This window comes from Cutibacterium sp. LaCa_89, assembly GCF_058177555.1.
In genome coordinates, this window is sequence record NZ_CP190889.1 from 2646430 (window position 1) to 2704100 (window position 57671).

The following is a 57671-nucleotide window of genomic DNA, read 5'->3' on the forward strand; positions in this document are numbered from 1 at the left end:
CGAGCTGACACTTTTCGTCGTGCGGTCTGGTCGTTGTTCAGTCCGGTCGTCGTGCGGTCTGACATGAGGGGTCGGTGGAGGAAGGTCCGTGTGGCAGGGGCCCGTCACGAGAATCCCGCAGAGGGCAACTGCAGAGTCACCCGCGAGCGAGTGACCCCAAAAACGCAATGGTGCCCCGTGCTCGAAAGCACGGGGCACCAGGTGTCATCGGTCCATCAGGATCAACTCAGGATCACTCCTTGACGTCGTCGTCCATCCAGTCGAAGGTCTTGGTGACGGCCTTCTTCCAGTTGCGGAACAGACGCTCGCGCTCGTCCTGGTCCATCTTGGGCTCCCAGCGCTTGTCCTCGGCCCAGTTGGCGGTGACGTCCTTCTCACCCTCCCAGAAGCCGACGGCGATACCAGCGGCGTAGGCAGCACCCAGAGCGGTGGTCTCAGCAACTACCGGACGAACCACCGGCACGTTGACCTGGTCGGCCTGGAACTGCATGAGGGTCTCGTTGGCGGTCATGCCACCATCGACGCGCAGCTCGGTGAGCGGCACACCGGAGTCGGCGTTCATGGCCTCGAGGACCTCACGGGTCTGGTAGGCAGTCGACTCGAGCACGGCGCGGGCGATGTGGCCGCGGTTGACGTAACGAGTCAGGCCGACGAGGGCGCCACGGGCGTCCGAACGCCAGTACGGTGCGAACAGGCCGGAGAAGGCTGGCACGAAGTAGGCGCCGCCATTGTCCTCGACGGTGTTGGCGAGAGCCTCGATTTCCGGGGCGGTCTCGAACATCTTGAGGTTGTCACGCAGCCACTGGACCAGAGACCCGGCAACGGCGATCGAGCCCTCGAGGGCGTAAACGGTGGGCTGGTCGCCGATCTTGTAGCAGACGGTGGTCAGCAGACCATTCTCGGAGAAGATGGCCTCCTCGCCGGTGTTCATCAGCATGAAGCAGCCGGTGCCGTAGGTGTTCTTCGCCATGCCCTTCTCGAAGCAGGCCTGGCCGAAGGTGGCAGCCTGCTGGTCACCGAGGATGCCGGAGATCGGGGTGTCGATCAGCAGGCCGTTCTTGCGGCCGTAGCCATAGACCTCGGAGGAGGACTTGATCTCGGGGAGCATCGACTTCGGGATACCCATGACCTCGCACATCGAGTCGTCCCACTCGAGGGTCTTGACATTCATGAGCATGGTGCGGGAAGCGTTGGTCGGATCGGTGACGTGCACGCCGCCGTCGGTGCCTCCGGTCAGGTTCCACAGCACCCAGGTGTCCATGTTGCCGAAGTACAGGTCGCCAGCCTCAGCCTTCTCACGAGCACCCTCGACGTTGTCGAGGATCCACTTGACCTTCGGGCCAGAGAAGTACGAGGCGAGACCCAGGCCACAGATGTGCTTGAAGCGGTCAGCACCCTCGTCGCCAGCCAGTTCGTCACAGATCTTCTGGGTACGGGTGTCCTGCCACACAATGGCGTTATAGATCGGGTCGCCGGTGTTCTTGTCCCACACCACGGCGGTCTCGCGCTGGTTGGTGATTCCAACGGCAGCCAGCTGGTGGCGGTTGATGTTGGCCTTGGTCAGCGCGAGTCCGACGACATCGCGAACAGCTTCCCAGATCTCGATCGGGTCGTGCTCAACCCATCCGGCACGCGGGAAGATCTGCTCGAATTCCTGCTGGCCGACGGCCACGATCTGGCCCGAGTGGTTGAAGACGATGGCCCGGGTCGAGGTGGTGCCCTCGTCGATGGCGAGCACGAACTTCTCGTCGCTCATGATTGTTGCCTTTCTTGTCTACGTTGACTTGTCTGAGAGGTTGCGACTGATACGAAATCAGCTCTGGTGTAACAGTGAGAAATCTACTCAGTGCCAGAAGATGGTGTAGGTGAGGGCGGCGAGAACAGCACCAATGATCGGGCCGACAACCGGAACCCAGGAGTAGCCCCAGTCGCTGCCACCCTTGCCCTTGATCGGCAGGACGGCGTGGGCGATACGAGGGGAAAGGTCACGAGCCGGGTTGATGGCGTATCCGGTGGGGCCGCCGAGAGAGGCGCCGATGGAGACGATGAGCAGGGCGACGGCGAGCGGGCCAATAGTCACACCCTGGGTGAAGCCGGAAATGATGACCCAGAGCACGAGGACCCAGGTGCCGATGGCCTCAGTGATGGTGTTCCACAGCGGGTTGCGGATCTCAGGGCCGGTGGCGAAGGTACCGAGCTTGAGGGCCGGGTCGCAGTCCTCGTCGTAGTGCTGCTTGTAGGCCAGCCAGCAGAGCACGGCGCCGACGAAGGCACCGGCGAACTGGGCGAGGATGTAGATGATGATGTTGCTCGCGGTGGCGGGAATGCCGTTGGCCAGGTCCTTACCAGCAAGTGCGAGGCCGATGGTGACGGCCGGGTTCAGGTGTCCGCCGGTCTTGTAGGCTGCGTAGACACCGAACATCACACCGAAGCCCCATCCCCAGTTGATCTGGAGGGAACCGGGAGCGGGATTGCCCTTACACTTGGGAAGGAGGTTGTTGGCGACGACGCCACAACCCAGCAGAATGAGGATCATGGTGCCCAGGAACTCAGATCCGAAGATCGTCGCGGCGGGCACCGCAGTTTCGAGAAGCATGAGGACTCCTTCGTCGTGGCGTCATCCATTGACACCGATTTACTCGCCGGTGGCGGTCGATCCCGTAGGATTCAGCAAACGGGGACCGTCGTCCCGACCCTGTGGGGGCTGGACGTGGCTCAGTCAAACATCTACGGCGCCGGAGAATCGCAATTCTGCACTTATGTGCATGGCAAGGGGAGGGGCATGAACGAATTGTCCAATGACGTATGGACAGCAGCGTCCATGTATTACATGCAGGGCGAGACGATGGATGCCATCGCCAGCCATCTCGGCACATCCCGCTCAACCGTGTCTCGCCTTCTCAAACAGGCACGTCAATCCGGAGTTGTGCGTATCACCTTGTCAGAGCCGACTGGGTTACGTAACGGCCTGGATTCCACCCTGACGAGGATGTTCGGGGTCAACACCACTGTCGTGCCGGTGAAATCAGGAACGACCGAGATTCACCGCCTGGACCAGGTGGCCAGGATCGCCGGACAGATGGTTACGGACATGGTCGAGGACAATTCCGCGATAGGAGTTGCCTGGGGAACAACCCTGGATGCCGTCACCCATTATGTCGTCCCCAAGGACGTCAAGGGAGTGCGCGTCGTACAGATGAATGGGTCGGCCAACTCCGCTAGTTCAGGGATTCCTTACGTTGGATCAATCCTTTCCAGAATGGCTGCCGCGTTTGGGGGTGAGGTCATTCATTTCCCGGTCCCGACATTCTTCGACAATGCTACGACGAAGGCCGCGATGTGGCAGGAGCGCTCCGTTCAGGCAGTACTCAAGGCACATCGCGAGCTCGACCTCGCCGTGTTCGGCGTGGGGGCCCTCGACAGCCCAGTCCCCTCCCACGTCTATTCCGCCGGTTACATCACCGATGAGGAAAAGGCGAATTTGATGCGGTCCGGAGTTGTTGGTGACGTCAACACCGTCTTTCTCAAGGCTGACGGCGCCTATGACGTCGAGTTCAACAAGAGAGCGACCGGATTGGCCCCATTCCAGTTGCAGCGCATACCGCGTCGGCTCTGTGTCGTCGCTGGCCGCGCCAAGGCTGTCGGACTGTTGGCCGCACTGCGTGCCAGGGTGGCGACGGACCTCGTCGTCGACGATGCAACTGCTCGTGCAGTCCTCGATCTGATGTGACTCGCCAGTCCTGCGCCCGTGGGAAGGGTCCCGAAGCCACAGCAGCTGCGGGGCCCCTTCCCACGTCGCGTAACCCGTATCAGGACTTCGCCGTACCCAAGGTGACGTCGGCGGTGGCCTGCTGCGAACCACGGATGTAGCTGATCTTGACCTTCTGGCCAGGCTTGAACGACCTCACGAGACCGACCAGGGACTCTCCGGACACGATATCGGTGTCGTCGATCTTGGTGATGACGTCGCCACGCTGCAGCCCGCCCTTGTCAGCTGCCGAGTTGGGTGAGACCGTGGCGATCCCGGCTCCGAGGACTTGGACACCATCCTTGCTGCCAGCGACGTCACGCACGGAGATGCCCAGGAAGGCGTGAGTTGCCTTTCCGGTGTCAATGATCTGATCGGCAATCCATTTGGCAAGATTTGACGGGATCGCAAAGCCGATTCCGATATTGCCCGATTGCTCGGAATTACTTGACGAAAGGCTCGCAATGGAGGAATTGATCCCGATGAGCTCACCATTGGCATTGACGAGAGCACCACCTGAGTTGCCCGGATTGATGGCTGCACTGGTCTGGATAGCATTCGTGACGACCACACCCGACGACGAATCTCGAGATCCCAGCAGATCCCGTGAATTACTGCGATTCATGGTGGTGACCGGACGATTGAGAGCACTGATGATTCCGGTCGTCACCGACCCCGACAGGCCGAGCGGATTGCCGACGGCCATCACAGGAGACCCAACGGTCAACTTGCTGGAGTCAGCAACACCGATCGGCTTCATGGACTTCGGCGGGTTCGTCACCCGGATGACGGCAAGGTCCGTCGATGGATCTGTACCAACTACCTTGGCCTCGTAGGTCTTGTTGCCCATGGAAACCGTCAACTGGCCGCCCGAAACCGCGTCGGCAACGACGTGATTGTTGGTGACGATGTTGCCGTTCGTGTCGACGACGACTCCCGACCCCTCGCCTCCGCCATTGCCCGTCCTCACGGTAATGGCGACTACCGAGTTCGACACGGCGGAGGCGGTGGCCGTCCAGTCCGGGGCGGAGGGTGAGCCTTGAACCACCTTGGTGACGCTGTTGGGGGATGCAGGGCTCGACGTCACAGCCGGGGCGTCATTCCTTGTCAGGGAGCGATCGACAAGGCCCCCGGAAACGCCGCCAACAGCCGCCGCCAACACGGCGACGAGAACAACTGTGCCGCCCCGAAAGCCCTTCCGGGCCGATCGCGACGAGCCCTTAGCCGGGTCGGGGTTTTTGTCACCCGCGCTCGGGGCCGGCTGCTCAGAAGCCTCCCACGGAGGAGGCTGGGTGGTTGACGGATTTCCCTGGTTCGTCCAGGAATCGTTACTGCGCGACCAGTAGGCATCCTGCGCCCAGCTCTGGCGATTGTCGTCAGGGCGAGAGGGGTAGCCTCCCTCCTCGCCGTGCTGGGCGGGATTGGGTTCACGCGGCTCATGCGGACCATTCGTCGACTCATTCATGACTCCAAGTGTTCACGACCGCACCAACTGGTCGATGCACTGTCCAGCAACGTGTTCCCGTCAGCGGAGAAGGTTCGAGGCTGCAGTCCCACCCTCCAACGGGGTCGGATCCGACCGTGGTCAGGCGCCACGGGGATCGCGTCAACCCCCAGTCAGGGAACCCGCCGTCCAATCGACCTCGCCACCTCTCATCTCCACAGGAGGTGCTCAGGAAGGCCACGACGCATTCACAAAGATGAGATCGGAGAAGTGGGCCTCCACCGCTGGGTCTTCCCCTCCCCCGGCGTACAGCCCAATTCGTGGACGAGAGGCCACCGACATCGTCGCACCAGCCATGACGACCGGGTAGTCAATTGTGCAACTTCTTTGCAGGCGGGTCAGACCGACTGGGAGCGTGAGACTCGCGTCGCTAAACAACACATAAATCGGCCAGACGAAGTCATTCCAGCTGCCCAGGAAAGACAGCATGAGCAGGGCCGCCAAGACTCCCTTGGCGTTGGGGAGCACGATCTTGAAGACGGTCGTGAATGGTCCAGCTCCGTCAATCCAGCAGTGACACGCACCAACCAGGAACCGACGTCCCCGTACCCTGGCACCTCGTCATTCGTGAGGGCACCGGAGGGCCCGCCGACCGCCCCTAATCCCCACCGGGAATGTCCTGAACCCTTTGTGTGCTGGATAGGTTGATCCCTGAACCAGTCACCGACCAGGAGACGCCATGACAACTCAGCCCCTCGTGCCCAACACCATCCTTGGCAACATCTCGCTGTCCGATTCCTCGGAGACCGACACCGCTCAACCGTCCACCGAGACCATTGACACCGACACCCGAGGCGACGACGAGCCCCGTGACGTCATCATCGTCGGTTCCGGTCCGGCTGGATACACCGCAGCCGTGTACACCGCCCGCGCAGGGCTGAAGCCGCTCGTCTTCGAGGGATCCATGGACGCTGGTGGCGCCCTCATGCAGACCACCGAGGTCGAGAACTACCCCGGCTTCTCCGAGGGCATCATGGGTCCGGATCTCATGGCTCAGATGCGCGCCCAGGCTGTGCGATTCGAGGCCGAGCTCGTCGCTGACGATGTCACCGAGGTTGACCTCACCGGTGAGATCAAGAAGGTCATCGACACCGATGGAAACACTCACCACGCCCGCGCGGTGATCCTCGCCACGGGATCGGCCTACCGCAAGCTCGGTCTCGAGGACGAGGTCCGTCTGTCGGGTCGTGGCGTGTCCTGGTGCGCCACCTGTGACGGGTTCTTCTTCACCGGCAAGGACATCGCTGTCGTCGGCGGCGGCGACTCCGCGGTCGAGGAGGCCACCTTCCTCACCCGGTTCGCCAACTCGGTGACCCTCGTTCACCGTCGTGACAAGCTACGCGCCTCCCAAATCATGGCCGACCGTGCCGAGGCCGACCCCAAGATCACCTTCGCATGGAACAGCGAGATCGTCGCCATGCAGGGCGAGTCCAAACTAGAGTCGGTGACCCTGCGTGACACCAAGACCGGTGAGGAACGTCAACTCGAGGTGTCAGGAGTCTTCGAAGCCATCGGACACGACCCGCGCTCCGAGCTGCTCCGGGGCCAGGTCGACCTGGACGATGCCGGATACGTCGTGTGCGCCGAGCCATCCACCCGCACCAACCTGCCGGGAGTTTTCGCCTGCGGTGACCTGGTCGACTCCCATTACCAGCAGGCCATCACCGCGGCCGGATCCGGATGTCGTGCGGCCCTCGACGCGGAGAGATTCCTCGCCGAGCTGGGACGCTGAGTCTCTCGTCAGTTTTCGCCGTGTCGCTTCGTGAAGGTACGAGGCGATGCGGCGAACCACTGTCTCAGTGGAATAGCAGTGGGTGCTCCACACCGAGAGACACCGCTCTGGCACAGCGGGAAGCGCTCCTACGAATCGTGTTCCGGGGAGGCGGCCATTTTCGTCATCTCATTCTCGGGTGGGCCCATGTCACTTGCTGCCAGACGGACAGACCCAACCTCGACGTGAAGATCTTTGGCTCCTCGGAGACGGGGTCGGTGAATCCCATCTGCCAGGCCTGCAACTGCAGCGGGTGGCTGAAGTCATCCACCGGGGTATCCAGAAGTACCGGGTAAAACGGGTCATTGACTATGGGAGCTCCCAACCGCTGCATGTGGAGACGAATTTGGTGGGTGCGACCCGTCCTCGGTCTAGCCTCGTAGAGGCCCAGCCCCTCATGCTCGGCCAGCAAAGTGATGCCAGTCACGGCATTCGGCTCGCCCGGAATCTCACGAGCCTGGAGGATGCCTCGTTCCTTGATGATTCTCGACCTCACCTGCCAGCCGTCTTTCGCCACCACGACCCCGTCCCCGGCACGGTGTTGCGCCACAGGGGCGACCAACCGGTACTTTTTGAACACCTTCCGGCGTTCGAACATCTCCTGGTAGGGCCGACGCCACTTCCTCTCCCTGGTCAGCAGGAGCACTCCGGCAGTGACCCGGTCGAGACGATGGGCCACGGTCAGTTCTGGCAACCCCAGCTGGGTCCGCAGCCGGACAACCACCGACTCGAGAACGTGCTGGCCTCGCGGAATTGACGACAGGAAGTGCGGTTTGTCGACGACCAGGATCCGATCGTCGGCGTACAAGATCCCGATACCAGCCGGGACAGAAGTCTCCTCAGGAAGATCGCGGTGGAAGAAGACAAATGTCTGCGGAGCGAAGGGGGAGCTCCCCGTGAAGGCATATCCGGCTTCGTCGACGAACCTCCCCTCGTCGAGCATCTCGTCAACTCGTTGCCCACCCACTCTGACGAGCTTTTCGACCAGATAGTCACGCATCGTCGGCCAGGGCCAGCCGTCAATCCCCCGTGCGGTCGCCAACCTGCGGCATTCTCCGTGATCGGGGGTGTGAACCCATGCCGATTCCAGGCCGTGACGTTGTGGAAGAGGCGATCGGGGCACCGTGTCAGCCTACGGGTAAGCCGACACCGACCCCACACTCCCCTCAGCTCCGGTTCACAAGAATCCCGTCTCACGGACTTACAGCTCAAGGCAGTGTTTCAACCGCCCGCGAGGCGGGATTTTGGGTTCTCCGACGTGCCCGAGCCACCCCAGATGTCGACCACGCCGGGAACCATGCCCTACAATACCTAGTACCACTAGGGTTTGTGGAGGTCGGCCCACCCGCACCTCCCCGGCAAAGGAGCAAGCCCAGACGATAACCCCGAGCGAAGCTGCCCAGCCTCAGCAGAAGCAGTACGCGAGTACCGGCCGTCTTGGCACAGCCATGTTCATCGGACAGTTGGGCTGGGCCCCGTCGACGCAGCCTGTGGAACATTGCTCGCGGCACTGGCTGCTGAAGTGAAGCCTGAGGACAAGGTCGACTTCCTTGCCCTGCTCACCACCACGGGAGCCATCGCAGCTGTCATCTGCATGATCACGGCGGGCACCCTGTCAGACCGCACGAGGTCAAGATTCGGCCCGCGCAACCCTTGGATCATCGGCGGCGCAATCGTCGGAACCCTGGCCTTCGCCGCCATCGGCCTGACCAGAAACCCCGCCCTCCTCGTCATCGCGCACATGATCTACCAAAGCGGACTTAACTGCATGCTCGGCGCCTTCAACGCCGTTCCCCCGGACTACGTCCCCGACTCCGTACTCGGCACGGTGTCCGCCTTTGGCGGCGCGGGCTATCTTCTGGCCCAGATCATTGGTGCGGTTATCGCAGGGGCGCTTGTCACCCGACCATCCCAAGGATTCCTCGTCGCAGCCTGGATGATGCTGATCTCGAGCATCATCGTGGTCTTCCTTCTGCCGCCCCACCCGCTGCGCAATCACTCCCCGCGGCCGCCGGTCACCTGGCGTCAGTTCGCATCCCAGATGAAGCCGCCCTCGGACGGACAGTTCTGGTGGATTCTGGTTGGCCGGTTCCTTTTCGTCATCTCCCTGTTCATGGTGATGCAGTTCCAGCTCTACATCGCCACTGACGAGATGGGAATGACACGGGCAGCCGCCGGAAAGCTCATTGCCATGAACTCAGCGGTTCTTGCCGTCACCGCCGTCATCCTCGACGTCATCACCGGGCCATGGTCCGACAAGGTCAAACGTCGCAAACCCTTCACGATGATCGCCCCGCTCATCGCGGGAGCGGGTGTCATCCCTCTCTTCCTGGTCAACGAGCCCTGAACCCTCACCGTCTTCGCAGCCTTGGGCGGCGCCGCTTTCGGTACGTACATGGCCGTCGATGGCGCACTCATGGTCGAGGTCCTGCCCAACCGCGACGATTCGGCTCGTGACCTGGGCTTCCTCAACGCCGCCAACTCCTTGCCGATCGTCTTCGCTCCCGGTATCGGCGCGACGCTGGTGAAGACGACCGGCTATCCCGGACTTTTCATCGCAACGATCGTCCTGGCCGTCCTCGGATCGTTGTGCATCACACGAGTGACAAGGGTGAAGTGAGATGAAACTAGATCCACGACTAGCCGAAATCCTGGAGCGTCAACCCCAGAAGGAACAGACGCTCGCGGAGCAACGGGCGCAGCAAAACGACTTCGCAGCAAGCCTGCGGGGAAAATTGACACCCGAGATTCCCAACTCGCTGGAGCTCGAGGATCGCATGGTGCCAGGCCGCGATCGCCCTATCCCGGTCCTGATCCAGCGTCCGGAGGGCCTCCCTGATCCCACTCCAGTACTGGTGTGGGCCCACGGCGGGGCTTTTGTTCACGGCTCTCCGCGCACCGTGCTCTCCCGCACGGCCAGCATTGCCCAGCGTGCCGGCATGTGCGTCGTCAGCGTCGACTACCGGCTGCTGCCCGAGCACAACTACCCCGAGAACCTGCATGACGTCGTCGATGTCGTGCGATGGGTTGCAGAAAATTCCCAAGCTGAGGGGTTCGACGCATCCAGGGTTATCGTCGGCGGGGACTCAGGCGGTGGAAATCTCGCGGCTGCGACGGCAATCACCTGCCGCGACGAGGGTGGCCCGAAGATTCTCGGTCAGGTCCTCGAGGTGCCGGTTCTCGACCTTTCAGACACTTCCGACGCGATGGCCGAGGCCCAGCGTGACGCCCCCGGTCTCGCGGCCGCGCTGCACCACAGCCATGTTCGTTACTTGTCTCATGGGGCAAGTCTTGACGACCCGTGCAGCAACCCGATCTGTCTGGAGGATGCGACCGGCCTTCCGCCGACGTTTGTGCTCAACTGCGAGGTCGACCCGCTACGCGACGACTCCTTCGCGTGGCAACACAAGCTGGAAGCGGCCGGGGTGCCGGTACAGCTGACGACGATCCCGGGGATGGCCCACGCCACCCAGAGCTTCACCCTCGCCTTCCCCCAAGCGAAGGAGGCTGAGGACAACATGATCGCCTGGTTGCGCGATCTCATCTCCTGCTGACACACGATGGCCGGGCCCGGGGATTTTCGTCGCCGGGCCCGGCCATCGTCACGTCTGTGTGGAGTTCCCAGGACCTCCGCGTGAAGTGCCTCAGTTCAAGGGCTCACCGGCGACGCTGAAGGTCACCGGGGTCTGCGCCTCAACCGTGCGAGAAACGGTGCAGTTCTTGTCTCGCGACATCGCGACGACGCGATTCACCAGTCCCGCCGCCTCATGGCCCTCGTCGGTGTCGGGGAAGCTGAGCTGGAAGTCGACCGAGACGTCCCCCAGGGATGCTCGGCCCTCCTCGTCGCTCACCTTGGTGCCCATGACGGACACAGTGAACTGGGTCGGCCCGCCGCGACGGCTCGTCACGGTGTCGACGTCGATGGACGAGCATCCACCGATGGCTGCCAGCAGCAACTCAACGGGGGTGAACTCGGCATCCTGACCGGAGCCGAAACGGATCTGACCGCCACGCGCGTTGGTGGCGGTGTAGTGGCCCTCGCTACGACGGACCAGGGAAACCTTCTTGGTGGCGGACGGCATGATTCCTCCTCAGCGCACGAACTCTTCGATGACCTTGACGAGCGCCTTCTTCGTCTTACCGCCCTGCAGCGACTTGACGAGCTGGCCGCTCTGCCAGACCTGAATCGTGGGCAGGGACATGATTCCCTGCTCGGCCGCAATCCGGGTATTGGCGTTGGTGTCGACCTTGGCGAAAACCATCCGGTCGCCATAGACCCCAGCCAGCTCCTCGATGATCGGGGAGAGCTGTTTGCAGGGGGCGCACCAGTCAGCCCAGTAGTCGACGAGGACGGGCTTGGCAGCCCCGAGAACCTCGGAGGCGAAGGTCGCGTCGGTGACCTCGATGACGTTGTTCATGACAGCCTTTCTAGTTCGACCAGATGAGTCTAGGTCGTGGTGGCTCGAAGGGCACCTCCGGTTCACAACCACCGAGCGGTTACCCGGCCCATCCAGGCAAAACCACTGGAAGCACCCAGCAATCCAGTCCCGGTGCACAAAAACACCGACCCGCGGGGTCGTGAAACACCAGAGTGCTCAAGACCCTCTCGAGTCGGCAGTTTTTGCACCCGCTGCGGTGGGTGCCGACGGCAGATACCAGTGACGGTGGGTGCTCATGGCCGTGGGAAGGGGTGCAGAGCCTCACGGCTCTCGGGCACCGTCACGCCCGCACTGGGTTCCCACCCCCCTACCGAGGCGGGCCAGTGATCACCTTTCCCCACCGAAGAACTTCTCCCAAGGCAGGTCGAGCGGCGCATCGTGGGCGACGATCTCGTACAGTGCCCGCACCAGCGGGAAGTCGGTCTCGGCAATGACCCCGCGCTCGGTCATCTTTCCGATCGCCTCGCCGACGACGCCGATGGCGGCAACCCCCTCGAGGGTGATGCCCTTCATCTTGACGTTGCGGATCTCCGAGAACGGCACTCCGGCTCCGACATAGGTGCCGGCACGTACATTGCGTCCGCCCATCGTCGTCACGAACATGTCGCCAACACCGCCCAGACCGGTGGCCACCTCGGGATCGCCGCCCATGAAGGAAACCATCTGCTTGAGCTCACGGGCTCCCTCACCGAACAGGGCTGCCGTGTAGTCGTACATGACGTACCTGGCATCAGTCTGGCCAGCCTTCTCGAGCATGCCAGCCGCAAATCCGCCTCCAAAGGCGAAAATGTTCTTCATGCAGGCACCGACCTCGTGTCCGATGAAATCGGTGGACGTCCAGACGTGGTAGTAGTCGGTGCGATACGCCGCAGCGAGCCGGTCCAGGACCTTCTGCTCCTCACCGCAGAACACCACACAGGTGTTGCGGTGCACAGCCAGCTCACCAGCAATCGACGGTCCGACGATCGCTGCCCAGTGAACCTCGTTGGCAAGGTCGCCCATGTGCTTCTTCAACACATCAGGAAGGATGTGAAGGGTACCGTCCTCGTCAGCCTGCATGCCCTTGGTGACGCACAGGATGGTCTGGCCCGGCTTCGCCAGCTTGGCCAGCTGTTCACCGGCCCAGTCCACACCGAAAGAGTTGACGCCGCTCATGATGACGTCGGCCCCCTCGACGGCTTCGGCAGCGTCAGCAAAGTGATAGGCCTTGACGCGTTCGTCGACCTTGAGCTCGAGAACAGGATGCTCCCGGGTGGCCTGGATGGAATCAATGATCTCGTCATCGAGGTGGGTGCCGATGAGACGGACGTCATTGCCGTTCTCGACAGCGGGGAAGGTCAATGCGGTAGCCATGACGCCCGCACCGAGCACTGCAATCTTGAGCATCTTCGTACCTCCGAAGGTGGGTTGTGGCCCGGCAATGGGCCCGACACCATTCACGCTAACCACTAGTCACACGCGAATCCCACATTCGTCAGCAGTCTGCACTTCCGTGCAGAAATGAGGGTCTGGGCCTTCAGACCACACAAAGGATCACTGCAGAGCCTGCTCCGCGGCATGGGCATCGACAACGAGATCCGTGCACAATCCTCCCCGCAACACGGTCCCCACGGCCTCGGCCTTTTCGGCTCCCGAGGCAACAGCCAGGACTCGTCGAGAACGCGAAGGATTGTGGTCGTCGCCTGTCACCCTGACGCAGTCCAAATCCACTGAAATCGTGCGCGAATCCAATTCCTCGTCGACGACCTCGCCGTGGGCATCGACGTAGTGGCTCATGATGTCTGCGCTGGCACCCTTGCGACGCAGCTCCTCGATACCGTCCTTCGTGACGTGGCCCGCCGTCACCAGGATCGAATCAGTACTGACAGCTCCGGGCGAGTAGACGAGGAGATCAGCCTTGTGGGCAGCCTCCAGCGGGCGTGAGACCGACGCGTCCTTGCGGAGCATCTCCCCCAGATCCGCCGATCCGACGATCGTCGGGGCCTGCAGGGTGAGAGATCTGCCCGGGCCGAGTTCGGCCATCCGCACGACGGAGCGTCCCACCAGGTCGTTCCTCGTGACGGCAACACCGCCGTTGGTCTGGGCGACAACGACATCGGGATCCCAACCAGACCCCAGGTGCTGAGCAAGATGAGCCGTCGTCCGTCCCCAACTCACCGCGACCACCTGCGGCTGGGGTCGCCACTCGGACAGCCGCTGAGCTGCCATCCGAGTGACAAGGTCCAGGGTCAGTTCGTCACTGGCCTGGACGGGCACGACGACGGCCGTCTGCAACCCGAAGGTTTCCACCAACTCGGTCTCGAGCCGGTGATGCCGGGCGAGTGGGTGATCAATGGTGATCTTGACCATCCCGGTGCGGCGAGCTTCCTCGAGAATCCTGCCAACCGTCCAACGGCTCATGGAGAGTCGTTGGGCGATCGCGGCATGGGTCATCTGCTCGAAGTAGTACATCTCCGCGACGTGGAGCATCTCCTCGTCTTGGCTCGCCCGGCGTCGGTTCGACATCGTCATGCCTCGGTCCGCGTCACAGAACGGACTTGGCGACCTCTGCGACGTGGTCGGCGGTGAAGCCGAACTTCTCGAACAGCAGGGTTCCGGCAGCAGAGGCACCGAAGTGCTCCAAGGAGACCGAAGCACCCTTGCAGCCGACATACTTCGACCATCCCATGGCGATACCGGCCTCAACGCTGACACGAGCGGTCACCGAGCTGGGCAGAACCGACTCGCGGTACTCCTCATCCTGCTCGTCGAACCACTCCTGACACGGCATAGAGACGACCCGGGTCGGGACCCCGTCAGCCTCCAGCTTCTTCTGCGCCTCGAGGGCCACCGACAGCTCGGATCCGGTGCCGATGAGGATGAGCTTGGGCTCGGCGCCGGCCTCGGACACGACGTAGGCACCCTTGGCAACGCCCTCGGCAGAGGCGTACTCGCTACGGTCGATCGTCGGCAGGTCCTGACGCGACAACACCAGTCCGGCGGGACGGTCGCTGTGCTCCAGGATGGTGCGCCACGCCACCGCAGTCTCGTTGGCATCGGCCGGACGGACGATGTCGAGGCCCGGGATGGCACGGTAGGAAGCCAGGTGCTCGATCGGCTGATGGGTGGGGCCGTCCTCGCCAACGCCGATGGAGTCGTGGGTCCACACGAAGATCGACGGGACCTTCATGAGGGCCGCGAGACGGGCCGAGGGACGCATGTAGTCGGAGAAGACGAAGAAGGTTCCGCCGTAGCAACGGGTCAGGCCCGACAGGGTGATGCCGTTGAGAATGCCACCCATGGCGTGCTCGCGCACACCGAAATGGATGGTGCGACCGTAGGGGCCACCTGGATCCTTCTCGGAGCAGCGATCCTCGGGCAGGAAGGAGTCGGCCCCCTTCATGGTGGTGTTGTTGGAGCCGGCGAGGTCTGCCGATCCGCCCCACAGCTCGGGAAGCTGAGGGCCGAGAGCGCTCAGGACGGCTCCGGAGGCCTTGCGGGTGCTCATCTTGCCGGGCTCGAAGGTCGGGATCTCGAGATCGTCGGGCAGCTTGTGGGCAAGCATCCGCTCAAGGAGGTCGGCGCCGTCAGGGTTGGCGTCGTGCCAAGCGGCGAACTTCTTGTCCCATGCCTCGCGCAGACCCTTGCCGCGTTCGGCGAAGGCGGAACGCACCTTCTGGACCATCTCGACGTCAATGGCGAAGGGGGTGTCCTCGAAACCGAGCTTCTCCTTGAGGGCGCTGACGCCCTCGGTGCCGATCTTCGCACCATGCACCTGGGCCAGGCCGGCGAGCACTGGGATCGGCCAGCCGATGACGGTGGTCAGACGGATGAAGGACGGCTTGTCGGTGACGGCCTTCGCGTTGTCGATGGCCTCCATGAGGGCCTCGACGTTCTCCTCGTAGGTGGTGCCCCCGTTGGTGAAGTCGACGTGCTGGACGTGCCAGCCGTAAGCCTCGTAACGAGCCTCGACGTCCTCAGAGAAGGCGATGGTGGTGTCGCCCTCGATGGTGATCCGGTTGTCGTCGTAGAACAGGATGAGGTTGCCCAGTTCCTGGGTCCCAGCCAGGGACGACGCCTCGGAAGCGATGCCCTCCTGCATGCAGCCATCACCGGCAATGGCGTAGACGTAGTGGTCGAAGGGGCTGGTTCCGGGAGCGGCGTCCGGGTCGAGGAGGCCACGCTCACGGCGAGCTGCCATCGCCATGCCGACGGCGTTGGCAACGCCAGCACCGAGCGGGCCGGTGGTGGTCTCGACGAATTTCGTCAGGCCGTACTCAGGGTGGCCAGGGGTCAGGGATCCCCAGGTGCGCAGGGACTCCAGATCGGACAGCTCGAGGCCCAGACCGGCCAGGTAGAGCTGGGTGTACTGGGTCAGCGAGGAGTGTCCTGCGGACATGATGAAGCGGTCACGGCCGAGCCAGTTCGGGTCGGCCGGGTCGACGGCCATGACCTTGTGGTAGAGCAGGTAGCCCAGCGGGGCCAGGGAGATGGCGGTGCCGGGGTGCCCGTTACCGGTCTTCTCGACGGCGTCGGCCGCCAGCACTCGTGCGGTGTCGACAGCGAGCTTGTCGGTGTCGGTCCACGTCAGTTCGGTTGCCACGATGTTCCTCTCGTATTGGCTTGTTGGCCTGATCTGTGTGATGTGTTGTCGCTCGTCATGGCGATGGGTGGGGGTTCAGGTCCTCACTGGGAATCCTATTCGCAACCCCATCGTCATGCACTTGTGGAGGTGTTGATGTCACAGATGTGCAAGGATGCCGTCCTTCGTCACCCTCTCTTGACCTCCCGGGCCCGCAAACGTGCTTGGCGTCGGATCTCCTTGAGCCGGTGCATGACCTGGTTTCCGCCGCGGCCGAAGTAGTCGTGAAGACGAGCGTATTCGGCGTACAAGGCGTCATATTGAACGGCTCTCTCCTCGTTGATCTGGTAGACGCCATCCTCCTTCGCTCCCATGGCAGCAGAGGCTGCTTTGACATCTGGGTAGAGACCGGCGGCCACTGCCGCAAAGACCGCAGATCCGTGTGAACCCGGCTGCTGCGCGGTCCCCACGCTCAGAGGCACCCGACAAATGTCACAGAACAGCTGCATGAGGAAAGTGTTCTTGGTCAACCCACCAGCGACAACGAGCTCATCGATGTCAACACCCGAATCACGGAACGACTCGATGATGGTGCGGGCCCCAAAAGCTGTTGATTCCAACAGGGCTCGGTACTGATCCTCCGGGGTCGTCGTGAGGGTCTGGCCAAGGATCATTCCAGACAGATTGGCATCCGCCAGGACTGATCGGTTGCCGTTGTGCCAGTCCAGCGCGATGAGCCCATGGGCTCCAACCTCCTGACCCGCGCACTTCTCAGTCAACAAGTCGTGGATACCTATACCGCGACGCATGGCCTCGTCATGGTAGGAACCGGGGACACAATTGTTGACGAACCAGGCGAAGATGTCCCCGACGGCCGTCTGACCGGCTTCGAAGCCCCATGAGCCGTCGACTATGCCTCCGTCGACGACGCCGAACATCCCCGGGACTTCCTTCAATTGCGGCCCTGGGACGACGTAGCAGGCAGAGGTTCCCATGATGGCCGTCATCTGGCCATCCTCAACTGCCTGAACAGCTGCTGCCGTGACATGGGCATCGATATTTCCGGTCGCGACGGCGATTCCTGCCGGCAGGCCAAGACGCTCGGCAAATTCAGGTGTCAATCCACCGACCCGCGCCCCCAACGGCAACACAGGTGCATTCATCTTCTCGACGAAGACATCAGCAAATTCAGGGTTCAGGCTGGCCAGGTATTCCTGGGACGGGTACTGGCCATCTTGATACATACGTTTGTATCCCGAATCCCCTGCCGAAAAGGCGAGAACTCCGGTCAGCCTCCACGTCAACCAGTCCAATGCATTACAGAAGACATCGGTGGCGTGGTACACGTCCGGCGCCCATTCCAAGGTCTCAAGAACCTTGGGCATGAGCATCTCGGAGGAGAGAATCCCTCCGTAGCGAGCGAGCCACGGCTCCCGACGCACTTGTGCGAGCTTCACGATGCGATCCGCCTGGTCCTGCGCACCATGATGCTTCCACAGCTTCACCCAGGCGTGAGGCTCATCACGAAATTCAGACAGCTGACACATGGGTGTGCCATCCGCCTTCGCGGCCACGACCGTCGCCGAGGTGACATCCAATCCGATCCCGACAACCTGCGCGGGATCGATCTTGGCATCCTCGATGCCCCTGCGAACTATGACCTCAAGTGTCTCCATGTAGTCAGCAGGGTCCTGGAGCGCAAAATCAGGCGGCAATTCCTGTCCGCCCGCCGCACTCAACACCCGGTCCATGACGCCATGCGGGTACTCGTGGACAGCAGTGCCCATTTCGGTACCGTCGCTAACTCTGACGATGACAGCACGTCCCGACAGAGTGCCAAAATCCAGTCCCACCACGAACTTGTCGGCCATGACCCTCTCCTCGATGCTGTCGTGGGGTGGGGCCGGGGTGAGTAAGCCGGCCCGCGCCCCACGACGGTCTATGTGTCAGTTCTGACGGACCTTGTCAGTCCTGCGGCCAGGGGCGCTGACCCCAGAATCCGTCAGACTGGAACAGCGGCTCAACGAAGTCGCTGATGGTCCCCGTCTCCACCAGCAGGTCGAGCAGGGTGTACCGCGACCTGATCATCTGGCACCGGTAGTAGGTGTCGTGGAAACGTTCCCGGGTCAAGCCGATTTGGGCGGGATGGTAGATGCCGCCAACGGCCTGAATGATCTTCTCGACGCGGGCCGCAGGCATCACCTGAGCGCGGCAGCGCTCCTGGATGGTCAACCACTTCGACCTCACGACCTCCAAACGCTCGCGCAGGGCATCCGCGTCGAGGTACTTGTCCATCGTCTGCTTGACGGCTGGCTCCAGCATGTCTCCGGTGAAGTTGGCGCGAACCTTGGCCTCCATCTCCTCGGCAGTGGGCCACTTGGCGACGGCGGTGTCGACGTCAAGAGTCGTGAAGTCATGCTCCAATACCTTCTCCCACAGGGCCAGCACCGAGATGGTCCCCAGGCCCACCTTGAACCCGTGGGTCAACGGGGGTTCTTGATCCATACCGAGATGCTCCATCTCCCACACATGGGAGAACTGGTGGCCGGCACCCGACGCGGGACGAGACGAGATGCGGTACTTCTGCATCGCCAAACCGGACATCACAAGACCCTCGACGAGGCCGTTGAATGCCTCCGGCTTTCCATTCGCAAGGCCCTCCGGGTCACTGATCGCGCTAGCCAGCGGACCCTGGACGAGATCCCACACCTCTTGGTCAATCGGCTCGACACCCAGCTCGTCAGCGACGATCCAGTCGGCTCCGGCCGGGATCTTCTCGATGAGGTCACCCAGTCCGGTGGCGGTGCAGCGCTGGGGCGCACCAGCCATCATCGGCAGATCGGCAATGAGGGCCTGGGGGGCGCGACAACTCATGGTGTGTTTAAAACCGTTCTCGGTGATGGAGGCGCCGAAGGCGGCATATCCATCCATCGATGCGGCCGTGCAGACGTTCATGTAGCGCCGCCCCAGCTCGTCACTGGCTCGCTTGGTGAGGTCATTGAGGGTGCCCGAACCGATGGAACAGGCAATCACCCCGTCGAGGTCACGGATGTGGTCACGGATCTTCTCGATGTTCTCGTAGCAGGCGTAAACGGTGGGACGTCCCGGGAAGATCATCGGCTCGACGGTCTCAACCCCGTGGGTCTCGAAGGACGTCTTGGTCTGCTCACCGGCAACGGCCCAGGTGTTCTCGTCGGCAATGATGATCGCCTTCGCGCCACCGAACAGTTCCTTGAACACGCGCCCGGTCTCATCAAGCACGTCGTGACCCATGATCACGACGTCAGTGTCGTCGCAATCAGCCAATGCCTTGTCAATCAATTCGGACATTACTTCTCCTCTGGTCGGTGTGATCGTCAGTTCTTGTCGGCCTCGTGATCGACCATGTCATGAATCATGGGGCGCAGTTGCGGGTAGGTGTCGCAGTACTTGTCCACGTAGTACTGGTACTCCTCGTGACGCTCCTGGTCGGGCTCGATGACGTCAATCTCGTGAACCATCTGCTTGGCAGCCTCGGGCAGGTCCTTGAACAGGCCGGCACCGACGGCGGCGACCATGCAGGTACCGAGCACGACGGCGTCGCCAACCTCGGTCAGTGCGATCGGGACGCCTGCGACGTCAGCGTGCATCTGCATCCAGTTGCGACTCTTGGTGGCACCGCCGCAGGCGACCATGCGGTCGACCTCAAAACCGGCAGCCTTCATGGCGCGCAGGTTGTGGGCCGTGCCGTAGCAGACCGACTCCTGAATGGCGTGGTAGAAGTGCGCCGGAGTGTGCATGAGGGAAAGTCCCCAGATGATACCTCGGGCCTTCGAATCGGTGTACGGGGTGCGATTGCCCTGGAAGTACTCGTTGATGATGAGGCCGTCGGATCCGGGACGGATGTTCCGGGACTGTTCATTGAGGACGTCGTAGGGGTTGAGACCGATCTTCTCTGCGGCAGCGGTGTAATCGGCGGCGAAGTTGTCCTTGAACCACTTGAGCACCGAACCGGTCGAGACCTGGCTGCCCTCGACGGTGTACTGGCCGGGCATGACGCCGTCGGTGTACGCGCCGAAGAATCCCTGGCCGTGGATCTCAGTGTCAGACTGGCCGGTCAACACGTGCGAGGAGCCGGTGATGAGAGCCATCGAACCTGGGGACAGCACGCCCAGTCCAATCTGGCCGGCCCATGCATCAGCCAGACCCTGAGCGACCGGAATTCCCGGACGCAGGCCGAGCAGCTGAGCAGGAATCGTGCCGAGGGTGCCGACCGGGGTGCCGAGATCGAGGACCCGCTCGGGGATCTTGTCAAAAACGTCACCACAGCCGATGGTCTCGTAGAAGTCCTCCGGCCAGCCGCCCTTGTCGCGGTTGTAGTACATCCGGATAGCGGCGGAGTTGATGTTGGTCGTCCACTCGCCGGTGAGTTTGTAGGTCACCCAGTCCGGTGCGTCGACGAGGTGAGCGGTCCTGCGATAGGTCTCCGGCTCGTGCTCACGCAGCCAGGCCGCCTTGAAGGGATACCACTCGGCGGTTGCCGGGGAGGTTCCGGCGCCGTTGTAGAGGCGGGCGACCGAGTCAGATCCCTCCGCGCGAGCGGCCTGCTCCGTGGCGCGGACGTCCATCCACATGATGGCCGGACGCAGCTCGTTGCCACGCTCGTCCATAGCAACCATCGTCAGCGTCGTGGCGTCGTAGGAGATACCGGCGATGGCAGCCGGGGAGATCCCGGCAGCCGCGATGGCACGATGACAGGACGCCTGAAGGGCCTTCCACCACTCCTCGGGATCCTGTTCGGCCCAGCCTGGACGGGGGTGGGTGGTCTTGTACGGGGTCGCTGCGAAAGTCAGCGGACGTCCTTCAAGGTCGAAAATTGCCACTCGGCACGACTCGGTGCCGTAGTCAATGCCCAAGAGGTAAGGGCCGTTGTTCAACATCGTTGTCTCCTGTGAGTGTGTCTTGAGGGGCTGTGGCCGCGATGCTCGCAGCCCCGTCGTCGTGTCAGTCGTTGTCTTCGGTCCAGCCGAGTTCCTGCCATGCCGAGGCAGGGATCAGCCGGTCAATGCGATCCAGGGTCCAGGTTGGACGGTGCTCGGCATCCAGTGCTGCGACGTCATCCGCGGTGGCCTCACCGGTCAGCACGCAGGCTGATTTCATGCCGGTGTCGAGGGCCATCTGAATGTCGGTCTGCAGTCGGTCACCGACCATGACGCAATCCGACGGATCGACGTCGAGCCCGGACAGCGCCTCGGTGAGCATGACCGGGGATGGTTTCCCCAGGCTGACCTTGCACTGCTGTCCGGTACACGCCTCGATGGCTGCTGTGATGGCAGCGCAATCGGGCTCGCCGCGGCCGCCCGGGAAGGGGCAGAACCGGTCCGGATTGGTCTGGACGAGGAAGGCGCGCTTGTGGAACCAGATGGCGTCGAAGGCGATCTGCAGCTTGCGGTAATCGAAGGTGCGATCGTACGAGGCGATGACGATGTCGATCTTCTCGGGATCCTCGCACAGTTCGACACCGGCCTCCTGCAAGCTCCGCTTGAGGGGCTCCTCCGCGATGGCGAAGACCCTGGCGTCCGGGTGGTTGTTGACCAGCCAGCGCGTCGTCGTCACGACTGTGTTGGAGATGTCCTCGATAGCGGTCGGCAGGCCCAGCTTCTCGAGCTTCTCGACGTACTGACTCGGATCCTTCGTCGGGTTGTTCGATAGGAACCTCACGGGAATCTCGCGACGACGCAGCTCCTCAATCATGCGGCGGGCACCAGGCAGGAGGTGGTCGCCAAGGTAGATGGTGCCGTCCATGTCGAAGACATAGGCATTGGCGAATGTGGTTGGTGCGTCGATGACGTCATTCATACTTGCTACTTCCTTGGGTCAGATCAGGCGAACAGGGCAGCCAGTGTGACGACCACGGTGTTGCTCAGCCAGATGGCAGCAGCAGGCGGGTCGATGTGGCTGGTGCCGCGGTCGTACCAAAGCCGTGCGCAGAACTCGCCGAGACCGGCGGCGAAGATGCCGAAGATCGCGGCGATGAGCAGGGCGACCGCCGCCATTCCCCAGGTGTGGGAATCCCACGTCGAGGTGGCCGTCCAGGTATAGGTGCCAATGCTCTTGCCCATCAGCAGCGGGAAGAACTGCACTGCGGCCAGGCCGGCGATGTTCGTCACGTGATGCTGGACCGGCATGTTCCGGTTGGTGATGAGGAACAGGATGATGACGGCCGAGATTCCGAAGCAGAAGCTGTTGGCGTTGAGGGCGGCCAGGTTGTTGTCGAAGCCCATCTTGGTGAGGCGGGCGCCGACGTTGGCGGCCAGGAAGAGCGAGGCTCCACCGGCGAAGATGCCGAAGAGGGAACCGATCGTCAGCAGCTGGCTGGGCTTCTCCTGCCACTCCAGCCACCGTCCGTTGGGACCCGGCTTGATCTTGGCCGGGAAGGTGGTGGCGTCTTCGTGGAAGAGCTCCGGGTTGTGCAGGGAGCCGTGGAACAGACCCTTTCCGGGGAGACCGCCGAAGGCGAGGCGGGCGAGCAGACCGGAGATCAGCACCGTCAGGGCAACGGAGTCGGTGTGCTTGCCGAACCACGGGATGTTGGAGATGCCAATCTGGCACAGGTATCCAAAAACGCCGAAGAGGGCACCGATCAGGAGGATGTCAGGGCGGCCGATGCCGGCCAGCGGGGTATTGACGTCCTTGCCGTCATCGAGACGGCCACGGTAGCGGGCGTAAATGGCTCCCGCGACGCCGCCGGCGAAAGCGATGTGCGGTCCCATGAAGGGACCGAAGGCCAGGTAGTCCAGGCCGAAGGTGTTTCCGGTTGCGGCAAAGACTCCCCAGGAGGCCAGCACGCAGAAGCCGGTGAGGACGAAGGCGTAGTTGCCGCCAATGGCAGCTCCGACAGCGCCGCCGGCGATGGCGGCGAGGAGCCCGAAGATGAAGACTCCAACAGAGGTGGTGAACATCGGTGTTCCTTCATGAGGGCGGGATCTACCCGCGATCGGATGTCCGTGGGCAACGACGGTGCTGCACACGGTCTTTCTGGGCGTCCTGGAGGTCGTCCCCCCAGGGGGTGGGGTGGCTCAGATGTGAGGTGTGAAGTGGGTGGCGCGGTCATCGGCTCCCGCGCCACACCGGTGTCAGCAGCAGCTGCCCGGGGCAGCCTCCCCGGCGATGTCGCCTGATTCGTAGGCGTTGATGAGATCGACGTTGGTCTTGGAGTGAGAGCTCGGGTCGAAGGTGTACCCGATGAACTCGCGGGCCAGACGACGAGCGAGCTCGAGCCCGATAACGCGCTGTCCCAGGCACAGGACCTGGGCGTCGTTGGACATGATGAGGCGCTCCACGGAGAAGGAGTCGTGGGCGGTGCAGGCTCGGATGCCCGGCACCTTGTTGGCGGTAATGGCCATGCCCATTCCGGTGCCGCAGAGGAAAATGCCTCGATCGGCCTTGCCATCCTTGATGACGTGGGCTCCCTTGACGCCGATGTGCGGGTACAGGGTGTCAGCACCCTCCTGGACGCCGACGTCGATCACCTCGTCGACTCGCCCATCAGCCTCGAGATCGGCCTTGATGGCGTCCTTGTACTGCACTGCCGCCGGATCTGCGGCGACGACGATTCTCAGTCCCATGATCCCTCCATGCTTTGTTGCCGTGCGTTGGGGAGTCTCACTCGCAAATGCGAGAAGCAACGACTCATAGTGTTGATATTAACACTGTTGATGTGAAAAGTAAGGGATTCGGGTGTGGATTTCGCCACAGTTGAATCCTTCCCCCTCTGCGCACTGGCGCAGGCTCCAGCCACGCGATGCCAAATTGCCCCCTGCTGTCAGGTCTGACCGGACGTGATAGCAGGGGGCATTCCGGGAACGCGTCCCGTCAGAGCGTCACACCTGACGATGCAGCCGCGGTTCCATACCGATTGGTGTATCGGTCATGGTTTGCATCGATCTCGGACTGCGGTAACGGCGAGATCTCCCCGATCAGCTTCGCGTAGGTCACGGTCCGGGCGACGTCCTCCACCATGACAGCAGCCTTGACGGCCCTCGCGATCGACGTGCCAACGGTGAAGACACCGTGCTTCTTCAGCAGGACCGCAGGGCACTGATCAACGAACCTCATGATCTGCTCACCGATCTGCTCGGTACCGATCTGGGCATAGTCGCCGCACGGTACCGGCCCGCCGAACTCGTCGGCAATGGCCGTCAAGCAGCACGGGATGTCCTGACCGGTCGCAGCCCACGCCGTTGCGAAGGTCGAGTGAGTGTGAATGATGCTGCGAATGTCATGACGCCGGCGGTACACGTACAGGTGGGACGCCGTGTCGGACGATGGTCCGTGCACCCCCTCGACGACCTTGCCGTCAAGATCGACGACGACCATGTCGTCCGGCGTCATCCTTTCATAAGCCATGCCAGACGGCTTGATGACGACCAACCCAGTCTGCGGATCGCGGGCTGACAAATTCCCCGATGTCCATGTCACAAGGCCATGGCGTGGGAGCTCGAGGTTCCCATCACAGACCTCGGCCTTGAGATGCTCCAACATAACTGCTCTCCTTCTCCGGACACGTTTTGCATACTGTGTCAGCGGATGACGACAGGTGATCCGACACGCTGTTTTAGCGAGTGCCTTGACTCAGCGACGTTCTCTGCCACAGCGGAGGGTATGACGTCGTCACCCCGTCGAACCCGGCGCGAAACAGATCCTCGACGAGCTGCGACGTCCGGACAAAACCACCCGCAAGCAATGTGCGATCAGGACCGGTGGCCCGTATGTGCTCGATGACGGACCTTGCCATCGGCCCCGGCAGGATCTCCACGGCATCGACGTGAATGTTTCCCAACGTGCGCGCCGCAGTTCGCAGCGCTATTGAGTCGAGCAGGAACACCCTGAATACTGTCTGTAGGTGATGGCGTCGAGCTGTCTCGATGACCTTGGCATTGGTGCTGATGATCGTCTCAACTCCGCAATGATCCTTCAGGAACGACAGCCCCGCCGCGTTTGGATGTAAGCCCGATGTCATGTCAGCGTGAACAATCGCGTGCTTCCCGGCCCCCAGCACCTGTTTCGCACGTTCTGGAAGCTCGTCAAGAGCCACACCAGTCAGCAAAACATTCGGTGAGGGAGCCGCCAGGGCAGCCTGCAACGTCTGGCTCGTGGCAGATGGTATGACCATGCCGCGTACGAGGTCCGGCATCCGCTTTCTCCTTATGTTCCGGACGTTTCAGGGGCTGAGGCGACGCAACGCCGTCCCTGGTATTCAGTCTTCGTCGGCAGCCTTCGGCTTGTAACCGGCAATCCCCTGTGTGGCATCAGTAATTTGCTCCTCATCAAGTACTTTGATGGGACGGCCAGTGGACATTGCACGGAGGTGCACCTCACAAATGTACTCGAGGTACGGGAGCAGGGAGAGAGCCCTGTCAACCGTCGGCCCCGTCGTGATCGCACCGTGATTGGCCATCAGAGCTGCGCATCGTCCCTCAAGCGCCTTCGTGACGTTACGTGCCAGCTCATCGGTTCCGAACTCGGCGTACGGTGCAACTCGAACGGCGCCGCCAAACATTCCGGAGTAGTAGTGAGACCACGGAATCTCGTCGACGACAAGGCCCAGAGCTGTTGATGCCGGGGCATGGTTGTGCGTGATCGCCCCTGTGCCGCTGGCTCGATAGACACTCAGGTGCAGCGGCAGCTCCGAGGAAGGCTTGTACTTCGCCTCGATGGCCTTGCCATCCATGTCATGGACCCCGATGTCGGTCGCAGTCAGTTCCTCGTAAGGCACTGCGGACGGCGAGATGACGACCATGTCGTCGACGCGGATCGACACATTTCCTGCAGTTCCCACGACCAGTCCCTGGGCTTGCATGGTGCGGCATGTGTCGACGACAGCCTGTCGTTCTTGTTCCAAGAGCATGTTGTTCTCCTAACTCAATCGATGACATCGGGGTTGGCAAGGTATGTGGGAGTGTGTCCCTGCACCAGTGCAGCGACATCGTCAGCTGCAATACGCGCCGCAAGTTCTGCAGCCTGCCTGGATGCCCCGGCGACGTGTGGGGTGAGGACCACGCGCGGAGTGTGCAGCAGTCTGGAATCCGGCGGCAACGGCTCGCGGGGTAGACAGTCAAAGGCGGCAGCGTAGAGATGGCCACTCTCGATGGCATCACACACTGCGTCGTAGTCGACGAGTGAACCGCGAGCGCAATTGACGAGGACGGAACCCGCAGGCATTTCCGCGAGCTGCTCAGCCCCAATCATGTGACGGTTGTTCTCGTTGGCTCGGGCATGAAGCGTCAGGATGCGACTCACCTTCAGCACCTCGTCGAAGTCATCACAGACCGTGACGCCATCTGGCATCGAGTCGGGATCGGCCCAGGGGTCGAACACCCGCACCGTGGCTCCCATGGCCGCCATGATCATCGCTACCCGGGAACCGACTGCACCACAGCCGACAACTCCTACGTCATTGTGGCTGATCTCCATACCCACCCGGTCGTATCGGTATGCGTCGCCCTCCCAGGTGCCTGAGGTCAAGGTGATGTGGTGAGCAGGGATTTGTCGTACCGTCGCCATGATCATGGCGACGGTGTGTTCGGCTGTTGCCGTCGCATTGCGTCCCGGTGCGTAAGTCACCTGGACCCCGTGTCGAGTGGCCGACTCGATGTCGACGTTGACCGGACCGCCCCGGGTAATGGTCACCTGTTTGAGATCGGGACAGGCGTCAAACACCTCGTCCGTGAATGGATAGGTGTGGCTGACACACACATCGATCCCTTGGAGCGCATGAATGAGTTCACCCACGTCACCGGCTGCCTCGTGCACTTCGTCGATGTCGCCCATGGGTGTGATGGGCCACTGTGATGACAGCTCAGTGATCTCGGCATCGGGGACAGCCTTGCGCAAGGCGCCACCAAGCACCTCGACCGTCTCGAACTGATCACCTGCCACAAGGACTTTCACTGGAGAATCAACGCTCATTGTCAGCCTCCTTGATCTGTCGAAGGGCTCTCATCCGGGGCCACATCGGTCTGATGGCACTACGGGATTCGGAATACACATTCGCGACGGCCTGGTAAATCTCACCGCGCTCCGGATGCGGGTCGAAGGTCTCGAAGGAACATGCCATGGCTGCAGAGGCGTCCCCGATCGTGTCGTAACGGCCGGCCGCGACCAGGGCAAGAACAGCTGCTCCGCGAGCTCCGGCCTCCGGCGCGCTCTGTCGCACCACACACCTGCCCGTAATGTCAGCGAGAATCTCGCAGACCAGGTCGGACCTGAACCCACCGCCAGACACGACGAGATCGCCACTCATCGCCAAGTGTGAGACGCAGTCAGCCAGGGACAACGCAACGCCCTCATAGACGCTGCGCAACACGTCCTCGGGGGTCGTGGTGAGCGACATCCCCATCCACGATGCGCTGGCGTTGGTGTCGACGAAGGGCGCGCGCTCGCCCCCAGGGGAGGCATAGGGCAGGTACACGACGCCATTCGCCCCAGGGGTGGACCGGCGAGCGCGGGCCTCGATGCTCTGCCAGCTCTCATCGGCCAACCTCAGGGTCCGTCGGATCCAGTCAAGGTTTGGCGTGCCCGTCATGGGTGCCATGAATTCCAGCACCTGGGTGCCACGACCGGTCGCCACCAGCATGGACTCCTTGGACCTACGGTCCTCGATGGACGGCAGTAGGGTCCCGACGAATCCAGTGGTTCCCAGAATCAGCCAGCCCTCCCCGTCGTGGGCCGCACCCAGACCGACGCCAGTGACAGCAATGTCAAGCATGCCCACTCCGACCGGAGTACCGACCGGAAGCCCCACCTCATGGGATGCCTCTTCCGTGAGATAACCCCCGATGTCCTCGGAACGGCGGATTTCCGGAAGAAGGTCAAGTAATTCCGACTGCCCCAAATCCTCCGCCAATCCGCGCGAGAATCCCTGAGCAGTCGTCGCATCCAGATATGACCGGGAAGCTTCGGTGTAATCCGTGAGACGATTTCCTGTGAGCTTGAATCGTATCCAGTCCTTGCAGTTGAGATGAGTCGCTGCGCGGCGGACACGTGACCCATCCGTCTCCAACAGCTCCTCCATGAGAACGGGGAAGAGCCCGCCGAAGACCTTCGTCCCTGTCACGTCAAACACCCGGGACGCTCGACCATCGTCATTCCACTGCTCGACACGTTCGCTGGCCCGACCATCCAGCCACATTGCTGCAGGCCGGACAGGAGCCCCATCCTCGTCTATCAGCCACGCTCCGTCACCCTGCCCGGTGAGACCGACCGCCACGACGTCGTCCTCTGGACCCAAGGCATCCGCGACACTGTGGATACAGGCTGCGACAGCCTCCCAGATCTGATTCATGTCCTGCTCAGCCTCGCCATGATCGCCGTACTTGACTGGGACCGATTCATGACGGGTCGAGACGACGTCGCCTGAGAGACTGAATGCGACCGCCTTGACCGCGGTCGTTCCCCCATCGACACCAATGACGATTTCAGCCATGATCACTTCCTCGTGATTGTGTTTGCTGGTCCTCATCGCCGAAATAGATCCGATCGACATCTGTGACCATGTGGTTTCCGGCTCAGCGTCCACACAGACGCACTCCACCGATTACCCTTCGCAAACCCAAAACCAAGGCGATAGGGCCATCCGCCATCAGCGGGTGTCAATTCATCGTGTCACCGCACACGTTCCGGGTCAAGGGGATGGGAGAAAATTACTCCGCCAATGATCACGACTTCTTCGTAGGGCCTTCTGCCACCATGAGGTGAACCCCGAGGTCGCGCAGCTGGTCAAGAATCCCGTGTGGGGTGTGGGCATCGACGACGACGTGATCAAATTCCGTCAGATCGGCAAATTTGAACAGCGCGCGTCGTCCGAACTTGGTGTGGTCGAGCAGCAGGACCCGCTTCTCGGCTGACTCGAGCATGGCCCGCTTGACCTCAACGACCTCCTGATACGGGTGATAACACCCGGCCTCGAAGATCCCCGAGGCGGACAGAAAGCACAGATCCGCGTGCATGGAACGGATCATCCGAACCGCCGCGGGGCCCATCAACGACTTCGCCCAGGACTGGTACTCGCCACCTGAGACGACGAGTTTGTCCGAACCATTGGCAATGACCTCGTCGGCCACCAAGAGTGAATTGGTGACAACCGTCAGTGGTGAGTGGTCTCCGAGGGACCGCAGCAGCCACACTCCCGACGTCGAGTCGTCGAGCATGATCGAGCATCCTGGGCCAATGAGATCTCCGGCAAGGTCGGCTACCGCCTGCTTGTCCGTCGAACTCTGCTCCAGCCGAAATGTGGCGTCCGCCTCGTGCAAACCGTTGGCAACCGCAACCACCCGGCCGCGATGGCGCTGCAGCACTCCACTGGCCTCGAGGGTCGCAAGGTCGCGATAAACCGTCATGGCAGATACACCGGTGGCCTCGACGAGGTCCTCGACGGTGACCGACCCCGCTCGAACGACCGCCTCGGCGATCGCAAGCTGACGTGCCCGCGGCCCGGTCTGGCCCTTGAGAGTCGTGGTCCCACTGCCGGCCATCACCCATCGCCTCCCAACATGTCCAGCTCGCAAGAATCCTATCTGCGAGATGATCGCATGCTGTTCTCAAGCGCAGAAATTGGCGGTTAACCACGATCGCGTCAGGCTGCAACTCACGGACGATCCGAATGGGCTCGTCAGCACCCCACTGCTACGGCCCCGTCCCCGGGGAGGAGAAGTCGAACCAGAGGACGTCGAGCGGTCCATAACCGGAACACAGTTCTCTCACCTGACCATGCAAAAATTGCCGAAAGGACTCCAGATCTGGCACATAATCAGGGGCGACACCCCGCATCGGGTGCTGACGGTCGTCATGGTGCGGGAAGTCCGGTCATGACCAGTCGCTGAGGGAAGGGTACAAGCCTACCCAGATCCCACGGTTCCGAACGGCTACGAGAAACTCAGCAACGAAGTCTCAACCTAATACCTTGGCCGTCGGGTAGCGAAGATACAGACTCGAACAACGCATATCCATCATGATGTGTGGCAGTGAGAATAGCGTATTGATAATCCCTGGCGATCATCCTCTCGACCGACCTCACCCATTCATCACGCACCGAAAAAGTATATTCTTCCCAGCGAATAGACATTCCGAAACGATCACGACTCCACCACACAGAACGACCGAGCCTGGCTTCATCAACAGCCTGCATGCCACGAGTGCGACACAACCGCCGAGGACTGGTCCGGTCATCTCCAGTGATCGGCTGAATCAGCTGGCGGACGCCTTTTCGATGGCCTCCCACAAGCCATTAAGGTAGGTGATTCCGAGAGCGCGGTCGTACAGCGGGTATCCCGGTCGGCCCATCTCTCCCCAGATCATCCGACCGTGGTCCGGACGAATGTAGACGTCCGGGCAGTGATCGTGAATGGCCTTCATGATGGCGTACATGTCCAGCGATCCATCACTGGAGATATGTGCCGCTTCCTTGAATTTCTTGTGTCCTAGGAACTTCACGTTGCGGACATGAGCCGCAGCAATTCGTCCCATGTCTCCGTACTTCGTGAAAATGGCAGGAACATCAGTGTCGGGATTTGACCCCAGTGACCCTGCGCACACACACAGCGAGTTCGCCGGGGAATCAACGAGATCGACGACCTTCTGTAAATCTGAATCGCTGTGAACGACGCGTGGAATTCCGAAGATGTCCCAGGCGGGATCATCGGGGTGGACAGCCATCCGGATACCGACCTTTTCACAGGTCGGAGCAATTCCCTCCAAGAAGTAGCGATAGTTGTCGCGCAGCTGGTCCGGAGCCATGTCGGCGTACTGGGCCATCACCTCGTCGAGGTCGGCCAGTCGCTCAGGCTCCCAACCGGGCAGCGGAAAGGCCGACGAATCCAGGGTGACCTTGACAATGTCCTGAGGAGTCAGACCCTCGAGCTCCTCGTGGTCGTAGTACAGGCAGGTCGACCCATCCTCATTGCGGTGGAAGAGCTCGGTGCGCAGCCAGTCGAACACCAGCATGAAGTTGTAGACGACCACTTTGATCCCATGAGCTGCGAGATTCTCCAGGGTCTTGCAGTAATTGGCGATGTAGGTGTCACGAGACGGCTTGCCGAGCTTGATGTCCTCATGGACGTTCACCGACTCGATGACCTCGCACTCCAGGCCGGCCTCATTGACCTTCTGGACGTAGGAGGAAATCTCCTCCCCTGACCACACCTCTCCGACCGGAATCCAGTCCATTGCTCCCATGATTCCGCTGGTTCCGGGAATCTGACGGATATTTTGCAGGGTGATGGGATCGGTTTCCGGACCGTACCACCGAAATGTCATCTTCATGATTGTGCGAACTCCTTGTCCAGAACCGCCCTGACGGCACCCGGCTCGGCCGTCAGACGAATGAAGAATTGTTCAACGAGCTCCGCCAGTGGCGTCGTCGTCAGGTCCACACCGAAGATGTCGGCGCGACGCAGGATGGGGGGTGATGGCCTTGGGATCCTCGTCACCCAGATGAACCCCTGCCACAACGGGTTTAAGATCATCGAGCAGAGGATCGGGGGAAAGCTCGACCGGCTTGCCGTCATCGGCGATTCCCATGAGGTATCGACACCAGGCGGCAAGGATGAAGGGGATCGCCCGTAGCGACGCGACGTCCAAGGAATCATCGGCAAGATAGGACTTGATGGTCTCGCCGAAACGGATCGGAATCTTCTGTGAGGAATCAGTCGCAATTCGACTTGGTGTATCGCCCAGGAATGCGTTCGGGAAGCGTTCCTCTTCAACCTCCCGGAGGAATTCCCTGGGATCGACAATCCCGGGGACACTGACGACCGGTATCCCCTCCTGCCATCCCAGACGGTGCACCAGGCCAGCGAGACCGGGATCCTTGATGGCCTCGTCGATAGTGGGCTTGCGCAGCAGCACGCCGGTGACGGCCAGAGCAGTGTGCAGCGGATTGAGGCGGGTCGTCACCTTCATCCGCTCGAATCGGTCGCACGTGTCACGGTCGGTGAAGTGGACTCCAGCCTTCTCCAGCTCCGGGCGCCCATTCGGGAGGCAATCCTCGATGACGAGGTATTCGGCCGGCTCGGTGTTGACGAATCCCGCCACCCCGGCGTCGGGGTCAATCGACATGTCCTCGAACCCCATCGAGGCGAGTTGGTCGGCAATCTTCTGCGAGGGGGCAGGAGTGATCTTGTCGATGACCGAGATCGGGAAGGCGACCTTCTCCGAGATCCATTCGACGACCTCGTGGTCGATAGTTCCCCTCTTCTCCCACTCCTCGGCGATCGTCAGCACTGAGGTGCGGAGCTTGTCTCCGTTGTGGGAGAAATTGTCACAGGAGACCAGTGCAACCGGAGTGGCATCGGCGTGCGAGCGCTGCACCAGAAGGGCGGCGACAAGGGCCATCGTCGTCGACATCGCATCGGTCATGGGGTCGCGGCCCAAATCCTCGACGACGGCGTCCTGGAAGGAACCGTCGTACCCGGTGAGCTGGTAGCCCTTCTCCGTGATCGTCAGGGTGATCAGCTGCAGGGAGTCAGCACATGCGATCCCGGTGATGCGACGGAAATCGTCAGTACGTCGGTAGGCCAGTCCTTCGCTGATGGAGGCGATGGCTCCGAAGTCAGTGTGGCCATCAGCATGGGAAGTGACTCCCAGGGTCAGCAGGTCATGGTCGCCAAGGCCACGATCGAGGCGCTGCGGACTCCGCTGCGCAACGACAGCGACGCCGCACTGTTCCGCTCCCGAATTCATGACGTCTTGAGCCAGCCGAGCGATGTGGACGCGGAACAGGTTTCCGGGACCAATATGCATCCAGCGCGGATGATCATGGGTCTGACTACGCATTCGTTCGACATCGAAAGTGGGAACGCTGATGCCGGCATCCGTCAGTACGGAACCACGCAGAGAATCGAGATCGAGTCTCATGGCATCTCCTCCGGATCAGAGCCCGAAGACGTGGGCGGGCTGCTCCACGACGAGTCGGTGAGCAATCTCGACCGCCTCGTCCAGGTCAAGCCTGCCTGAAACCACCAGTTCGGCGAGATGGGCGGCATCCAGACGCCGACTCATGTCGTGGCGTGCAGGAATCGAGCAGAAGGCGCGAGTGTCGTCGATCATGCCGCTCACCCTGCTGAACCCAGCCATCTCCGTGATGGCGTGCTTGAACCTCCTCACCGACTCGGGGGCGTCGATGAACCACCAGGGCACTCCTATGTAGAGGCTGCGGTACCAACCGGCCAGCGGAGCGATTTCCCGCGAATAAAGGGTCTCGTCGATCGTGAAGATGACCAGCTTGAGGTCGGTGTTCCCAAATTTGTCGAGCAACGAGTGCAGGGAGTCGACGGCTTCCAAGGCAATCGGGACATCAGAGCCGATGTCGGCCCCGAAGCGGCGGAAGGCGGACGTGTCGTGGTTGCGGTGCACCGCCGGATGGACGGTCATCGTCAGGCCGTCCTCACTGGCCATCCTTGCCTGATCAGTGAAGAGATGCCGACGCAGCAAGGTCATCTCCTCAACAGTGGCCTGCCCCGCAACCGAGTCGGCAAAAATCGTCGCTGCACGATCGTGGCCAAGAATGACGGTGCCGAGATCACGGTGGCTGTGGTCACTGGAGACCGCTCCGTGATCCTTGAAGTAGGCACGACGAGTCTCCATGGCGGCGGTGAACCCGTCGAGGGTCGTCGCGTCGTAGCCGCTCACCTCGGACAGCTTCGCGAGGAGGTCCGTCCAGCCCTCGGCCGCCGGTTCCAGGTACTTGTCAGGGCGGAAGGTGGGAGCAACACGACGGGTGAAGGTCTCATCCGCAGCCAACCGCGCGTGGCCGTCAAGGTCATCGCATGGGTCGTCGGTGGTTGCGATGAAGACAATGTCGAAGGAGTCCATCAGGGCTCGGGGGCGGAAGTCGGGCTGAGCGATGTGCTCAGCGATGGCGTCATAGATGTGATCAGCGGTCTCGACGCTGGGGCGCTCGGTGACGCCAAAAATACCGACGAGCTGGTCAACCAGCCAGTAACGCATTGCAGTACCTGCAAAGTCGCGCCAGTGTTCGCAGAGGATTCGGAAGGCATTCCGGTTGTCCTCCTCACTCATCGACTCTCGACCGACACCAAGGTCCTCGAGATCGACACCATTGGCGTGCAGCAGGCGATTCACGTAATGGTCGGGGTGATGAGCAGGCTCGTCGGGTCGGAGAAGGCCAGGTCATCAGCGATCCATGACACCGGAACGTGTCCATGGGGAGAAATGATGGGCAGATCCTTCGTGGATCGGTAGATTTCGCGCGCAGCGGCCAGGGCGGAGGACTCGCGGGGCAGCAGGCGATCCTCGGAAAGGGTGAGAGTCGACGTTGACATGACATTCACTGTGCCCCGTGACGACATTTCCTGGAACGAGTTGCCGTCACTTGCCCCACTTCGTCAGCCAGATTCACGCTCCATGAAGGACACCGGGACGATGTCCTCGCTGGGGGCCCGACGCTCATGCCGACTCGGCCTCTCCACCATGTCGAGAAGACGATTGACGGCGACCACGCCCATCTGGAACTGGTTGACGCAAATCGTTGACAGGGCCGGCGAGACCAACGCCGAGAACGGGATGTCGTCGGACCCGATGACGGCCACGTCCTCAGGAACCTTCACCCCACAAGCCATCGCTCGCCTCATGAATCCGATGGCAATGAGGTCGTTGTAGGCGATGACGGCCGAGGTTGGGTGGGCCTTCCACATGTCGAAGACCTCGATGCCACCCCTGATGGTGGGTTCGACTCGCCGGTACTCTGGGCACCTCGTCCTGACGATAACCGAGCTCCCGGGCAACCTGAAAGATCCGTTCCGACGTCTTGACACTCACCAGTCCCGGACGAGAAAACGCCCGGAAAACAGTGGACGGAGCAACACCGGCAGCCCGTGCGACGTCGCTGATGGTAACCGGTGTGGTGGACCCCTCGCCTACCCCCATGCTCTGACTCTACCGCTGGCCGGCGTGCCTCATGCCCGAGATGCACAGGGTGCAAACCGTGGCAAAGGATCGCGGTTCTCAGCGCCGCAGTGCGACTCTCTAAACAAGGCGATGTTGCCTGTCCACAAATGCTGTGACGATGACCGTCGCAGCCCCGAAAACACAGAGGGTTGTCAATGTCGACCACTACGACGAAAAGCCAGAAGGCTAAGGCGGTGAACGCTCGCGATTTCGATATTCGCGACATGATCGGTTACGCGCTCGGCGACGTAGGAAACAATTTCACCTTCAACCTGGTGAATTCGTTCCTCATGATCTTCTACACCAATGTGTTCGGCCTCAAGGCCGCCTTGGTGGGCGCGCTGTTCATGTCCGCCCGACTGGTCGACGCCTTCGTCGACATCATGGTCGGCCGCCTCATCGACAATGCCAAGATGACCAAGCACGGACGGTTCACCCCGTGGGTCATGCGGATGAAGTTCCCACTCGCCGCCTCCGCCATTCTGCTCTTTCTCCCAGCTGCCGGGCACCTCCCCATGACGACGCGCGTCATCTATGCCTTCGTCACCTACCTGGCTTGGGGCATCTTCTACTCCTTCGTCAACATCCCTTATGGGTCGATGGCTTCGGCCATCTCGGGCAAGCCGCGCAACAAGACCTCGCTGTCCACCGCCCGTAGCATCGGATCGGCTTCCACTTCGAGTCCGCCACCCACACCGTCACCGTCTGGGTCGACGATGCCGAGGTGGCCAACCATGCCGGGGGCTACCTTCCTTTCGAGGCCGACATCACCGACCACGTCCGCACCGGCGAATAATGTCAACTCACGGTGCGCGTCGACAATCGACTGTCCTTCCAGACCATTCCGCCGGGCATCGTCGTCGACTCGCCTGAGGGCCCTAAGCAGAAGTACTGGCACGACTTCTTCAACTACGCCGGCATTCACCGCGATGTCTGGCTGTGCAGCCGTCCGACCTCACATGTCGAGGACGTCACCATCACCACCGATCTCGACGGGGATGACGGAATCGTCAGCTGGACGGTCCTCTCGCGGAATTCTGACTCCCTGACGACCCAGGTGACGATTTTCGATGCCGAGGGCTATGAGGTTGCCAATGGGATCGGCGCCTCCGCGACCACCAGCATCCCCTCGGTCCACCCCTGGCAGCCGGGTCAGGGCTACCTCTACGAGGCCGAAATCTCCCTGCTCAACGGGGAGCGCGTCGTCGATTCCTACCGTCAGGCTTTTGGTGTGCGCACGGTCCGCGTCGACGGAAATCGCCTCCTCATCAACGGAGAACCGGTCCACCTGACCGGATTCGGCATGCACGAGGATCACCAGACCATCGGAAAAGCCCACAACGACGCTCTCATGCTGCGGGACGCCGCATGCCTTGAATGGATTGGCGCGAACTTCCTGCGCACCTCCCACTACCCTTACTCCGAACACGTCCTTGACTACGCTGATCGTCACGGATTGCTCGTCATCGACGAGACTCCCGCAGTGGGCATGAACATGGGCTTGGGAGGCGGCATTTTGGCGCCCAGGGCTACACCACCTTCTCCGAGGAGACCATCAACGGCGAGACCCAGAAGGTTCACACCCAGGTCATCCGCGACCTCATCGCCCGTGACAAGAACCACCCCAGCGTCATCATCTGGTCCATCGCCAACGAGCCCGAGTCCGAGACCGAGGCGGCAGAAAACTACTTCCGTCCCCTCTTCGACGTGGCCCGTGACGCTGACCCCACCCGCCCGGTGAGCTTTGTCAACGTCATGCTCGCCCCGTACGGGGCGTGCCGGGTTTCGCAGTACTCCGACGTCCTTCTCCTCAACCGTTACTACGGCTGGTACGTCGACACCGGTGACCTCGCCGCCGCCGAGCGTCACTGGCGCGAGGAGATGGAGGACTGGGCTAGCGAGAACAAGCCGATCATCATCACCGAGTACGGCGCCGACACCATGCCTGGCCTGCACCAGACCCCCGCTCAACCGTGGAGCGAGGAGTACCAGGTCGAGGTCCTCGAGATGAACGAGCGGGTCTTCGACTCCTTCGACGCCGTTATCGGCGAACAGATCTGGAACTTCGCGGACTTCGCGACCACCAGCGGCATCATGCGCGTCGGTGGCAACCGGAAGGGCATCTTCACCCGGGATCGCCAGCCCAAGATGGCCGCCTTCCACCTTCGCAGGAGGTGGCGCGGTACGGAGCAATGATCGGCGGCCTGCCCATGGCGAAGGACAAGAATCAAACGCGCGTGGTGGACTCCCTGACGACAAGTTGCGGTGCAAGGACCACGTTGCGTGGGCTTTCGGCAGCATCTCTCCCACACCCACACAAGTGCAACTGACGTGGAGGGAGCCCACGTGTCGACCCACCGAACGTCAAGAACCATCCACACCTACGCAGGCCGAGTGCCCTGACGCCCAACTCCACCCCTCTTGGATGCCCGTCTGACCACGCTCATGGAAACTTCACAATTTCAGGGGACAATGGATTCATGGCCACCCAAGCTCACACCGACTCCGTGAACCTCAGATTGGCGCTCAACGGCCTGCCACTGCCGACAGCCGCGCGCGCCTCCGACATCGACGTCGTCGCCCCGGTACTTGCTCGTCAACGGGAACTCAGACGGGAGATCCCTGAGCTCCTCTGCCCGGCTGACCGACGCATCCAAGCATTCATCGACCGCTACCTCGGTGAGGACTCTCCCGTCCATCCCCACCTGCCCGAAACCACCCTGACTCTCGATGAGCCCGGTCTGGCCCGAGCCCTTTCCCTCCCCGTCGACGGTGACGAGTTCACCTCCGACCTGGTCGCGAGTTACCGGGTTACCAACGGCGTGCTGCACAACCCGCGCAATGACCGCCGCACCACGGCCGGCGTCTTCCACGTCGCAGAGGGCGGGCTGGCAATCCCCGACGACAAGAAGGCCGTTCCGATCGAGGTCGTCGCTCGCCTCCTCGACCTCGCCTTCCAGGCCCCACCGGAACACACCCTGCTCCCCTACACCTCCACCCAGCCCGTGGAGCGTCAGGCTCACACCTGGGTGTCCCTGCTGCTCCGCCCGCTCGTGGTTCCCGAGATTCCCGACTTCGTCTCCGAGCGTCGGATGGAGATCCGCTTCTTCGCCCCCGGCGGTCTGGTCTCCAACCTCGATTTCGTCGAGGGGATCTTCGGAAACGCCGGCGATCCGCTGCTGCCGGGCAACGATTCCGCCCTCGCCCCCGCCGGATGGACCGGCCACAGCGGTTGCGTCATCCTGGCCCCGCACCTCAACCTCGTCCGCAAGGTCGACCTCGGTCTGCCTCACATCGACCAGGCCACCGACCGGCAGCGTCGCGACGGAATGTGCTGGTCCGATGAGTCCGAGCTCTACAACGAGGGCAAGCCGTTCAAGCTGTGCGCCCGTGACGAGTCCGGAGTCATCCTCACCATTGTCGCCGACAACTACTTCGGCTACTGCAAGAAGGAGGTCAAGACCCAGATCTCCTACTCCGCGAACCTCTTCGGACTGGCCGAGGAGGAGCACTCCGGCGGTGCCCGCGCCTACCGTTCCCACAACCAGGGCCAGGAGTACGCCACCCCGAGCTGCCAGCAGACGGTTGCCGACGTGGTCGCGGACAACCCGGATGACTTCGAGATGCTCGACAAGGGCCATGCGAAGGTCCTCGGCATCGACAACGTCCTGCTGGTGCCCGGCGGGACTAAGTTCAGCCTGCGGGATGGCACCGTTTCCTGGGATGACGGTGCACAGTCCATCCCGATGCGGGCCGACACCGAGTACCTCTCCCCTGACGGCTACCGCATGACGATGATCCACAACGAGGCCGACGACCAGTGGTACCTCAAGGGCACCTACGGTGAGTCGACTACCCTGCACAAGTGCTGCACCGTCTCCGGTGGCGGCAAATCTGAGATCTCCAAGGCGATCTCGGACACCTTCCTGCAGGGCAACGCCTACGTCCCGGACTTCGAGGCCGACATGGATGCCGTCGAGGACATCCTGCATCGCGACTTCTCGACCCGATTCGCCGATCCCGAGCTCAACGGCAAGGATCACCGTCCGATCCTGTCGGCGGAGCGTTCTGTCGGGTCGGTCATCAAGCTGCTGACTCCGTCCTCGGACTTCACCGATTGGTACAACGACTGGATCAACTCCATCCCGTCGTTCCGCAAGGAGCTCGTCTTCACCATCAAGCGCTACTACAAGCCGGAATGGGGTGACGACTGGCGCTCCCACTTCACTGTCGCGCCGACGAATGGTCGGCACGGCAACATGGTGCGACTCGACGGCCAGAAGATCCTAGTGAGCATGGCTCGCGTCGGTTTCCAGCCCGACGGTTCCTGGCGTTTGTTCACCCTGCGCCACGACTACGCCCCGGCTATCAAGGTCCAGACCGAGGACGATATGACGGCCTCCATCGTCACCTCTCCTGGCATGGTCACCGGTCCAGAGGGCCTGTCGCGCAAGGTCGTCGCCAACTGCGAGGCTCTCCTCTTCCAGCGTCCTGACGACGCCATTCACCGTGGCTATGACACCCAGACCGAGCGCGACATGAGTGAGCGTGGCCTGTTCATCTCGAATTATCAGCCGCTGACTCGCGAGGACGTCACGGCGATGCGTGACGACGTGGTGACCTTCTCGAAGTTCACCAAGCCGATGCGCACGTTCCTGTCGAATTTCGCCGACTCCGATCCTTCCGAGGAACCGAAGTACATCGTCTCCAGTGCTGATCCGCGCCTCATCGACGGGGTGCGGTCGCGTAACCCGCGTTACCTGCAGATTCGTCCCGACATCGCGAAGCCGCGCGAGACGGCCATCGCGAACCTGGCCAGCCACCTGTATCACGGCCGTCGGGTCAACGAGCCACTACCGCTCCCGGTCGACATCGTCGCCGCTGGACGGCGCAACAACCCGCCGGAGGACAAGATTCCGGCTCTGTGCGCCTACAACCCACTGCACTACATGGAGCTGCCGGAGCTGTTCATGGAGTTCATCTCCTCCATGACCGGCAAGAGCCCCTCGACGACGGGTGCCGGTTCGGAGGGGGCGCTGACGAAGGCTCCGTTCAATGCCCTGCCGGCGGTCTTCGACCTCAACTCCTCCTTCCTGTCCTTCGTGCTGTCGGGTTACGACGGCTGGCTGTCCTCGGCCGGGTTCATCGGGCCCAACGTCGAGGTGGCCCACGACATCTCCCTGCTCGTTCCGGAAATCTTCTCCCGGATGTCGCCGACGGAGAGGGATGCCAAGACCCTCATCGAGGGCGGGTACCTGGAGAAGATGGAGGACTTCGAGAAGGACGGCGAGCTCATTCTCGCTTCCCGTCTGGGCTACCGCATGACCGAGAAGTTCATGCGCGCTTACTTCGGCCGCATTTTCCTGCATCCCGATACGGTTTTCACCCCGGAGATGCTGCGTCCGGAGCTGCAGGACGCCGAGATCTTCGCTGATTCGGTGCGGACGATCTCGATGACTCACGCCCGGGTGGCCAAGGCCTACTTCGACGACGGGACGATCTCACTGGCTGTGCCGCCGATTCGGGCCCTGCTCGAGGTCATGGCCAACGGGACCTGTTCGGAGGGCTGGACCCTGGACGATCCCGAGTTGCGAGAAATGTTCACCCATGAGTCCGTGCTGGCCTCTGACTGGTATGCCGAGCGCCTCGACGCCAAGCAGGCCGAGGACGTCCGACGCTCCGAGAGGGGCATCGCACAACTCGAGGAATTCATGGCTGACCCGCGCAACGCCGCCGCCTGCGAGGAGATTGACGTCCAGGCTCGCCTGGATCACGTCCGTGGCTTCCACGACCGGGCCGTCAGTGAGGAATACCGCCAGCAATTGGTGGGAACCCTCGGACGGCAGGTCAACTTCCGCTGAGATTGACGGTCCCGGGTGATGTCACCCGGGACCGATCTTTCCCTACGGGGTCTTCCACAGCCACCCTCCTCGTGGTGGCAAAATCCCCGCCTCGACAAGGATCGACGCATCCGAGTGCCTCAGCCCTGTCCGAGATGGGGCTTTTGCACCCGGATCCTGGTGACTGTCCCCGGAAGGTTGTCGTGTGCCTGTCACCAACCCCGCTCGCTGCGAAGGATCAGCGTTTTACCGACGCCCCGGGGTCCAAAAATCCCAATTCAGCTGCTCCTGCCACCGTGGGGGAAGCACCATGGGTGCGTGGACATCATCGATCTGACTGCAGCGGGTTTCGACGAGTGGGTCAGTGTCGAAAACCACCGATCCAACGAGGCCCCCGCCAATTCCTGGCTTCCCGCTACCCAACTGGTGACGCCCGAGGTCATGGACCGTCGCATCAACCACACCCACGAGGCCATGCTGGCCCAACGCCACGAGGGAAGGGCCGGTCACGGTCACGATGTCGCCGCAGCTCCCGGTCCAGTTGCCCGTCGGGTCGCCTTGTCCGCCACTCAGTTGGGAATTGTCGCCAGGCTCGTCGTGCCAGTGGTGACAGCACGGGCTCTGGGCCACGATGTCATTTTCCCCCGCCTGGAGGATCTCTGGTTCCAGGATGTACTTCAGGCTCCGATTCCGGTGTCAGTGGCCTGGAAACCAGGATCGGCGAAAATCACCGACTCGGCAGTGGAGACGATCACGGATGCTTTCATCGTGGCCGGGCTCAGCAAAATTATTGCTCGCGACAACCTCGCGTCGGCCGTGAGCACGTCGGTGGTCATGATTTCCCGCTGCCGTCCTGATCTACGCCAGGCCGCCATCGACGCTGCGACCGAGTTGTTGATCATGGTCGACCCTCGTCCTGGTGTCACTGCTGGTCCAGGGTTCCATCGACGTAGTTGCTGTCTCTACTATCAGGTGAGCGGCTCGCGAATGGCCTGCTGCGGAGACTGCGTCCTGGTCTGAATAACAGCCACTGGAGGTTCGTGATCATGGCGCACTGAACCCGTCGGCCATCGCAATCGACCGACGTCAGCTGGAGCAAGTCCGTTACCACGCAGCCACCCGAACAAGCGTTCCGCCCACGTCTCCTCGGTTTTGACTGACCTACGCAGATCCAGCCTCATCCGTCGAACGGGCCCCGCGCACATGGGGTCGGCCTCCTGGAATCCCCACGACTCCAACCAGGTCACCGGCGCAAGCCGCCGATCAACCCATGGTCCGACGACAGCACCGGCCTCGATGACCGGAACCGACCCGTTCAGGCGTGCTGACAGGAACGAGGTGCGTACTCGCCCCCAAGAAACATCATTTCGATGAGGCAGGAAGCCCACCAGAACCGCTCCCCCAGGTGTACGGGGAATTTTCGACATCGGGTGTTCGACGGGAAGACAGGATTCGGGTGCCACCAGGATGATCCCGTCGACCTCGTCTCCGTGCCGGCTCGCGACCCCGAAGAACCCCCAGGCTCGGCATGCGGCGTCAGCCCAGTCAGGAAGGGACGAGTCGGCGTCAATCCCCCAAGGACGAAGATTTCCGGAAACACCAAGGGATGCGGCATCTTCCCTCGCCAGAATCGTCAGGTGTCTGACTCGCACGATGCCTCCTCCGTTGATCCCCAACATGCCCTGTGGCGGTGAACACTACCTACAGGGCTTTCTGTGACGCCCTGTGGGTGAAATAGACCACACTCGTACGAGTGTCATTCTAGATTTCCGAGGCATTGGTGGGGCACAGTGGGAGGGTGAGCAGCACAGAGCACATCATCAGGAAGCCTGTCCCTTCGACCGACGACGTGCGCATCAATGCCGCTGCCGCTGCTGCTCCCAAAGCCGCCGAGGCCATCACAAGCCGTCGCGTCGACACCACCTTCGACAAGTTCCATGATCGCTACTCCATCCGCACTCTCGGTCTGAAAACCTCCCCGGTTCGGGCTCTCTTCGCGGTGGCGAACCGTCCTGAAGTCGTCTCGCTGGCAGGTGGCATGCCGAACATCGCCGATCTTCCCCTCGACGTCGTCGGTGAATCGTTGAAGGAGCTCGTCGACACCCGCGGTGCCGTCGTCATGCAGTACGGATCGGGCCAGGGCGAGCCGGAGATCCGCGAGCACATCTGCGAGGTCATGGCCGTCGAAGGTCTCATCGCTGACCCCGACGACGTCACCGTCACCTGCGGGTCCCAGCAAGGACTCGACCTCGTGACTCGAATCTTCTGCGACCCGGGCGACGTCATCATGGCGGAATCGCCGTCCTACGTCGGAGCTCTCAACACCTTCGCCTCGTACGAGGCCGAGGTCATCCACGTCGACATGGACGACAGCGGCCTGGTGCCGGAGTCGCTGCGCGAGGAGGTGACGGCGGCCCGTCGTGACGGCAAGTCGGTCAAGTTCCTCTACACCATTCCCAACCACTCGAACCCGTCGGGAATCTCCCAGTCGTCCGAGAGACGACGTGAGATCCTGGCCATGGCAGACGAGCTCGACCTTCTCGTGGTCGAGGACAATCCGTACGGTCTACTCAATCTTGACGAGGATCCCTTGCCGACCCTGAAGTCGATGGATCCCGAGAACGTCGTCTACCTAGGCTCGTTCTCCAAGACCTTCGCTCCGGGGTTTCGCGTCGGGTGGGTGCTAGCCCCGACCTTCGTGCACGACAAGCTGGTCCTCGCCCAGGAGTCGGCGACCTTGTGCCCGCCGGTCTTTTCCCAGTTCGCCATTTCCAGCTACCTGACCCACTGGGACTGGCGCGGACAGGTCCGAAGCTTCATCGACATGTACCGCATCCGTCGCGACACCATGTTGGCTTCCTTGGCCGAGCACATGCCTGAAGGGACGACGTGGACTCGTCCGTCCGGTGGATTCTTCGTCTGGTTGACGATGCCCGGAGCGGTCGACTCGGCGGCTATGCTCCCTCGGGCCGTCACCAAGCTCGTTGCCTACACCCCGGGAACGGCTTTCTACGCCGACGGACGGGGACAGCGCAATATTCGGCTGTCCTTCTGTTACCCGACGCCTGAGCGGATCAAGGTCGGAGTCGAGAGGCTTGCCGGTGTGATGCGCGAGGAGCTCGAGATCGCCGAGACCTTCGAGCTGGCTGATAGTCGAAGTCGTTCCCGCGATCTTGGGCCTGGACCAAACCTCGCCTGATTCCGCACGGACGGTTCCGCGGTCTGTGAGGGTCTCGCCCCCGGGTCCGACGCCGTGTCCAGCTCACCGGACAATGACTCATGGGACCGCAAGGTTCACCTGGCCACTGACTGAGAAATCGGAGATTTGTCGATTTATCTGCGAATCGCTGTGAAGAATCCGCGTATGGCCGCGGTTGTGTGCCCTGTCTGGCTGTCACGGGAGGGTCGGTATCCCCATCATCGTCATGACGCTGGTTGAATGGTTCCATGTTGCAACCAGTCGTCGTCCTCGCCGGGGGGCTCAGCCACCAGCGCGACATTTCTCTGAAGTCAGGTCGCACCGTTGCCCAGGCGTTGCGGCGAGTCGGGCATGAGGTCGTCGAGGCCGACATCGACTCCTCCCTCATCAAGACCCTACGTGCCAACGACGGAGCCGTCGTCTTCCCCATGCTGCATGGCGGCCTGGGAGAGAATGGCGCCCTTCTTGAAGTCCTCAAACTCATGGGCATCCCCTATGTGGGGTCGGGACCGACAACCTGCCGTATTTCCTTCGACAAGTCCATTGCGTCACGAGCTGTTGCTGCCGCGGGTGTCGCCACGCCGCAGCAGGTGGCTCTCCCCCACGACATTTTCCGAAAGCTCGGAGCTCGGACCGTCATCCGGTCCATCTTGGAACGGCTCGGACTTCCAGTCATCGTGAAACCAGCTCGGGGAGGCTCGAGCTTGGGGGTCACGAAGGTCGACGATGCCGCAGACTTCCCCCAAGCCATTGCCAATGCGTACGCGTATGACGACATGGCAGTAGTCGAGGAGTTCATCACCGGTACTGAGCTGGCAATCGGCATGATCACGACCTCCGAGGGGACGCGAGTGTTGCCTGCCGTGGAGATTCGTCCCGTCGGCGAGGTTTATGACTACTCGGCGATGTACACCGGGGGTGAGACCCGTCTGACGGCTCCCGCCGACATCAGTGACGAGGCTGCCGAGGCTGCAACTGAGATGGCCCGCATCGTCCAGCGCGTGCTGAACTTCTCCGGCATCTCTCGCGTGGACGCCATCGTCGATGAGTCTGGTCGTCCGGTGTTCCTGGAGGCTGGCGCTGCTCCCGGCATGACGGCAACGTCCCTTGTCCCCGTGGCCATGGAAGCTGCTGGCCTGGATCTCGGCGAGGTGTGTTCGCAGCTTGTCGACGATGTCGCCCGTAACCATGGTTGAGCACAGCACGACTTCACGATCCAGCTCTGCTATTCGTGTCAAGCAGACGCTGATCATGCTGATCGGCACAGTGCTGGCCGGGGTGATGGTCGTCCTCGGCCTGTGGCAGATGAATGTCTTCGAGTCCCAGCAGAACAATTCCACCCAAGCCCGTATAGATCAGCCTGTCATCACGTGGAACAAAGCTCTCAAACGAGCTGACGTCATGGCCCAGTACGGGCGTCGGGTGAGGATCACCGGCACCTTCAAGCCGTCGACCAGCACAATGGTAGGGACATCATGGCCTGTCAGAGCCGTCGAGGGAATGCGTCTCACCTCAGGTGAGACGATCGCTGTCGTCAGAGGCCAGATTTCCAAGGGCCAAGAAATTCCCTCAGCTCCCTCGGGCACCGTCACACTCACGGGTGTCCTGGCTGCTTCGGAGTCGGACGAGCACCGCAACCCACAGATGCCGGCGGCTGTGCTGCCGTCGCTTCGATTGGAGGTGCTGACCCAGACGTGGCCGCAACCATTGGTCCCGGCAACACTGACCCTCATCGAGCAAGATGCTCGTGCCCAAGGTCTGTCCCCTGCCCAGCCCGTGCTTCCCAAGGGAGATGGCGGCGAACGCAATCGTGGTTATGCCCTTCAATGGTGGGTGTTTGCGATCTTCACGATCGCTATGTCCATTGCCTTCACCAGAGCAGCGGGGAAACACAAGGATTGACTGGTGGCCGGTTCAGAGCCGGTTGACCGGCATCAGTACTCTGTTTCACGTGCAACATTGCGACGACGTGACCAGCGACGACTTCTACGCTGCCTCTTCAACAAGCGAGGCAATAGACACGAGTGACGTGCGTGGCAGTGCCCACGATCATGGGTCCAACCCCGGTTCGACTGGGAGCGCTGCTGACGCCGAAACAGAGCCGTGGATCGAACCTGACGACATCTCTGGGGTACGCAAAGCCTTGATCGCCTACCGAGTCATGGCCTATCTCGTGGGCACCTTCTTGGTCGTCCTGGTGTGTGTCGCAATGCCACTGAAGTACGCGGCCGGAAGGCCGACCATGGTCAATATCGTCGGCGTCTCTCACGGATGGCTCTATCCCGTTCTCCTCATCACGGCCTACATCTTGGGACGCAAGGCAGGATGGCCGCTCACGAGGTTGCTCATCATTGCCCTCGCTGGAACCGTGCCGTTTCTGTCCTTCGTTGCCGAGCATTTTGCCCGTAAGGATGTCGACCGCCGTATTGACCAAGCAAAGGACTACTGGGCTCACCACGAAGTACCCGCTAAGTGACGCGGCTTCCGTTTCGGAGGCTACGTGAGTCGATGCCCCCAAGAGCTCAACCACAGCGAGCCCAGGGGCCTGGACATGCCATCAACTGCCAGTAGCTCCTCGAAGCATGGGAGGCCTTCGCCAGTCGTGTGGACTCAAATCCCCTGATCACCACTCACCCATGACAATGTCCCTGGCCACCGCTTCAGCATCAACCAGGGACATTCGTCATGTGATTATCACTTTGACAATATATCGATAAGTCGCTCTAACTCGTCATCATCGCTGAATGCCATCGTGATCGTGCCCCGACCGTTGCGACGCTTCACCTTCACCGCCGTCCGGAAACGCTGGGACAGCTCATCTCCCAACTTCATCGCCTCCGTGTCCCTCCCAGGCTTCTTGCGCTGATGCGGCTTGACCTCGGTGGTGTCATCCAGTGTCTGCCGAACGAGTTCTTCTGTGGCGCGTACTGACAAGCCTTCCGAGACAATGCGATCCGCTATCTTGCTCTGGAGGTCTGGATCATCCAGCGACAAGAGGGGACGCGCGTGCCCAGCGGTGATATCACCCTCGAGGAGTCGCTTCTGAACACCTGAACTCAGCTTCAACAGGCGGATCGTATTGGCAATTTGCGAGCGAGAGCGCTGAACTCGCTCAGACAGCTCGTCCTGAGTACAACCAAAATCATTGAGCATTTGCTCGTACGCCGCTGCTTCTTCCAACGGATTGAGCTGGACGCGATGGAGGTTCTCGAGAAGAGCATCTCGAAGCATGTCCTGGCTCGCTGTCGTACGTACGATCGCGGGAATAGTCGTCAGACCAGCCTGACGGGTCGCACGCCACCGCCGCTCACCCATGACGAGCTCATATCCATCGTCAACAGGCGTGACAACCACAGGCTGCAAGACGCCCACCGTCTTGATCGATTCGGACAGCTCCGTCAGGCCATCATCGTCAAAGACTTTGCGTGGCTGTTGGCCATTTGGCCGGACCTTGTCAACATCAATGAGCGCGAATCGTGATCCTTGGACTCCATCTTCCGTAGCGGCGTCCGCGAAGCCTCCCTCCTCCTCGGGGATGTCATCATCATCGTCATCGAGATCAGTCCTCTGGAAGAACTCCCCAAAACCGCGGCCCAGTCCGCTGTGCTTTGCTCCCACAGTCACGACTCCTTCGTCTCGGAGGTATCAACAGGCGAATCTCCGCCACGCTTACTGGAATCTGAGGCAGGCGCGTGTCGCTTGGCGAATTCTGCTGCCGCCTCCCGGTATGCGACGGCGCCGGCGGACTTCGGCTCGTACGTCAGAACACTACGGCTGTAGCTCGGCGCTTCCGACACACGGACGGACCGCGGAATCCGCGCCTTCATCGTTTCGCGTGCAAAGTGGGTACGGACCTCCTCATCCACCTGCGTGGACAACCTGGTCCTGCCGTCAAACATCGTCATAAGTATCGACCCAAGGCGGAGATCCTTATTCATCGCACGACGGACAGCGTCAATGGTGCGCATGAGTTGAGTAACGCCTTCAAGGGCGTAATACTCACATTGGATAGGAAGCAAAACTTCGTCTGCAGCGACGAGTGCATTGAGAGTCAGCAGGCCAAGAGACGGTGGGCAATCGAGAATGACGTAGTCGACCTCGTGAGTCTTGAGATACTTACGCAGCGCTTTCCGTAGGCGACGCTCCCGTCCCTTCACATCAACAAGTTGAAGCTCTGCTCCGGAAAGATCAATCGTTGCCGGTACGACTTCGAGACCGGGCGCCTCCGGGCTCTCCTTGGCGACGAGGGCAATATCCTCCTCATCAATGAGGACCTCGTACGTTCCCGGTGTACCTGCCTCGTGGTCGATCCCAAGAGCTGTCGATGCGTTGCCCTGGGGGTCGGTATCGATGACGAGCACTTTTAGACCACTCATGGCCAGGGCGACGGCAAAATTGATTGCTGTGGTGGTCTTCCCTACTCCGCCCTTCTGGTTGGCTACAACGATCGTGGCGGGTCTGGTGGGACGGGGGAGTGTCAATGGCACAGCAGATGCCGTCGAGCCATCAGCACGGTCGGCTGCCGTATCCTCTGCGTCAGGCACCTCGGGCCCATCAAAGGCCGCCCGCTTAGGTGCTCCGTCATAGATGGGGACCTCGTCGGTCATGCGCATCCTTTCCGTTGCGAGCGGGAGTGACGTTTCACGTGAAACACCGTCGCTTGGCCACTCTACCGGGTACATCCGCCAGAACCAGAGACGCTTCCCACCTGTGGATAACCCCATACTCCTGGTGGATAACTAGACCATAGGCGATAGCTCAAGAACATACCGGCTGAAAAGTCGTCGAACCGTTCTGTCCGACAACCCCGGATCGCGACTCGTCACTGCTGAAACTCGCCATAGGCTACATCGTGCGACAGGTACCCTCAGGCGGGTTGCCTCTCTTTGTAACCACGTCGTGGGAATGTACATCGTCCTGCCAAGCGGACAGTCCGGCCTGCACTCATTCCTCCACCCGGACTGCCATGACGACGGCCGCTACCTACGGTTTCGCGACATCACCAACGAATCCAAGATGCCCTCGTCCCGAGAGCCAATGGCCCATGATCACATTCCTTGGACTGCTCGAGATTCCGCCCTGTAAGGATGCTCCGTCGAATACGGGCTAGCAGTTCGGCTGCTCGATGAGCCTGCCGTCCCAGCTGTTGAGTTGATTGCTCCGGCTGGTGAGGCTGTCGAACAGGTCGTTTTCGTGCACTGCCGTGGCTATCTGCCTCCAACATCCCCTCTGAAGGCGATGCGATCAGCGGGAACGAATCTGGCTACATACCGGCAGACAGTGCCGCGACCTCGTTCAACACGGTGTTGTTGACGTCCGTCGACGCGGCACCAATAACGTTGGTCAGCACTGTGCTGGGTGATGTGAGCGGCAACCTCGCCAACAATGTTGGACGGCACATTACCGGCTCAGGATGGCACCGATGGTCGTGGTGGTGTTGGTGACGCCAGTGGGAACAGTGACAGGAGTTACTAGGGAGGAGAGCAAGGTTCGTCGCTCGGTACGTATTGGCAAAGCCATGTCGATCAATACCGTCGGATCGCCTGGGAGATGGCGTCAACGCCACGCCTGGATTGGTGTTTCACGTGAAACACCGCCATTCCATCTCGCTCAGGTTGGATCGAACTGCCGGATCGCCCTAGCAACGCCGCCGGCAAAACGCCTCATCGACCCAGACTCCAGCGGCCCCTTTCAAAATCACAGTCATACACCCACGAACTCCAGCTACGTTCGCGGTACCAACTACGCTATGACGGCACTGTCGTTCACATACGGCCCTCGCCGTGAACCCAAATACTGTCATCGTCACTCACACGCCATTGAGTTCACCATCTCTCACCACATAACGGTCACGGTCTGCTAACCAGCACCCGCTCCTGGTGTATCCCGCCACCGCCTCGCGAACCAACGGTCATCCTGATGCCAACACAGGATGGACAACCTTGACTCAGTTGTCATGAGAGCATTCAGCGACATCCGAGTTGTGATCTCACCTAGTCAGATAGCGATCACGCACACTTTCGTCAGGGATCTCGATTTGGATTCTCGCCCGTGAAGCCTGCGACTTCTCACGCAGATTCAGACCGACGGACGCGCACTGCGCGCGTCACTTCCGACGATGGATCGGCACGAACGAGAAGCACCTCTGCAGACAGATGGCGCTTGGAAAGCTCCTTCTTCGCTTTGGCCACTTCTTCCTCAGCAGACTGCCCCTTCAATGCCAAAAGACAACCAGTCTGTCCGAACAAGCCAGCCGTCCATCCGACAAGGGTCGCCAACTTCGCAACCGCTCGGGACACGACGACGTCAACCGAAATACCTGCATCCTCGGCCCGATCTCGCACAATCGTCACCCGATCACCTAAGCCAAGCTCATCTACGACTTCGGTCAAAAAGTTGGACCGTCGCAGCATCGGCTCGACGAGGGTCATCTCCAAGTCCGGTCGCAAAACCGCCAGTGGAGTACCAGGTAATCCCGCACCACTCCCGACGTCAGCGACTCTCGATCCTTGCGGAATCAGGCTTCCCAAGGCCGCACTGTTGAGGATGTGGCGCTCCCACAATCTGTCGACCTCGCGAGGTCCAATCAATCCCCACTCGACTCCTCGATTAGCCAATATATCGACATATCGTTTAATTGTTTTATAGCTGCCGCCATAAAGTCGTTCGGCTATCGTGTCGTCCGTCACCTCGGTCATGCCAAACATCCTGCCATGTCTGCATACAGTGAGGAGGCTCCCTCATTCACCATTCCTCAGGTACCCCGGTCGTCGCCTTCGGAGTCCTCGCGACCTGCCGATCCCACTGGCGCCAGCCATCACCATGCATGACAAGGCCCATCCCAGCCCTCCGGTCACCCCTCCGGTATCTCGGCCACATGATGTTCTGGGGGTCTCTGTTCCTCTCCTCAAACCTTTCATCGTCCAGATCTCTTCGAACTAGGAACTACCCAATAACGCCGACCCAGCCACCGATGAAACACTGGGCACAGCTGTTGAACCCTGACCGCGCCCATGATCACGTCGACAGGTATCAGGCCACGCATGATCACAAACATTCAGCATCGAATTCGAAGGACATGTGCCGGATAGCTCTCCCCGTCTTCATCCTCTGGCATGTCATCATGACGCTTCAACATTGACTGCTGTGCCATAGAGGGCGGGGGAATGGTTGCGAAGCTGTCCACTCCCAAGTGGTATCCATCCCATGATCAACCTGTCAGGCCTAGAGTCGGGCGCGCAACTCCAGCAAAGGCACTTGGCGAGTGAGGTCCCGTGCACACTCGGGCCCTGTGGGTCCTATGTCGCTCGCAGCCTCCACCCATCAAGGTTCATCTGATTAGTCAGCCGACCAGTCTCTTCACTTGCGAGATACCGTTGGTATTCAACAACTTGTACACAACGCAATTCCAGTCATGTGGTTCAGTGCCTCATTTCGCTAGCTTCGAGCATAAGGCTCCAGCACAACGGAATAATGACCATAATCTTGAGTCATTAAGACTCAAGTTCTGAATACACCGTCCGTCGATGTGTACGGTCAACATGCAATCTCGCCAGTGTCGTGCCGCCAGCCAACAGCCTCACCACGACATTCTCGAATGCCATTTCGGATATCAGATCGGTTAGATCGTCACGCGATCTCCAGCCTCGAAGGATCAGCAACGCTCAAGCCATGGCATGACGACAAACTGAGACTCCGCGGGAGGTATAACGAGTCACATACGACTTCCCCCACAACACAGCGCCGACTCATCCACATCCGACTGAAGCAGCACATAATCCAGCAAGACCCACGGCGTCGAAGTGCGAACGACCGCAGCGGAAGCTTCTACCAGCAATCACGCTTCAGGCCGACGAAACCCTTCACAAGCTCCGATGTTCCACGTGGAACAGTTCCAACCATATATAGTTTTGTCGATATATGGATTAATAACTATGGCGTCGGAAATCCTCGTCCCCAAGCAAGAACCCGCAGTCCACGCATCCGCACCTTTCCCCACCTCTCTCAGGCGTCGCGGACCGGATGGCCAGCAGGACCCTCCGCACGGTCACCACCTACACCGCACGACTAGCAGCGTCACACGCACGCCAACGGATGACAAGAGGGGAGTGACCCCATCACAGATCCGGTTCGAACTCAACATAGGTATCGACAACCACACGCTTCACAAACTCCCGCCAACACAGCTCACACAAAGTCACACAGGCGCGGCAAAGCCTTGCCCCTCGCCACACAGCCACCAGCCCCCTGCCACTCATGGCTTATCATCACACCGCTCGCAGAGCGCTCAACACTCAGCAGCGCGCAGAGACAGCACACACGCCAGGGACGTGCGGCCCCCGCATATCACTTCACGCGAATCTCATCGAAGGTCGCCGTCGTCATACGGACGTTCACCGGCACCTCGTCGCCAACCTGGGCGGGCTCTCCAGGACCTCCGATGAAGACCATCGAGGAATGCATGTGAGGAGGCTCCGCGAAGACCGGGCGCCGTCCAGCAATGGTGAAGGGGCTCGTCACCCGTCCCACCATCTGCTGCAGAGCCTCAGCTCCCGGGATGAGCCATTGCCGCAAAGACCCGGCAGAGATCGGCGCCGACAAGGCAACGCCATGGGCCGTTCCTCCCGACACCACGACAATGTATCCGTCAGCACGAGTCTTGATTCGGTGATAACCAACCGGCGTTCCCTTGGGCAGCCAGTGGATGTCCAGAACCGTTCCCGTCACCCGGTAAGCGTCGACGTCACCCAGCCACAGCCGGGTCCCGACACGCATCCGCACCGGGACGTCGAGTTCCTTCGACAGCGTCTTGTAGTCGTCAAGGCCGAGATGGGAGAACCAGATACCGCGTGAGCCAACGGATGACGCTTGACGATCCGCGCCATCTCCCGACCTTCATCGAGTGCCGCCCCTGACGGAAGGTGAATCGTCCATCCACGCACGTTCAAACCGTCAAGATCCAGTACCGCGACTTCATCTGCGCGCACACCGTGGCGATGCATGGAGGTCTCCACCTCGACGAGGATGGGTGCGCCCGGCGCAATCTCACGCACAGCGGCCACGTCTTCAGCCCTCGAGATCGTCGTGATGACCTTGGGATCGCTCAACAGCTCAGTGGCCACCTCATCACCGGGTCGCCACGGGTTGGGGACGACAACCTCCTTGTCCCAGCCATGCTCACGGACCGACGCCACCTCTTGGGCCACGCCAACGGCAATGATGCCAACACCGAGGCGCTGCGACTCCTGCACCGTCAATGCGTGTCCGAATCCGTACCCATTTCCCTTGGTCACAGGCACGATTCCCGGGCAGGAATCAACGAATGCCGCCACGTGACTGTGCCAGCGTTCCGCATCAACAGTGAGTTTGAGCATGTCAGCGTCTCTTCATGTAGAAGTCAAAAGCCTTGTAAAGGATGGGGTTGATCGGCTTGTCCCACTCGCCGGGGAAGGCCACCGCCTGGCCACCGCTGCCCACCTTGAACTGGATAAGTCCGATCTCCGGATCATCAGCACCAACACCGGCGACGATGCCACGCATGTCGTACACAGCGCATCCCGCTTCATTGGCGGTGCGAATCATGGCCTACTGAATGGCGTTGGATCCACGCACCTCACGCTTGGCCGTGGTCGATGCGCCACAGGAGTACCAGGCGTGCTCACCAACGGTGACGAAGGTCGTCGAGGCGACGAGATCTCCTTCATACTCGGCGAGGAAGACCTTCATGCGACCCTCTTCCTCAGTATTGAGGACGTCCCACATGTGCTCGAAGTACTCCAGCGGACGTCCCGTGAACCCATCACGCTCGGCGGTCTCCAGGTAGACCTCGTGGAATCGCGGCAAGTCTTCACGGGTTCCGAGCTTGACCTCGACGCCAAGCTTGTTGGCTTTCTTGATGTTGCGACGCCACAGCTGATTCATACCCTTGAGGAGCTCGTTCTCAGTCTTCTGAGTGCCATCCTCGTGGCGTAACGGAAGCTGGAAGTTGAACTGCGGCTGTCCGGCGGCGAATCCGTGGCCACTCTCGTCAGTCACCCATCCGCCCTGCTTAAGCACCGACATGACGCGCTCACCCTCAGGGGTCGTGACGTCCGGTTCCACCTCAGTCAGTGAGGTGACGTTGTCGTCGGCGATGGCGTCCTTGATCGTCTTGGTACCCCAGATATGGTGCACGATGGCCGGCCCGATACGCACGGCGAAAGCGTGGCGTTTCTTGACGTGGGCAACCAGGGCGTCAAAGTGCCCGGCGATGTCGTCGCGGGACCAGTCGAGGACCGGTCCTTCCGGCAGATAGGCCAGGTAACGAGGCAGCTTGGGGAGCTTGCGGTAGAGGATCAATCCAACACCGGTGAGCTCGTCACCGTCGTAGAACCCGATCCGTTCACCTCACCACTCCGACTTCACCCGCGCCCATGCCGGGGTCTGCAAGAAAGAAGCTGACCCTCGGGCCGCAATGAACTCGAACATGGTAGCGACGGAAATGGGGCGAACGGAAATCGTCACTCTTTCGACTATAAATAATCCCCTCATCAAAGATGACAGCCACGTCTGACGGCTTGATCGGCTCAGCCCCGGGACCACTCCTCACGTCAGCAGGGATGGGCCACCGTGGTCATCTCGGAAAAACGTGGGCAACGTGCAGTGGAAGAAGGTACGGAGACGTAGGGGTCCGTGCACAACGAGAGAGCCCGGCGGGCATCACACCCACCAGGCCCCACGCTTGTGACTCGACTAAGTATGCGTCACTGCTCCTGCGTGATGACCACGTGACGCCTGGGCTCGACACCCTCGGACTCGCTGACGAGTCCCGCGGCCGCAACCGCGTCATGCACGATCTTGCGCTCGAAGGGGTTCATGGGAGCCAGGTGAGCCGGCTCACCGGTCTCCTTGACCGACTGAATCGCCTCAGTTGCCAGGGCCACCAGCTCCTTGCGACGCGACTCCCGGTACCCGGCGATGTCGAGCATGAGGCGGGAGCGATGCCCGACCTCGGTCATGACGGCCAGGCGGGACAGCTCCTGCAGGGCCTCCAGGACCTTACCGTCCTTGCCGACGAGGGTCTGGGAATCCGTGACGATGGAGACGTGGGCCCGCCCGCTCTCCACATAGGTGTCGATGTCACCATCCAGGTCGGCGATGTCGAGCAGCTCCTCGAGGTAGTCGGCGGCAATGTCACCCTCCTCATCCAGAGGGTCACCAGACTGCTCGTCGTCACTCTCTTCATCGTCCTCGTCCTCGACGTCATCCCCTGACTCGAGGTCGACGTCGTCGTCCTCAATCTCCTCGACATCGATATTGCCATGGTTCTCAACCTGATCGACGTCGAGCTCCTCGATGCGCTCGCTGCTCTCGCTCATCGTTGTTCGTTACCTCTCAAAATCAACCAGTCATACTGGTCAGTGGAATGGTTCATGACGGGTCCGGGGCCCGGCCTCACTTCTTGCGTTGGGCTCGCGTCTGCTTGGCCGGCTGCTGACGACGGACGACCTGACGGCCACCACTGGCGTCCTTGCGTACCGTCTGACGGGTGACACCCTGACGGGCAACCATCGGCTTCTCGCCATCCTCAGCAGTTGCCACCGGAGTGGGAGCGACGACCTTGCGGCGACGCTTCTCACGACGGGCACGCTCGATCTCGTCGGGATCCTTACCCTTGGCGATCATGCGCTCACGCCAGTCGATGTAGGCCGGGGTGTTCGGCGTCGGGTTGTTACGAATGAGGATCTCCTGCTGACCGAGAGTCCACAGGTTCGAGGTGCACCAGTAGAGCATGACGCCGATCGGGAAGCTCACACCGGAGAACAGGTACATCAGCGGGAAGAGGTAAATCATCATCTTCTGCTGCTGTGCCATCGGGCCGGTCAGGGACTCCGGCGGCATGTTCTTCCGCATCAGCTGAAGCTGGGTGTAGAACAGCGTCGCCACCATGATGATGATGAGGACCAGGGCGACGACCTGGGTGCCGCCGAAGCCGTCGTTCATCGGCAGGAAGCGACCGGCCAGCTCAGCGCCGAAGAACTTGGCGTGCTGCAGGGACTCCATGAGCCCCGGATTCTCGGTGAAGAAGTGACCGCGGGCGATACCGCGGGAGGCGCCGTCGAGCACGCGGAACAGGGCCAGGAAGATCGGCATCTGCAGCAACACGGGGAGACAGGACGCTGCCGGGTTGACCCCTTCCTCGCGGTAGAGGTTCATCATCTCCTGGCCGGCACGTTCCCGGTCGTCGCCGTACTTCTCCTGGATGGCCTTCATCTTCGGCTGGATGAGCTGCATCGATCGCGCAGAGTTGATCTGCCTGACGAACAGCGGCACCAATAACAGCCGGATGAAGATCGTCAGACAGACGATGGCCAACGTCCACGACACGCCAGAGTCGCGACCGAACAGTGGCGACCACAGGTAGTGGAAGAGGACGAGCAGGCCGGACACCGCCCAGTACAGCGGCACCATGATGGCGTGACCCATCGCATGGAGGGCGCCGCCCAGGCCGAGTATGACCAGCGGGTTGAGCATCAGTTCTCACCTCGGGTGTGGGAAGGGGTACCCATGTGGGTACTCCCCGGATCGGTGTGTCCGGGGATGGTTCGTGGGACCGATCCGCGATCCCTCGGGTCATCACCCGTCAGGTCATCGGTCGGTTTCTTTGTGGAGCGCGCGAGCTCGGGGTGGAGTTCACGCCATTGCCTCGCCTCGGGGGTGCCCGGCACTGGGTCGTACCCGCCGTTGGACCATGGGTTGCATCGCAGGATCCGCCAGATGATCATCGGCGTCGCCCGGAACACTCCGTGCACCTTCAGGGCTCGCAGACCGTAGGCGGAACAGCTCGGCTCATACTTGCAGACGTCTCCGTAAAGCGGCGAGATGAAGGCACGCCAGCCTTTGACGAAGCCAATGGCCAGCCACGTAAGGGGACGAAACCGCCGCAACGTGCCCCACACGCCACTGCTGTGATCCGGTCGCCGTGCCGGTACCGCTGCAGCCATCATCGAAGTTTCCGCAGTGCCTGGTGCCATGCGCCGTCGAGATCCTTCGCGACTCGACCCGGTTCGGTTGCGGCAGCCGGCAGAGCCCGCACGACGACGACGGTGCCGTCCGCGAGTTCGTCGACGAGGGGACGACACAGGTGCCGCAGGCGCCGCTTCACACGATTGCGAGTGACGGCATTACCCACGGCCTTGGAGACGACAAAACCGACCCGGGGCGCAAGCTCGGATCGGGAAGTGATCGGTCCGTCGGACGCTGATGGACCACCGGTACCACAATTGTCCACAGTGGCTGTGGACAACTCGGTGATGTCGGTCGGATCGGGCCGAACCTGTGCACATCGTCCAGCGTGGACGACGAGAGTAGGACGACCTGATCTGACGCCCCCGCGGACCGCGGCGCGGAAGTCACCGGGACGGTGCATCCGCGACCGGGCGGGCAGCATGGGGACTCAGGCCGACAGCTTGGCGCGACCCTTGCGACGACGAGCAGCGAGGATGCCGCGGCCGGCACGGGTGCTCATGCGGGAACGGAAACCGTGGTTACGGGCACGACGACGATTGCTGGGCTGGAAAGTGCGCTTCACGGGGATGTTCTCCCTTGTGTCTCGGGGATCACCCGGGGGATCGACACGAGCCGGTCCCATGTGTCCGGGGCGCCCGGATGGGCGCAGGGGAAGT

Annotated in this window: 42 protein-coding genes and 8 pseudogenes; 12 read left to right on the forward strand and 38 right to left on the reverse strand. The window is 61.5% G+C overall.

What is annotated here, in order from left to right; all coding sequences use genetic code 11:
- Positions 1 to 232: 232 nt before the first annotated feature.
- Positions 233 to 1756 carry a glycerol kinase GlpK gene (gene glpK, locus ACP8LP_RS12165; protein ID WP_016666539.1) on the reverse strand — a complete coding sequence of 508 codons (1524 nt, stop codon included), beginning with the start codon at positions 1754 to 1756 and terminating at the stop codon, positions 233 to 235.
- Positions 1757 to 1843: 87 nt separating this feature from the next.
- Positions 1844 to 2596, reverse strand: a complete 753-nt coding sequence (locus ACP8LP_RS12170; protein WP_016666540.1) for an MIP/aquaporin family protein — start codon at positions 2594 to 2596, stop codon at positions 1844 to 1846.
- 186 nt (positions 2597 to 2782) lie between these two features.
- Here ACP8LP_RS12170 and ACP8LP_RS12175 point away from each other — a divergent pair, with 186 nt between their 5' ends.
- The gene (locus ACP8LP_RS12175; protein WP_036976374.1) at positions 2783 to 3730 is read left to right on the forward strand and encodes a sugar-binding transcriptional regulator; all 948 of its coding nucleotides are present in this window, start codon (positions 2783 to 2785) and stop codon (positions 3728 to 3730) included.
- Between the two features lie 79 nt (positions 3731 to 3809).
- Here ACP8LP_RS12175 and ACP8LP_RS12180 read toward each other — a convergent pair whose 3' ends face one another.
- Both ACP8LP_RS12180 and ACP8LP_RS12185 read right to left on the reverse strand, forming a co-directional pair.
- Positions 3810 to 5213, reverse strand: coding sequence for a S1C family serine protease (locus tag ACP8LP_RS12180; protein ID WP_016666542.1), 1404 nt, complete (start codon positions 5211 to 5213; stop codon positions 3810 to 3812).
- A gap of 207 nt (positions 5214 to 5420) precedes the next feature.
- A complete protein-coding gene (locus tag ACP8LP_RS12185) occupies positions 5421 to 5720 on the reverse strand; it encodes an ABC transporter permease family protein (RefSeq protein ID WP_016666543.1) in 300 nt (99 codons plus the stop codon).
- A 211-nt stretch (positions 5721 to 5931) separates the two neighbouring features.
- Between ACP8LP_RS12185 and trxB the strand changes: the two genes are divergently transcribed.
- The gene (gene trxB / locus ACP8LP_RS12190; RefSeq protein ID WP_016666544.1) at positions 5932 to 6984 is read left to right on the forward strand and encodes a thioredoxin-disulfide reductase; all 1053 of its coding nucleotides are present in this window, start codon (positions 5932 to 5934) and stop codon (positions 6982 to 6984) included.
- Between the two features lie 163 nt (positions 6985 to 7147).
- Here trxB and ACP8LP_RS12195 read toward each other — a convergent pair whose 3' ends face one another.
- Positions 7148 to 8023, reverse strand: coding sequence for a pseudouridine synthase (locus ACP8LP_RS12195; RefSeq protein ID WP_016666545.1), 876 nt, complete (start codon positions 8021 to 8023; stop codon positions 7148 to 7150).
- 448 nt (positions 8024 to 8471) lie between these two features.
- On the opposite strand from ACP8LP_RS12195, the pseudogene ACP8LP_RS12200 reads away from it, so the two are divergent.
- A pseudogene (locus ACP8LP_RS12200) lies at positions 8472 to 9643 on the forward strand (MFS transporter).
- 1 nt (position 9644) lies between these two features.
- Positions 9645 to 10577 carry an alpha/beta hydrolase gene (locus tag ACP8LP_RS12205; protein ID WP_016666549.1) on the forward strand — a complete coding sequence of 311 codons (933 nt, stop codon included), beginning with the start codon at positions 9645 to 9647 and terminating at the stop codon, positions 10575 to 10577.
- Positions 10578 to 10667: 90 nt separating this feature from the next.
- Here the strand turns inward: ACP8LP_RS12205 and ACP8LP_RS12210 are convergent, their stop codons facing one another.
- The 22 genes and pseudogenes from ACP8LP_RS12210 to ACP8LP_RS12315 form a co-directional block, all read right to left on the reverse strand.
- Complete coding sequence (locus ACP8LP_RS12210; protein WP_016666550.1) at positions 10668 to 11105, reverse strand: OsmC family protein; 438 nt, start codon at positions 11103 to 11105, stop codon at positions 10668 to 10670.
- 9 nt (positions 11106 to 11114) lie between these two features.
- Positions 11115 to 11441 carry a thioredoxin gene (trxA, locus tag ACP8LP_RS12215; protein WP_004809990.1) on the reverse strand — a complete coding sequence of 109 codons (327 nt, stop codon included), beginning with the start codon at positions 11439 to 11441 and terminating at the stop codon, positions 11115 to 11117.
- A 348-nt stretch (positions 11442 to 11789) separates the two neighbouring features.
- On the reverse strand, positions 11790 to 12848 hold the full coding sequence (locus tag ACP8LP_RS12220; protein ID WP_138237733.1) for an NAD(P)H-dependent glycerol-3-phosphate dehydrogenase: 1059 nt from the start codon (positions 12846 to 12848) through the stop codon (positions 11790 to 11792).
- Between the two features lie 147 nt (positions 12849 to 12995).
- Positions 12996 to 13967, reverse strand: coding sequence for a sugar-binding transcriptional regulator (locus ACP8LP_RS12225; RefSeq protein ID WP_138237743.1), 972 nt, complete (start codon positions 13965 to 13967; stop codon positions 12996 to 12998).
- Between the two features lie 19 nt (positions 13968 to 13986).
- Positions 13987 to 16044: a transketolase gene (gene tkt, locus ACP8LP_RS12230; protein ID WP_069102180.1), complete on the reverse strand. Its 2058-nt coding sequence runs from the start codon at positions 16042 to 16044 to the stop codon at positions 13987 to 13989.
- A gap of 167 nt (positions 16045 to 16211) precedes the next feature.
- Positions 16212 to 17894, reverse strand: a complete 1683-nt coding sequence (locus ACP8LP_RS12235; protein ID WP_016666554.1) for a ribulokinase — start codon at positions 17892 to 17894, stop codon at positions 16212 to 16214.
- Positions 17895 to 17988: 94 nt separating this feature from the next.
- The gene (locus ACP8LP_RS12240; protein WP_138237732.1) at positions 17989 to 19353 is read right to left on the reverse strand and encodes a sn-glycerol-1-phosphate dehydrogenase; all 1365 of its coding nucleotides are present in this window, start codon (positions 19351 to 19353) and stop codon (positions 17989 to 17991) included.
- 26 nt (positions 19354 to 19379) lie between these two features.
- Positions 19380 to 20942, reverse strand: coding sequence for an FGGY-family carbohydrate kinase (locus ACP8LP_RS12245; protein WP_016666556.1), 1563 nt, complete (start codon positions 20940 to 20942; stop codon positions 19380 to 19382).
- Between the two features lie 64 nt (positions 20943 to 21006).
- The gene (locus ACP8LP_RS12250) at positions 21007 to 21861 is read right to left on the reverse strand and encodes an HAD-IIA family hydrolase (protein WP_016666557.1); all 855 of its coding nucleotides are present in this window, start codon (positions 21859 to 21861) and stop codon (positions 21007 to 21009) included.
- A gap of 23 nt (positions 21862 to 21884) precedes the next feature.
- A complete protein-coding gene (locus tag ACP8LP_RS12255) occupies positions 21885 to 22964 on the reverse strand; it encodes a DUF7973 family transport facilitator (protein WP_016666558.1) in 1080 nt (359 codons plus the stop codon).
- Between the two features lie 174 nt (positions 22965 to 23138).
- On the reverse strand, positions 23139 to 23630 hold the full coding sequence (locus ACP8LP_RS12260; protein WP_063279852.1) for an RpiB/LacA/LacB family sugar-phosphate isomerase: 492 nt from the start codon (positions 23628 to 23630) through the stop codon (positions 23139 to 23141).
- Positions 23631 to 23877: 247 nt separating this feature from the next.
- Positions 23878 to 24546 (reverse strand): L-ribulose-5-phosphate 4-epimerase, encoded by a 669-nt coding sequence (locus ACP8LP_RS12265; protein ID WP_221268531.1) that lies wholly within the window; start codon positions 24544 to 24546, stop codon positions 23878 to 23880.
- Between the two features lie 73 nt (positions 24547 to 24619).
- Positions 24620 to 25198, reverse strand: a complete 579-nt coding sequence (locus tag ACP8LP_RS12270) for a glycerol-3-phosphate responsive antiterminator (protein WP_334353322.1) — start codon at positions 25196 to 25198, stop codon at positions 24620 to 24622.
- A 63-nt stretch (positions 25199 to 25261) separates the two neighbouring features.
- Positions 25262 to 25912: a class II aldolase/adducin family protein gene (locus tag ACP8LP_RS12275; protein WP_065672890.1), complete on the reverse strand. Its 651-nt coding sequence runs from the start codon at positions 25910 to 25912 to the stop codon at positions 25262 to 25264.
- A 14-nt stretch (positions 25913 to 25926) separates the two neighbouring features.
- Positions 25927 to 26973 (reverse strand): NAD(P)-dependent oxidoreductase, encoded by a 1047-nt coding sequence (locus ACP8LP_RS12280; RefSeq protein ID WP_063279854.1) that lies wholly within the window; start codon positions 26971 to 26973, stop codon positions 25927 to 25929.
- Positions 26963 to 28489, reverse strand: a complete 1527-nt coding sequence (locus ACP8LP_RS12285) for an FGGY family carbohydrate kinase (RefSeq protein ID WP_063279866.1) — start codon at positions 28487 to 28489, stop codon at positions 26963 to 26965. Before ACP8LP_RS12285 ends, ACP8LP_RS12280 begins: the two co-directional genes overlap by 11 nt.
- Positions 28490 to 28721: 232 nt before the next feature.
- Positions 28722 to 29537: a DeoR/GlpR family DNA-binding transcription regulator gene (locus ACP8LP_RS12290; RefSeq protein WP_063279855.1), complete on the reverse strand. Its 816-nt coding sequence runs from the start codon at positions 29535 to 29537 to the stop codon at positions 28722 to 28724.
- A 712-nt stretch (positions 29538 to 30249) separates the two neighbouring features.
- Complete coding sequence (locus ACP8LP_RS12295; RefSeq protein WP_063279856.1) at positions 30250 to 31323, reverse strand: mannonate dehydratase; 1074 nt, start codon at positions 31321 to 31323, stop codon at positions 30250 to 30252.
- Positions 31320 to 32916 (reverse strand): annotated as a pseudogene (locus ACP8LP_RS12300) (mannitol dehydrogenase family protein). Before ACP8LP_RS12300 ends, ACP8LP_RS12295 begins: the two are co-directional and overlap by 4 nt.
- Before the next feature lie 15 nt (positions 32917 to 32931).
- Positions 32932 to 34343: pseudogene (gene uxaC, locus ACP8LP_RS12305) on the reverse strand (glucuronate isomerase).
- 63 nt (positions 34344 to 34406) lie between these two features.
- Positions 34407 to 34835, reverse strand: coding sequence for a substrate-binding domain-containing protein (locus tag ACP8LP_RS12310; protein ID WP_465249490.1), 429 nt, complete (start codon positions 34833 to 34835; stop codon positions 34407 to 34409).
- Positions 34836 to 34842: 7 nt separating this feature from the next.
- Positions 34843 to 34947 (reverse strand): annotated as a pseudogene (locus ACP8LP_RS12315) (TetR family transcriptional regulator); the annotation flags it as partial.
- 176 nt (positions 34948 to 35123) lie between these two features.
- Between ACP8LP_RS12315 and ACP8LP_RS12320 the strand changes: the two are divergent.
- From ACP8LP_RS12320 to ACP8LP_RS12335, 4 genes and pseudogenes are all read left to right on the forward strand, one after another.
- A pseudogene (locus tag ACP8LP_RS12320) lies at positions 35124 to 35642 on the forward strand (MFS transporter); the annotation flags it as partial.
- Positions 35630 to 37164, forward strand: a pseudogene (gene uidA, locus ACP8LP_RS12325) (beta-glucuronidase); the annotation flags it as partial. The pseudogenes ACP8LP_RS12320 and uidA, both read left to right, overlap by 13 nt.
- Positions 37165 to 37448: 284 nt before the next feature.
- A complete protein-coding gene (locus ACP8LP_RS12330) occupies positions 37449 to 40829 on the forward strand; it encodes a PPi-type phosphoenolpyruvate carboxykinase family protein (RefSeq protein ID WP_334353321.1) in 3381 nt (1126 codons plus the stop codon).
- A 297-nt stretch (positions 40830 to 41126) separates the two neighbouring features.
- Complete coding sequence (locus ACP8LP_RS12335; RefSeq protein WP_334353320.1) at positions 41127 to 41828, forward strand: (2Fe-2S)-binding protein; 702 nt, start codon at positions 41127 to 41129, stop codon at positions 41826 to 41828.
- On the opposite strand, the gene ACP8LP_RS12340 is transcribed toward ACP8LP_RS12335, so the two are convergent.
- Positions 41777 to 42460 carry a hypothetical protein gene (locus ACP8LP_RS12340; RefSeq protein WP_334353319.1) on the reverse strand — a complete coding sequence of 228 codons (684 nt, stop codon included), beginning with the start codon at positions 42458 to 42460 and terminating at the stop codon, positions 41777 to 41779. The genes ACP8LP_RS12335 and ACP8LP_RS12340 overlap by 52 nt on opposite strands.
- A 197-nt stretch (positions 42461 to 42657) precedes the next feature.
- Here ACP8LP_RS12340 and ACP8LP_RS12345 point away from each other — a divergent pair, with 197 nt between their 5' ends.
- From ACP8LP_RS12345 to ACP8LP_RS12360, 4 genes are all read left to right on the forward strand, one after another.
- Positions 42658 to 44007: an aminotransferase-like domain-containing protein gene (locus ACP8LP_RS12345; RefSeq protein WP_187117056.1), complete on the forward strand. Its 1350-nt coding sequence runs from the start codon at positions 42658 to 42660 to the stop codon at positions 44005 to 44007.
- Between the two features lie 248 nt (positions 44008 to 44255).
- Entirely contained in the window at positions 44256 to 45203 is a 948-nt protein-coding gene (locus ACP8LP_RS12350; RefSeq protein ID WP_334353318.1) for a D-alanine--D-alanine ligase family protein, read from the forward strand.
- Positions 45196 to 45909: an SURF1 family protein gene (locus ACP8LP_RS12355; protein ID WP_484483188.1), complete on the forward strand. Its 714-nt coding sequence runs from the start codon at positions 45196 to 45198 to the stop codon at positions 45907 to 45909. Before ACP8LP_RS12350 ends, ACP8LP_RS12355 begins: the two co-directional genes overlap by 8 nt.
- A gap of 127 nt (positions 45910 to 46036) precedes the next feature.
- Positions 46037 to 46483, forward strand: coding sequence for a DUF3817 domain-containing protein (locus ACP8LP_RS12360; protein WP_417033802.1), 447 nt, complete (start codon positions 46037 to 46039; stop codon positions 46481 to 46483).
- 218 nt (positions 46484 to 46701) lie between these two features.
- Here ACP8LP_RS12360 and ACP8LP_RS12365 read toward each other — a convergent pair whose 3' ends face one another.
- From ACP8LP_RS12365 to rpmH, 10 genes and pseudogenes are all read right to left on the reverse strand, one after another.
- Positions 46702 to 47631 (reverse strand): ParB/RepB/Spo0J family partition protein, encoded by a 930-nt coding sequence (locus ACP8LP_RS12365; RefSeq protein ID WP_036975604.1) that lies wholly within the window; start codon positions 47629 to 47631, stop codon positions 46702 to 46704.
- The gene (locus ACP8LP_RS12370) at positions 47628 to 48620 is read right to left on the reverse strand and encodes a ParA family protein (protein WP_334353317.1); all 993 of its coding nucleotides are present in this window, start codon (positions 48618 to 48620) and stop codon (positions 47628 to 47630) included. The genes ACP8LP_RS12365 and ACP8LP_RS12370 overlap by 4 nt, the downstream gene beginning before the upstream one ends.
- A gap of 1455 nt (positions 48621 to 50075) precedes the next feature.
- Positions 50076 to 50714 carry a 16S rRNA (guanine(527)-N(7))-methyltransferase RsmG gene (gene rsmG, locus ACP8LP_RS12375; protein WP_484483189.1) on the reverse strand — a complete coding sequence of 213 codons (639 nt, stop codon included), beginning with the start codon at positions 50712 to 50714 and terminating at the stop codon, positions 50076 to 50078.
- A 1639-nt stretch (positions 50715 to 52353) separates the two neighbouring features.
- Positions 52354 to 53381 (reverse strand): annotated as a pseudogene (locus ACP8LP_RS12380) (alanine racemase).
- Position 53382: 1 nt separating this feature from the next.
- Positions 53383 to 54510: pseudogene (locus tag ACP8LP_RS12385) on the reverse strand (lipid II:glycine glycyltransferase FemX).
- 239 nt (positions 54511 to 54749) lie between these two features.
- Positions 54750 to 55364 (reverse strand): Jag family protein, encoded by a 615-nt coding sequence (locus ACP8LP_RS12390; RefSeq protein WP_334353481.1) that lies wholly within the window; start codon positions 55362 to 55364, stop codon positions 54750 to 54752.
- A gap of 76 nt (positions 55365 to 55440) precedes the next feature.
- Positions 55441 to 56520, reverse strand: a complete 1080-nt coding sequence (gene yidC, locus ACP8LP_RS12395) for a membrane protein insertase YidC (RefSeq protein WP_016666590.1) — start codon at positions 56518 to 56520, stop codon at positions 55441 to 55443.
- Positions 56520 to 56993, reverse strand: coding sequence for a membrane protein insertion efficiency factor YidD (yidD, locus tag ACP8LP_RS12400; RefSeq protein WP_016666591.1), 474 nt, complete (start codon positions 56991 to 56993; stop codon positions 56520 to 56522). Before yidD ends, yidC begins: the two co-directional genes overlap by 1 nt.
- Positions 56990 to 57436, reverse strand: coding sequence for a ribonuclease P protein component (gene rnpA, locus ACP8LP_RS12405; RefSeq protein WP_016666592.1), 447 nt, complete (start codon positions 57434 to 57436; stop codon positions 56990 to 56992). The genes yidD and rnpA overlap by 4 nt, the downstream gene beginning before the upstream one ends.
- Positions 57437 to 57442: 6 nt before the next feature.
- On the reverse strand, positions 57443 to 57577 hold the full coding sequence (gene rpmH, locus ACP8LP_RS12410; protein ID WP_004810058.1) for a 50S ribosomal protein L34: 135 nt from the start codon (positions 57575 to 57577) through the stop codon (positions 57443 to 57445).
- Positions 57578 to 57671: the final 94 nt, after the last annotated feature.

What these genes read in the sequence shown, in the direction of transcription:
- glpK (WP_016666539.1), bottom strand. Translation starts at nt 1,756, where the DNA reads ATGAGCGACGAGAAGTTCGTGCTCGCCATCGACGAGGGCACCACCTCG.
- ACP8LP_RS12170 (WP_016666540.1), bottom strand. Translation starts at nt 2,596, where the DNA reads ATGCTTCTCGAAACTGCGGTGCCCGCCGCGACGATCTTCGGATCTGAG.
- ACP8LP_RS12175 (WP_036976374.1), top strand. Translation starts at nt 2,783, where the DNA reads ATGAACGAATTGTCCAATGACGTATGGACAGCAGCGTCCATGTATTAC.
- ACP8LP_RS12180 (WP_016666542.1), bottom strand. Translation starts at nt 5,213, where the DNA reads ATGAATGAGTCGACGAATGGTCCGCATGAGCCGCGTGAACCCAATCCC.
- trxB (WP_016666544.1), top strand. Translation starts at nt 5,932, where the DNA reads ATGACAACTCAGCCCCTCGTGCCCAACACCATCCTTGGCAACATCTCG.
- ACP8LP_RS12195 (WP_016666545.1), bottom strand. Translation starts at nt 8,023, where the DNA reads ATGCGTGACTATCTGGTCGAAAAGCTCGTCAGAGTGGGTGGGCAACGA.
- ACP8LP_RS12205 (WP_016666549.1), top strand. Translation starts at nt 9,645, where the DNA reads ATGAAACTAGATCCACGACTAGCCGAAATCCTGGAGCGTCAACCCCAG.
- ACP8LP_RS12210 (WP_016666550.1), bottom strand. Translation starts at nt 11,105, where the DNA reads ATGCCGTCCGCCACCAAGAAGGTTTCCCTGGTCCGTCGTAGCGAGGGC.
- trxA (WP_004809990.1), bottom strand. Translation starts at nt 11,441, where the DNA reads ATGAACAACGTCATCGAGGTCACCGACGCGACCTTCGCCTCCGAGGTT.
- ACP8LP_RS12220 (WP_138237733.1), bottom strand. Translation starts at nt 12,848, where the DNA reads ATGCTCAAGATTGCAGTGCTCGGTGCGGGCGTCATGGCTACCGCATTG.
- ACP8LP_RS12225 (WP_138237743.1), bottom strand. Translation starts at nt 13,967, where the DNA reads ATGTCGAACCGACGCCGGGCGAGCCAAGACGAGGAGATGCTCCACGTC.
- ACP8LP_RS12235 (WP_016666554.1), bottom strand. Translation starts at nt 17,894, where the DNA reads ATGGCCGACAAGTTCGTGGTGGGACTGGATTTTGGCACTCTGTCGGGA.
- ACP8LP_RS12240 (WP_138237732.1), bottom strand. Translation starts at nt 19,353, where the DNA reads ATGTCCGAATTGATTGACAAGGCATTGGCTGATTGCGACGACACTGAC.
- ACP8LP_RS12245 (WP_016666556.1), bottom strand. Translation starts at nt 20,942, where the DNA reads ATGTTGAACAACGGCCCTTACCTCTTGGGCATTGACTACGGCACCGAG.
- ACP8LP_RS12250 (WP_016666557.1), bottom strand. Translation starts at nt 21,861, where the DNA reads ATGAATGACGTCATCGACGCACCAACCACATTCGCCAATGCCTATGTC.
- ACP8LP_RS12255 (WP_016666558.1), bottom strand. Translation starts at nt 22,964, where the DNA reads ATGTTCACCACCTCTGTTGGAGTCTTCATCTTCGGGCTCCTCGCCGCC.
- ACP8LP_RS12260 (WP_063279852.1), bottom strand. Translation starts at nt 23,630, where the DNA reads ATGGGACTGAGAATCGTCGTCGCCGCAGATCCGGCGGCAGTGCAGTAC.
- ACP8LP_RS12265 (WP_221268531.1), bottom strand. Translation starts at nt 24,546, where the DNA reads ATGTTGGAGCATCTCAAGGCCGAGGTCTGTGATGGGAACCTCGAGCTC.
- ACP8LP_RS12270 (WP_334353322.1), bottom strand. Translation starts at nt 25,198, where the DNA reads ATGCCGGACCTCGTACGCGGCATGGTCATACCATCTGCCACGAGCCAG.
- ACP8LP_RS12275 (WP_065672890.1), bottom strand. Translation starts at nt 25,912, where the DNA reads ATGCTCTTGGAACAAGAACGACAGGCTGTCGTCGACACATGCCGCACC.
- ACP8LP_RS12280 (WP_063279854.1), bottom strand. Translation starts at nt 26,973, where the DNA reads ATGAGCGTTGATTCTCCAGTGAAAGTCCTTGTGGCAGGTGATCAGTTC.
- ACP8LP_RS12285 (WP_063279866.1), bottom strand. Translation starts at nt 28,489, where the DNA reads ATGGCTGAAATCGTCATTGGTGTCGATGGGGGAACGACCGCGGTCAAG.
- ACP8LP_RS12290 (WP_063279855.1), bottom strand. Translation starts at nt 29,537, where the DNA reads ATGGCCGGCAGTGGGACCACGACTCTCAAGGGCCAGACCGGGCCGCGG.
- ACP8LP_RS12295 (WP_063279856.1), bottom strand. Translation starts at nt 31,323, where the DNA reads ATGAAGATGACATTTCGGTGGTACGGTCCGGAAACCGATCCCATCACC.
- ACP8LP_RS12330 (WP_334353321.1), top strand. Translation starts at nt 37,449, where the DNA reads ATGGCCACCCAAGCTCACACCGACTCCGTGAACCTCAGATTGGCGCTC.
- ACP8LP_RS12350 (WP_334353318.1), top strand. Translation starts at nt 44,256, where the DNA reads ATGTTGCAACCAGTCGTCGTCCTCGCCGGGGGGCTCAGCCACCAGCGC.
- ACP8LP_RS12355 (WP_484483188.1), top strand. Translation starts at nt 45,196, where the DNA reads ATGGTTGAGCACAGCACGACTTCACGATCCAGCTCTGCTATTCGTGTC.
- ACP8LP_RS12370 (WP_334353317.1), bottom strand. Translation starts at nt 48,620, where the DNA reads ATGCGCATGACCGACGAGGTCCCCATCTATGACGGAGCACCTAAGCGG.
- rsmG (WP_484483189.1), bottom strand. Translation starts at nt 50,714, where the DNA reads ATGTTTGGCATGACCGAGGTGACGGACGACACGATAGCCGAACGACTT.
- ACP8LP_RS12390 (WP_334353481.1), bottom strand. Translation starts at nt 55,364, where the DNA reads ATGAGCGAGAGCAGCGAGCGCATCGAGGAGCTCGACGTCGATCAGGTT.
- yidC (WP_016666590.1), bottom strand. Translation starts at nt 56,520, where the DNA reads ATGCTCAACCCGCTGGTCATACTCGGCCTGGGCGGCGCCCTCCATGCG.
- yidD (WP_016666591.1), bottom strand. Translation starts at nt 56,993, where the DNA reads ATGATGGCTGCAGCGGTACCGGCACGGCGACCGGATCACAGCAGTGGC.
- rnpA (WP_016666592.1), bottom strand. Translation starts at nt 57,436, where the DNA reads ATGCTGCCCGCCCGGTCGCGGATGCACCGTCCCGGTGACTTCCGCGCC.